This is a genomic window from uncultured Thioclava sp. (assembly GCF_913064665.1).
In the GTDB taxonomy this organism is placed as follows: domain Bacteria; phylum Pseudomonadota; class Alphaproteobacteria; order Rhodobacterales; family Rhodobacteraceae; genus Thioclava; species Thioclava arctica.
Genome location: NZ_CAJYBT010000008.1, coordinates 1 through 55,291 on the forward strand (window position 1 = coordinate 1; position 55,291 = coordinate 55,291).

At 60.9% G+C, this 55,291-nt stretch carries 55 protein-coding genes and 1 tRNA gene (1 of these 56 cut by a window edge); 24 read left to right on the forward strand and 32 right to left on the reverse strand.

Translation table 11 applies throughout. The features are described from left to right. Window positions 1-220 precede the first annotated feature (220 nt). Window positions 221-556 carry a hypothetical protein gene (locus QZ571_RS04735; protein WP_295532452.1) on the forward strand — a complete coding sequence of 112 codons (336 nt, stop codon included), beginning with the start codon at window positions 221-223 and terminating at the stop codon, window positions 554-556. Between the two features lie 57 nt (window positions 557-613). Here the strand turns inward: QZ571_RS04735 and grxD are convergent, their stop codons facing one another. From grxD to QZ571_RS04755, 4 genes are all read right to left on the reverse strand, one after another. Further along, entirely contained in the window at window positions 614-973 is a 360-nt protein-coding gene (grxD, locus tag QZ571_RS04740; protein ID WP_295532454.1) for a Grx4 family monothiol glutaredoxin, read from the reverse strand. A 108-nt stretch (window positions 974-1,081) separates the two neighbouring features. After that, window positions 1,082-1,324 (reverse strand): BolA/IbaG family iron-sulfur metabolism protein, encoded by a 243-nt coding sequence (locus QZ571_RS04745; RefSeq protein WP_038128291.1) that lies wholly within the window; start codon window positions 1,322-1,324, stop codon window positions 1,082-1,084. A 107-nt stretch (window positions 1,325-1,431) separates the two neighbouring features. Beyond that, window positions 1,432-3,594 (reverse strand): phosphoribosylformylglycinamidine synthase subunit PurL, encoded by a 2,163-nt coding sequence (purL, locus tag QZ571_RS04750; RefSeq protein WP_295532459.1) that lies wholly within the window; start codon window positions 3,592-3,594, stop codon window positions 1,432-1,434. A 454-nt stretch (window positions 3,595-4,048) separates the two neighbouring features. Beyond that, window positions 4,049-4,957, reverse strand: coding sequence for a LysR family transcriptional regulator (locus QZ571_RS04755; RefSeq protein WP_295532461.1), 909 nt, complete (start codon window positions 4,955-4,957; stop codon window positions 4,049-4,051). 159 nt (window positions 4,958-5,116) lie between these two features. On the opposite strand from QZ571_RS04755, the gene QZ571_RS04760 reads away from it, so the two are divergent. The 7 genes from QZ571_RS04760 (at window position 5,117) to QZ571_RS04790 (ending at window position 12,881) form a co-directional block, all read left to right on the forward strand. Next, window positions 5,117-8,527 (forward strand): indolepyruvate ferredoxin oxidoreductase family protein, encoded by a 3,411-nt coding sequence (locus QZ571_RS04760; protein WP_295532463.1) that lies wholly within the window; start codon window positions 5,117-5,119, stop codon window positions 8,525-8,527. A 90-nt stretch (window positions 8,528-8,617) separates the two neighbouring features. Further along, window positions 8,618-9,430, forward strand: coding sequence for an aspartate/glutamate racemase family protein (locus tag QZ571_RS04765; protein ID WP_295532465.1), 813 nt, complete (start codon window positions 8,618-8,620; stop codon window positions 9,428-9,430). A gap of 66 nt (window positions 9,431-9,496) precedes the next feature. Continuing rightward, window positions 9,497-10,120 carry a VPLPA-CTERM sorting domain-containing protein gene (locus tag QZ571_RS04770; protein WP_295532467.1) on the forward strand — a complete coding sequence of 208 codons (624 nt, stop codon included), beginning with the start codon at window positions 9,497-9,499 and terminating at the stop codon, window positions 10,118-10,120. Between the two features lie 80 nt (window positions 10,121-10,200). Further along, window positions 10,201-11,229: an N-acetyl-gamma-glutamyl-phosphate reductase gene (gene argC, locus QZ571_RS04775; RefSeq protein ID WP_295532469.1), complete on the forward strand. Its 1,029-nt coding sequence runs from the start codon at window positions 10,201-10,203 to the stop codon at window positions 11,227-11,229. Between the two features lie 23 nt (window positions 11,230-11,252). Beyond that, window positions 11,253-11,696 (forward strand): cytochrome c maturation protein CcmE, encoded by a 444-nt coding sequence (gene ccmE, locus QZ571_RS04780; RefSeq protein WP_295532471.1) that lies wholly within the window; start codon window positions 11,253-11,255, stop codon window positions 11,694-11,696. Window positions 11,697-11,790: 94 nt separating this feature from the next. Continuing rightward, a complete protein-coding gene (locus QZ571_RS04785; protein WP_295532473.1) occupies window positions 11,791-12,402 on the forward strand; it encodes a holin-associated N-acetylmuramidase in 612 nt (203 codons plus the stop codon). Then, window positions 12,393-12,881 carry a holin family protein gene (locus tag QZ571_RS04790; RefSeq protein WP_295532475.1) on the forward strand — a complete coding sequence of 163 codons (489 nt, stop codon included), beginning with the start codon at window positions 12,393-12,395 and terminating at the stop codon, window positions 12,879-12,881. Before QZ571_RS04785 ends, QZ571_RS04790 begins: the two co-directional genes overlap by 10 nt. A gap of 88 nt (window positions 12,882-12,969) precedes the next feature. On the opposite strand, the gene ykgO is transcribed toward QZ571_RS04790, so the two are convergent. Beyond that, window positions 12,970-13,095, reverse strand: a complete 126-nt coding sequence (gene ykgO, locus QZ571_RS04795; protein WP_038065693.1) for a type B 50S ribosomal protein L36 — start codon at window positions 13,093-13,095, stop codon at window positions 12,970-12,972. A 73-nt stretch (window positions 13,096-13,168) separates the two neighbouring features. After that, a tRNA-Val gene (locus tag QZ571_RS04800) sits at window positions 13,169-13,243 on the reverse strand. A 183-nt stretch (window positions 13,244-13,426) separates the two neighbouring features. On the opposite strand from QZ571_RS04800, the gene QZ571_RS04805 reads away from it, so the two are divergent. Continuing rightward, a complete protein-coding gene (locus tag QZ571_RS04805; protein WP_295532479.1) occupies window positions 13,427-14,308 on the forward strand; it encodes an N-formylglutamate amidohydrolase in 882 nt (293 codons plus the stop codon). A 383-nt stretch (window positions 14,309-14,691) separates the two neighbouring features. On the opposite strand, the gene QZ571_RS04810 is transcribed toward QZ571_RS04805, so the two are convergent. Next, window positions 14,692-15,969, reverse strand: coding sequence for a DNA polymerase IV (locus QZ571_RS04810; protein ID WP_295532481.1), 1,278 nt, complete (start codon window positions 15,967-15,969; stop codon window positions 14,692-14,694). A 97-nt stretch (window positions 15,970-16,066) separates the two neighbouring features. Beyond that, entirely contained in the window at window positions 16,067-18,688 is a 2,622-nt protein-coding gene (gene clpB / locus QZ571_RS04815) for an ATP-dependent chaperone ClpB (protein WP_295532483.1), read from the reverse strand. A 214-nt stretch (window positions 18,689-18,902) separates the two neighbouring features. Between clpB and QZ571_RS04820 the strand changes: the two genes are divergently transcribed. Together QZ571_RS04820 and pyrF are read left to right on the forward strand one after the other, a co-directional pair. Further along, window positions 18,903-19,112 (forward strand): hypothetical protein, encoded by a 210-nt coding sequence (locus QZ571_RS04820; protein ID WP_295532485.1) that lies wholly within the window; start codon window positions 18,903-18,905, stop codon window positions 19,110-19,112. Window positions 19,113-19,183: 71 nt separating this feature from the next. Then, window positions 19,184-19,897 carry an orotidine-5'-phosphate decarboxylase gene (gene pyrF / locus QZ571_RS04825; RefSeq protein ID WP_295532487.1) on the forward strand — a complete coding sequence of 238 codons (714 nt, stop codon included), beginning with the start codon at window positions 19,184-19,186 and terminating at the stop codon, window positions 19,895-19,897. Window positions 19,898-19,905: 8 nt separating this feature from the next. Here the strand turns inward: pyrF and QZ571_RS04830 are convergent, their stop codons facing one another. The 13 genes from QZ571_RS04830 to QZ571_RS04890 form a co-directional block, all read right to left on the reverse strand. After that, window positions 19,906-20,145, reverse strand: a complete 240-nt coding sequence (locus QZ571_RS04830; protein ID WP_295532489.1) for a hypothetical protein — start codon at window positions 20,143-20,145, stop codon at window positions 19,906-19,908. A 233-nt stretch (window positions 20,146-20,378) separates the two neighbouring features. Continuing rightward, window positions 20,379-20,654, reverse strand: coding sequence for a hypothetical protein (locus tag QZ571_RS04835; protein ID WP_295532491.1), 276 nt, complete (start codon window positions 20,652-20,654; stop codon window positions 20,379-20,381). Continuing rightward, complete coding sequence (locus QZ571_RS04840; protein WP_295532493.1) at window positions 20,654-21,535, reverse strand: SPFH domain-containing protein; 882 nt, start codon at window positions 21,533-21,535, stop codon at window positions 20,654-20,656. The genes QZ571_RS04835 and QZ571_RS04840 overlap by 1 nt, the downstream gene beginning before the upstream one ends. 327 nt (window positions 21,536-21,862) lie before the next feature. After that, window positions 21,863-23,572 (reverse strand): methionine--tRNA ligase, encoded by a 1,710-nt coding sequence (metG, locus tag QZ571_RS04845; RefSeq protein ID WP_295532495.1) that lies wholly within the window; start codon window positions 23,570-23,572, stop codon window positions 21,863-21,865. A 192-nt stretch (window positions 23,573-23,764) separates the two neighbouring features. Continuing rightward, the gene (rpmE, locus tag QZ571_RS04850) at window positions 23,765-23,986 is read right to left on the reverse strand and encodes a 50S ribosomal protein L31 (protein ID WP_295532497.1); all 222 of its coding nucleotides are present in this window, start codon (window positions 23,984-23,986) and stop codon (window positions 23,765-23,767) included. 11 nt (window positions 23,987-23,997) lie between these two features. Beyond that, window positions 23,998-24,369 (reverse strand): 50S ribosomal protein L19, encoded by a 372-nt coding sequence (gene rplS / locus QZ571_RS04855; RefSeq protein ID WP_295532499.1) that lies wholly within the window; start codon window positions 24,367-24,369, stop codon window positions 23,998-24,000. A 253-nt stretch (window positions 24,370-24,622) separates the two neighbouring features. Further along, complete coding sequence (gene trmD / locus QZ571_RS04860; RefSeq protein ID WP_295532501.1) at window positions 24,623-25,462, reverse strand: tRNA (guanosine(37)-N1)-methyltransferase TrmD; 840 nt, start codon at window positions 25,460-25,462, stop codon at window positions 24,623-24,625. After that, entirely contained in the window at window positions 25,455-26,276 is an 822-nt protein-coding gene (locus QZ571_RS04865; RefSeq protein ID WP_295532503.1) for a hypothetical protein, read from the reverse strand. The genes trmD and QZ571_RS04865 overlap by 8 nt, the downstream gene beginning before the upstream one ends. Window positions 26,277-26,279: 3 nt before the next feature. Then, the gene (gene rimM, locus QZ571_RS04870) at window positions 26,280-26,786 is read right to left on the reverse strand and encodes a ribosome maturation factor RimM (protein WP_295532505.1); all 507 of its coding nucleotides are present in this window, start codon (window positions 26,784-26,786) and stop codon (window positions 26,280-26,282) included. A gap of 80 nt (window positions 26,787-26,866) precedes the next feature. Then, window positions 26,867-27,253 carry a 30S ribosomal protein S16 gene (rpsP, locus tag QZ571_RS04875; RefSeq protein WP_295532507.1) on the reverse strand — a complete coding sequence of 129 codons (387 nt, stop codon included), beginning with the start codon at window positions 27,251-27,253 and terminating at the stop codon, window positions 26,867-26,869. A 69-nt stretch (window positions 27,254-27,322) separates the two neighbouring features. After that, a complete protein-coding gene (locus QZ571_RS04880; protein WP_295532509.1) occupies window positions 27,323-27,619 on the reverse strand; it encodes a chorismate mutase in 297 nt (98 codons plus the stop codon). A 4-nt stretch (window positions 27,620-27,623) separates the two neighbouring features. Beyond that, the gene (ffh, locus tag QZ571_RS04885) at window positions 27,624-29,120 is read right to left on the reverse strand and encodes a signal recognition particle protein (protein WP_295532510.1); all 1,497 of its coding nucleotides are present in this window, start codon (window positions 29,118-29,120) and stop codon (window positions 27,624-27,626) included. Between the two features lie 198 nt (window positions 29,121-29,318). After that, window positions 29,319-29,891 (reverse strand): NAD(P)H-dependent oxidoreductase, encoded by a 573-nt coding sequence (locus tag QZ571_RS04890; protein WP_295532513.1) that lies wholly within the window; start codon window positions 29,889-29,891, stop codon window positions 29,319-29,321. A gap of 112 nt (window positions 29,892-30,003) precedes the next feature. Between QZ571_RS04890 and QZ571_RS04895 the strand changes: the two genes are divergently transcribed. Further along, window positions 30,004-30,900, forward strand: a complete 897-nt coding sequence (locus QZ571_RS04895; RefSeq protein WP_295532515.1) for a LysR family transcriptional regulator — start codon at window positions 30,004-30,006, stop codon at window positions 30,898-30,900. Between the two features lie 7 nt (window positions 30,901-30,907). On the opposite strand, the gene QZ571_RS04900 is transcribed toward QZ571_RS04895, so the two are convergent. The 4 genes from QZ571_RS04900 to QZ571_RS04915 are packed head-to-tail and all read right to left on the reverse strand — an operon-like array spanning window position 30,908 to window position 35,777. Beyond that, window positions 30,908-32,122: an OpgC family protein gene (locus QZ571_RS04900; protein ID WP_295532517.1), complete on the reverse strand. Its 1,215-nt coding sequence runs from the start codon at window positions 32,120-32,122 to the stop codon at window positions 30,908-30,910. Then, window positions 32,115-33,926 (reverse strand): glucans biosynthesis glucosyltransferase MdoH, encoded by a 1,812-nt coding sequence (mdoH, locus tag QZ571_RS04905; RefSeq protein ID WP_295532519.1) that lies wholly within the window; start codon window positions 33,924-33,926, stop codon window positions 32,115-32,117. Before mdoH ends, QZ571_RS04900 begins: the two co-directional genes overlap by 8 nt. A 1-nt stretch (window position 33,927) precedes the next feature. Next, on the reverse strand, window positions 33,928-34,146 hold the full coding sequence (locus QZ571_RS04910) for a hypothetical protein (RefSeq protein ID WP_295532521.1): 219 nt from the start codon (window positions 34,144-34,146) through the stop codon (window positions 33,928-33,930). Continuing rightward, window positions 34,143-35,777: a glucan biosynthesis protein gene (locus QZ571_RS04915; RefSeq protein WP_295532523.1), complete on the reverse strand. Its 1,635-nt coding sequence runs from the start codon at window positions 35,775-35,777 to the stop codon at window positions 34,143-34,145. The genes QZ571_RS04910 and QZ571_RS04915 overlap by 4 nt, the downstream gene beginning before the upstream one ends. 438 nt (window positions 35,778-36,215) lie before the next feature. Here QZ571_RS04915 and QZ571_RS04920 point away from each other — a divergent pair, with 438 nt between their 5' ends. The 7 genes from QZ571_RS04920 to QZ571_RS04950 all read left to right on the forward strand — a co-directional run bounded on the left by QZ571_RS04920 (window position 36,216) and on the right by QZ571_RS04950 (window position 43,205). After that, window positions 36,216-39,215: a monovalent cation/H+ antiporter subunit A gene (locus QZ571_RS04920; protein WP_295532525.1), complete on the forward strand. Its 3,000-nt coding sequence runs from the start codon at window positions 36,216-36,218 to the stop codon at window positions 39,213-39,215. After that, entirely contained in the window at window positions 39,215-39,553 is a 339-nt protein-coding gene (locus QZ571_RS04925) for a Na+/H+ antiporter subunit C (RefSeq protein WP_295532527.1), read from the forward strand. Before QZ571_RS04920 ends, QZ571_RS04925 begins: the two co-directional genes overlap by 1 nt. Further along, on the forward strand, window positions 39,553-41,220 hold the full coding sequence (locus tag QZ571_RS04930; RefSeq protein WP_295532529.1) for a monovalent cation/H+ antiporter subunit D: 1,668 nt from the start codon (window positions 39,553-39,555) through the stop codon (window positions 41,218-41,220). Before QZ571_RS04925 ends, QZ571_RS04930 begins: the two co-directional genes overlap by 1 nt. A 14-nt stretch (window positions 41,221-41,234) precedes the next feature. Then, window positions 41,235-41,726, forward strand: a complete 492-nt coding sequence (locus tag QZ571_RS04935) for a Na+/H+ antiporter subunit E (RefSeq protein ID WP_295532531.1) — start codon at window positions 41,235-41,237, stop codon at window positions 41,724-41,726. Then, on the forward strand, window positions 41,723-41,992 hold the full coding sequence (locus tag QZ571_RS04940) for a K+/H+ antiporter subunit F (RefSeq protein WP_295532533.1): 270 nt from the start codon (window positions 41,723-41,725) through the stop codon (window positions 41,990-41,992). The genes QZ571_RS04935 and QZ571_RS04940 overlap by 4 nt, the downstream gene beginning before the upstream one ends. A 7-nt stretch (window positions 41,993-41,999) precedes the next feature. After that, window positions 42,000-42,413, forward strand: a complete 414-nt coding sequence (locus tag QZ571_RS04945) for a Na+/H+ antiporter subunit G (protein WP_295532535.1) — start codon at window positions 42,000-42,002, stop codon at window positions 42,411-42,413. An 87-nt stretch (window positions 42,414-42,500) separates the two neighbouring features. Then, window positions 42,501-43,205, forward strand: coding sequence for a sterol desaturase family protein (locus QZ571_RS04950; protein WP_295532537.1), 705 nt, complete (start codon window positions 42,501-42,503; stop codon window positions 43,203-43,205). 105 nt (window positions 43,206-43,310) lie between these two features. On the opposite strand, the gene dapA is transcribed toward QZ571_RS04950, so the two are convergent. Then, a complete protein-coding gene (dapA, locus tag QZ571_RS04955; RefSeq protein ID WP_295532539.1) occupies window positions 43,311-44,183 on the reverse strand; it encodes a 4-hydroxy-tetrahydrodipicolinate synthase in 873 nt (290 codons plus the stop codon). Between the two features lie 168 nt (window positions 44,184-44,351). Here dapA and QZ571_RS04960 point away from each other — a divergent pair, with 168 nt between their 5' ends. Beyond that, window positions 44,352-46,295 carry a lytic transglycosylase domain-containing protein gene (locus tag QZ571_RS04960; protein ID WP_295532541.1) on the forward strand — a complete coding sequence of 648 codons (1,944 nt, stop codon included), beginning with the start codon at window positions 44,352-44,354 and terminating at the stop codon, window positions 46,293-46,295. A gap of 5 nt (window positions 46,296-46,300) precedes the next feature. Here QZ571_RS04960 and QZ571_RS04965 read toward each other — a convergent pair whose 3' ends face one another. Continuing rightward, window positions 46,301-47,173 (reverse strand): DMT family transporter, encoded by an 873-nt coding sequence (locus QZ571_RS04965; protein WP_295532543.1) that lies wholly within the window; start codon window positions 47,171-47,173, stop codon window positions 46,301-46,303. Continuing rightward, on the reverse strand, window positions 47,166-47,840 hold the full coding sequence (gene mnmD, locus QZ571_RS04970) for a tRNA (5-methylaminomethyl-2-thiouridine)(34)-methyltransferase MnmD (protein ID WP_295532545.1): 675 nt from the start codon (window positions 47,838-47,840) through the stop codon (window positions 47,166-47,168). The genes QZ571_RS04965 and mnmD overlap by 8 nt, the downstream gene beginning before the upstream one ends. A 49-nt stretch (window positions 47,841-47,889) precedes the next feature. Between mnmD and QZ571_RS04975 the strand changes: the two genes are divergently transcribed. Next, entirely contained in the window at window positions 47,890-48,939 is a 1,050-nt protein-coding gene (locus tag QZ571_RS04975; protein WP_295532547.1) for an FAD-dependent oxidoreductase, read from the forward strand. 59 nt (window positions 48,940-48,998) lie between these two features. Here QZ571_RS04975 and QZ571_RS04980 read toward each other — a convergent pair whose 3' ends face one another. Continuing rightward, a complete protein-coding gene (locus QZ571_RS04980; RefSeq protein WP_295532549.1) occupies window positions 48,999-49,931 on the reverse strand; it encodes an ABC transporter ATP-binding protein in 933 nt (310 codons plus the stop codon). Between the two features lie 82 nt (window positions 49,932-50,013). On the opposite strand from QZ571_RS04980, the gene QZ571_RS04985 reads away from it, so the two are divergent. Beyond that, window positions 50,014-50,220: a zinc-finger domain-containing protein gene (locus QZ571_RS04985; RefSeq protein ID WP_295532551.1), complete on the forward strand. Its 207-nt coding sequence runs from the start codon at window positions 50,014-50,016 to the stop codon at window positions 50,218-50,220. A gap of 33 nt (window positions 50,221-50,253) precedes the next feature. On the opposite strand, the gene QZ571_RS04990 is transcribed toward QZ571_RS04985, so the two are convergent. Then, window positions 50,254-50,418 (reverse strand): hypothetical protein, encoded by a 165-nt coding sequence (locus QZ571_RS04990; protein WP_295532553.1) that lies wholly within the window; start codon window positions 50,416-50,418, stop codon window positions 50,254-50,256. A gap of 146 nt (window positions 50,419-50,564) precedes the next feature. Between QZ571_RS04990 and polA the strand changes: the two genes are divergently transcribed. Together polA and QZ571_RS05000 are read left to right on the forward strand one after the other, a co-directional pair. Next, complete coding sequence (polA, locus tag QZ571_RS04995; protein ID WP_295532555.1) at window positions 50,565-53,381, forward strand: DNA polymerase I; 2,817 nt, start codon at window positions 50,565-50,567, stop codon at window positions 53,379-53,381. A 154-nt stretch (window positions 53,382-53,535) separates the two neighbouring features. Next, window positions 53,536-54,438 (forward strand): cation diffusion facilitator family transporter, encoded by a 903-nt coding sequence (locus QZ571_RS05000; protein WP_295532557.1) that lies wholly within the window; start codon window positions 53,536-53,538, stop codon window positions 54,436-54,438. On the opposite strand, the gene QZ571_RS05005 is transcribed toward QZ571_RS05000, so the two are convergent. Beyond that, entirely contained in the window at window positions 54,435-55,187 is a 753-nt protein-coding gene (locus tag QZ571_RS05005; RefSeq protein ID WP_295532560.1) for a TIM barrel protein, read from the reverse strand. The two genes, QZ571_RS05000 and QZ571_RS05005, sit on opposite strands and share 4 nt — an antisense overlap. Continuing rightward, window positions 55,188-55,291, reverse strand: the end of a protein-coding gene (locus QZ571_RS05010) for a DUF1285 domain-containing protein (protein ID WP_295532562.1). Its footprint extends 490 nt past the window's final position; the window shows 104 of its 594 coding nt (coding positions 491-594); the start codon falls outside the window, past its right edge — the gene reads right to left on this strand; the stop codon is at window positions 55,188-55,190.

A 55,291-nucleotide genomic window follows, 5' to 3' on the forward strand; every position in this document is an offset into this window, starting at 1 on the left:
ATGGGAGTGGTGCGTATCGGTGGGGGCATGATGATGTCCGGCTATAATGGCTATAACTCTGGGCGAAACGCTAGCGACGGGCCGGGCGGAATTCAACAATTTGGTCAAAGCGACGAGGCTGTCTAAGCAATAAGAGTTAGCAGACGGTTCGATCTCCCCTATTGCAGAAAAAGAGATTTAAGCGAGAGTTGGCTCGGGTGAAGCCGATCTGGCTGGGGTAATGACGTATGGTAATGAGGATGCGCTCGTGGCGTTCGCCATTGAGCGGCTGTTGAGCTCTGGTGAGGAGTGGCGCGCGCTCGTGCGCGATCTGGTCATGCAATGGCCCGATGCGGCGGTCTTTGATCTACCCTACGCGCTGGTGGCCGCCGCTGCCGCGATTGAGGACAATTTTCGCGGCAAGGGCGTGGCCTCGGAAGCGGCGGAGCGGGGCTATAAGCTGGCGGCGCTGCTGAGCATGGATATCTACGCGATGGAATTGGCGGGAATGGCGCGCAACACCGCGCGTGATTTTCACGCCTATTGGCAGATAGATCCGTTTTTTGAGCAACTGTGAGCGCATGAAAAAGCCCCGCCGGTTAGGGCGGGGCGATTGGGTGCGTGTCGCGACAGATCAGGCGTTGGCGGCGCGGATCTGCTCGGCGGCTTCTTTGTTATAGGTCACGCCTTTGGTCTCAAATAGCTGGTCCAACTCGCCCGAAAGCGTCATCTCGGTGATGATATCGCAGCCGCCCACGAACTCGCCCTTGACGTAAAGCTGCGGGATCGTCGGCCAATCGGAGTAATCCTTGATGCCTTGGCGAATGTCGGCATCGGCCAGCACGTTCACGTCGGCATAGTTGACGCCCATGAAGTTCAGCACCCCGGCCACGCGCGAGGAAAACCCGCATTGCGGCATGTCTCTGGTGCCCTTCATGAAGAGAACGACCTCATTCTCGGTCACTGTTTTCTTGATCTGATCTTGCGCGCTCATCGCTATGATCCTTTGCGTTGTCTTCGCGCAACCCGCGAAGCCCGTGTGAGAAAAGCCGGGAAAATTCCCGAACTATAATTCAAAGCGCCGAACGCGCCTCATTCATCGTCAGTCGGGCGCCTTCGTCGTCAGGGCCAGCGCATGCAGCGCCCCGTTGGGCCCGTCCATCGCCCCTTTGAGTGCGGCATAAACGGCGCGTTGCTGTTGCACCCGGTTCATGCCGCGAAATTTTTCGTCAATGACCTCGGCCGCCCAGTGGTTCCCGTCGCCGGCCAGATCGGTGATCGTGATCTTGGCATCGGGAAAGTCCACCCGGATCAGGGCTTCGATGTCATGCGCTTGCATCGCCATAAATAGGGCTCCTCGTCCTTTGAGGCAAATCTAAGCGCGCGGGCAGGCCGCCGCAAGGGGGGCGCTGCCGCGCGAACGTATCTTGGGGTCAGAGTGCGAAAGGATCCTCAGCGCTCAATCGCGGCTTTGAACGCGCTGCGATAGAGTGTCGACAGCTCGGCCATCGGAGCGGTTTCGGCCCCGAAGGTGATGCTTTCGCCGCCAAAGCGGCCAACGGTCGCCAATGGCACCTCGGCGCGCCGGGCTGCGGCCATCAGCGCCTCGGCCTGATCAAAGGAACAGGCGACAAGATAGCGCGCCTGATCTTCGCCGAAAAGCTGAGCGATGTCGTCTGTCTCGACGGTCGCACCGATACCCGCCGCCTCGGCCATTTCAAACAGCGCCAGCGCCAGCCCGCCATCGGACAGATCGCTGGCCGATTTCACAAGGTTGCGGTTGTCGCGCAGGAATTCGCCATGCCGACGCTCGGCGTCCAGATCGACGGGCGGCGCATCGCCGCTTTCCACCCCGAACGCCTCGAAGGCCAGGGCCGATTGACCCAGATGGCCTTTGGTCTCTCCAATCACCATCGCAACGTCGCCCGCAGAGGGCAGGCCCGCGATCAGATCGTCAAGGCTATCCAGTAGCCCCACCGCGCCAATCGTTGGCGTGGGCAGAATGCCGGCGCCATCGGTTTCATTATACAGTGACACATTGCCCGACACGATTGGAACATCCAGCGCGCGCACAGCCGCGTCGATGCCTTTGATAGCGCCGACGAACTGGCCCATGATCTCGGGCTTTTCGGGGTTGCCGAAATTGAGGTTGTCAGTCGTGGCCAGCGGTTTCGCACCCACCGCACAGAGGTTGCGATAGGCTTCGGCCACGGCTTGTTTGCCGCCCTCGAACGGGTTGGCCTTGACGTAGCGCGGGGTCACATCGGCGGTAAAGGCCAGCGCCTTGGGCGTGCCGTGCACGCGCACCACGCCCGCGCCCATGCCGGGGCGGCGCACGGTGTCGCCCATGACCTGCGTGTCATATTGCTCGAATACCCAGTTCTTGGCCGCGTAATTGGGCGAGCCGATCAGCGCCTCAAGCGCGGCAATCGGGCCGATCGCGGGCAGGGCCTCGGCGGCACCTGCGGGGGGCGTTTCCACCCAAGGGCGGTCATATTCCGGTGCGCTCGAGGCAAGCTTCGAGAGCGGCAGATCGGCCTTCACCTCATTGTGGTGCAGGATAAGAAAGCGATCCTCAGCCACCGTCTCGCCGACGATGGCGAAATCGAGATCCCATTTTTCAAAGATCGCGCGGGCTTCGGCCTCTTTCTCGGGCTTGAGCACCATCAACATGCGTTCTTGCGACTCGCTGAGCATCATCTCATAGGCGGTCATATTGGCTTCGCGCTGGGGCACTTTATCAAGATGCAGCTTGATGCCCAAGCCGCCCTTGTCACCCATTTCCACGGCCGAACAGGTCAGACCCGCCGCGCCCATATCCTGAATCGAGATCACCGAATCCGAGGCCATCAGTTCGAGACAGGCTTCAAGCAGGCATTTCTCGGTGAAGGGGTCGCCGACTTGCACGGTGGGGCGCTTGTCCTCGATCGTGTCGTCGAACTCGGCGCTGGCCATCGTTGCGCCGCCCACGCCATCGCGCCCGGTTTTTGCGCCCAGATACACCACCGGCATGCCGATGCCTGAGGCGGCAGAGTAGAAGATCTTGTCGCTGTCGATCAGCCCGGCTGCAAAGGCGTTCACCAGACAGTTGCCATTATACGAGGGGTGAAAGCGCACCTCGCCCCCGACATTGGGCACGCCAAAGCAGTTGCCGTAAGAACCCACACCTTCAACCACGCCTTTGACGACATGGGCGGTCTTGGGATGATCGGGCATGCCGAAAGACAGGCTGTCCATCGCGGCAATCGGGCGCGCGCCCATGGTGAACACATCACGCAGGATGCCGCCGACGCCGGTGGCCGCGCCCTGATGGGGCTCGATGTAGGACGGGTGGTTGTGGCTTTCCATCTTGAAAACCACGGCCTGATTGTCGCCGATATCGACGATGCCCGCGTTTTCGCCGGGGCCACAGATCACTTGCGCGCCTTCGGTATACAGCGTGCGTAGCCATTTCTTCGAAGACTTATACGAACAATGCTCGTTCCACATCGCCGAGAAGATGCCGAGTTCCGTGAAATTCGGCGCACGCCCGATGATCTCGAGGATGCTTTCGTATTCGTCGGGCTTTAGACCATGGGCCTCGATGAGTTCCGGCGTGATCTGCGGCTCGTCCATCTGCATTCTCCGGGGGCTGTGCGTTTTGCGGTTTTCATAGGCCAATCCGGCCAAGGGGGGAAGGGGTTGGCGGGGGTTGAGGGGGCCGCAAACGCACAAAAACCGCATGGCCCGCGGGCCCAGCGTCTGGTTTTGGGGATTTCAGCCGATCAGTTGCGCATGTCGACTTGCTTTTCCAGCTTGGTCAAAGGCGGCGAGAGGGGCTGATTTAGGGCCACCATGTCATTGCTGCATAGGTGGCTGAATTGCCGCGCCGAAAGTCGCGAAAATACGCCGCGCAAAAAAAAAAGGCCGAGACAAAGCTCGGCCAAAGTCCAACAGGGAGGTAGAAGGTGATGCATGCCTAGACATGTTTCGCCTTCTGAGCCTCATTTATGGGCAGGATGTGAACGCATCAAGGGAAAACAGGACACATCCACGTCATGCCTGCTATGCGTTGCGGTTATGCCTCGGCTCAACCCTCGGTTGTTTCACTGCTTTTCTGGCGCCGGTAGGCAAGAATTTCTTCTTGAATAAAGTCGCGAAACACGGTGACGCGGCGCGATGAGCGGAGTTCTTCGGGATAAGCCAGAAAGACGGGCACCTCGACCGACTCAAGCTCGGGTAGCACCAACTGAAGGTTGGGGAAGTCGGCGGTCAGATAATCGGGCAGAATGCCAATCCCGATATGATTGAGCACCCCTTGTAGCACCCCGAAATAGTTGTTCACCATCAAGGTTGAGGCCTGGTCATAGGCCAGCACCTGCTGCCCGAGTTGTGCACCTGCCTGAACCTGAGGCGTCGAGGGCGTCTGGCAGATCATCCGATGATGCGCCAGATCTTCAATCTTTTGGGGCATCCCGGCCTGCTCCAAGTATTGCGGCGTCGCATAAAGGCGCATCCGAATGTTAAGCAAACGCTTACGGATCAGATCGGCCTGCGCGGGTTCCTTCATGCGGATCGCCACATCGGCCTCGCGCATCGGCAAATCCAGCACGCGCTCTTCCAGCATCAGATTGATTTTGAGATCGGGGTATTTTTCGTAAAGCTTGATCAACCGCGGCGCCAGCCACAGCGTGCCAAAGCCTGTTGGCGTCGTCACGCGCAGCTCGCCCAACACCTCTTCCTCGGAATCGCGAATGCGTGCCGAGGCGCTTTCAAGCTTTTTCGCCATCGACGAGGTCGCATCAAACAGCAATTCGCCCTGCTCGGTGAGAATCAGTCCCCGTGCATGGCGGTGAAACAGAGTCGTTCCAAGCACGTCTTCAAGCGCACGGATCTGTCTGCTCACGGCAGATTGAGAAAGATGCAGGGCGTCACCAGCATGGGTCAAAGACCCCGCATCGGCCACTGCGTGAAATATTCTAAGCTTGTCCCAATCCATTCCGGTCACTTTCGGTTCGGTCGTGCGCCAGGATGCGCAAGTTCCTTTACATTACTCTCGAACATTTAAGAAACCGCTTTGTAACATATTTTCCCTTTCTAGGTCAGAATTTGTGACCTATCATGACGCAAATGCCTAAATAGCAAGGGGAGGTGCTCAATGGGAAGGCAAGAAATAACTCTGTCGGACCGGTTTGACCTGACGAAATCGCCGGTTTTGCTGAATGGAACGCAGGCGCTGGTGCGCCTTGTTCTGGCGCAAGCGGCGCGCGACAAGGCGGCAGGGCTGCACACGGCAGGCTATGTCACCGGCTATCGTGGCAGCCCGCTGGGCGCAGTCGATTTGCAGATGGCGCGGGCGAAAACCGTGCTCGAGGCGTCCAATGTGCGCTTTGAGCCAGGGCTGAACGAAGACCTCGCCGCGACAGCCCTTTGGGGCAGCCAGCAGGCCGAGCTGCGTGGCGATGGCAAGCAGGACGGCGTGTTTGGTCTTTGGTATGGCAAGGGGCCGGGGGTCGACCGCTCGGGCGACGTGATGCGCCACGCTAATATGGCGGGCAGTTCGCGCCATGGCGGCGTGATCATGGCGATGGGCGATGATCACACGGGTGAATCCTCGACCGTGTTGCATCAATCGGACTGGGCGATGGTGGATGCCTATATGCCCGTGCTGTCCCCCGCCGGGGTGCAGGAAATCCTTGATCTGGGCCATTACGGCTATGCGCTAAGCCGCTTTGCCGGTGTCTGGGTGGGTCTGAAGACCATGAAGGACACAGTTGAGGCGACGGCGGTGGTCGATGGCGACCCGCAACGGATGCAATTCGTCACACCTGATTTCAAGATGCCCGAGGGCGGCTTGAACATTCGCCTCAACGATACCCCGGTCGCGCAAGAAGCCCGGATGATCGATTTTAAACGCTTCGCCGCCGAGGCGTTCGCGCGTGCCAACCGCATCGACAAACGCGTCTGGGGGCAGCCCGGCGCAAAGATCGGTTTGGTGGCTGCGGGCAAGAACTGGCTTGATCTAAGCCATGCGCTGTCGCTGCTGGGCATCGACGCCGCCGAGGCCGAGCGCCTTGGCATCACCACCTATAAGATCGCGCAAACCTTCCCGTTGGATATGGATAGTTTCCACGAATGGGCCGAGGGGCTCGATCTGGTGATCGTGGTCGAGGAAAAGCGCAAGCTGATCGAGGTGCAGGTCAAAGAAGCGCTGTTCGACGATCGCGGGGGGCGGCGCGTCTATGGCTGGCACAAAGGCGATAGCTGGGAGAATGGCCGCCGGGTAGAACTGTTCCCGACGCGCTACGCGCTGGACCCGGTGATGATCGCGCAAAAGCTGGGCGATATTTTCATCGAAGAGGGGCGCGATACCGATGCCATCAAGGCGGGCATCAGCAAGATCGAGGCCGCGCAGCGTGCCGATAACGCTCCTGAAATCGCCTCGCGCACACCGTGGTATTGCTCGGGCTGCCCGCACAACACCTCGACCAAGCTGCCTGAGGGCACGCGCGGCTATGCCGGGATCGGCTGTCACTACATGGTGCAATGGATGGGCCGCGATACCGAAGGCTTCACCCATATGGGCGGCGAGGGCGTGAACTGGGTCGGCGAGGCTCCGTTCTCAAAGCGCGAGCATATGTTCCAGAACCTCGGCGATGGCACCTATAACCATTCCGGCGTTCAAGCGATCCGCGCGGCTTTGGCGGCGGGCACCAACATCACCTACAAGATCCTGTTCAACGATGCGGTCGCGATGACCGGGGGCCAGGAAAACGAGGGCAATCTGAGCGCGCAACAGATCGCCGCCGAGATCACCGCAATGGGCGTGAAGCCGGTCGTGGTGGTCTATGACGAGAAGGAAGAGGTCGATCTCAGCACCTTCCCGTCGACGGTCGAGAAATTCGAGCGCGCCGAGCTGATGGCAGTGCAAAAGCGGCTGGCCAAGGAAAAGGGCGTCTCGGCGCTGATCTATGTGCAGACCTGCGCGGCTGAAAAACGCCGCCGCCGCAAGCGTGGGAAATTCCCCGACCCGGACAAGCGCGTGTTCATCAATACCGATGTCTGCGAGGGCTGCGGCGATTGCGGCGTGCAATCCAACTGCGTCTCGATCGTGCCGGTGGAAACGGAACTCGGCACGAAGCGCGCGATTGACCAGTCGTCGTGCAACAAGGATTTCCGCTGTCTCGACGGGTTCTGCCCCAGCTTTGTCACGCTCAAGGGCGCGAAAATCAAAAAAGCGCAGGCCAAGGAACTGGACCTTCCCGATTTGCCGATGCCGACGCTGCCGACAATCCATGGCACGCATAACATCGTGATTACCGGGGTCGGGGGCACTGGCGTCGTGACCATCGGCGCAGTGCTCGCGATGGCGGCGCATCTGGATGACAAGGGCGCGGGCATGATGGAGATGGCGGGTCTCGCGCAAAAAGGTGGCGCGGTGCATATCCATCTGCGCATCGCCGAAAAGCCCGACGATATCAGCGCGATCCGCGTTGCCGTGGGCGAGGCGGATTGCGTGATCGGTGGCGATCTGGTGGTCTCGGCGGGCTCGAAAACGCTGGGTCTGATGACGACGGGGCGCACCGGGGCGGTGGTCAACAGCCATGAGATCGTGACGGGCGAATTCACCCGCAACCGCGATTTCCGCCTGCCCGGCGATCAGCTGCGCCTCAGCCTTGAGGCACGGCTCAAAGATCGGGTGGCCTTTGTCGATACGTCGGAATTGTCGCGCCATATGCTGGGGGATTCGATTTACTCCAACATGGTCGTGTTGGGCGCAGCATGGCAGCAGGGCTATGTGCCGCTGAGCCTTGAGGCGATCACCCGCGCGATTGAGCTGAACGGCGCCAAGCCCGAAGAAAACAAGCGTGCCTTCGAACTGGGGCGCTGGGCGATGGTGCATCCTGAACAGGCGGCGCGCGCGATGGTGTCCGAGGTGGTCAAAGCCCCGGTTGATCCCGTCGATTTCCGCGCCGATCAACTGGTGGCTTATCAAAACAACCGGCTTGCCAAACGTTTCCGCAAGCTGGTGGACAGCGCGCCTGACGATCTGCGCGTTTCAGTCGCGAAGGGCTATCACAAGCTGCTGGCTTATAAGGACGAATACGAGGTCGCGCGGCTGCATCTGGCCACAGCGGCCAAGGCACGCGCCGAGTTCGATGGCGATTTCGAGATGCGCTTCCACCTCGCTCCGCCGATCCTGTCGAAGGAAGGCGCGAATGGGCGACCGCTCAAGCGCGAATTCGGTCCATGGATGGAGCGTGGCTTCAAGGTTCTGGCCAAGCTCAAGGGGCTGCGCGGCACGCCGTTTGATCCCTTTGGGCGTGCTGCCGAGCGCAAGATGGAACGTGCTCTGATCGCGCAATATGAGGCCGACATGGCCGATATCCTGCCCAAGGTCACGCCTGACACGATGGAGATCGCGCGGGAACTGGCCGAGTTGCCGCTCAGTATTCGCGGCTATGGCCCGGTCAAAGCACAGGCCGAGGTGATGGCGTCCAAACGCCGCGAAGCGCTGTTGGCGGCGTTTCGCGCAGGTGGGCATCCCCAACCGATGGCCGCTGAGTGAGCATAAAGACGTTTCTTTCGCGAAGACTTGGGCTTAAATGAGGCCCACCCGGCGCAGTTCCCGCGCCGGGGTTTCGCGCGGGAGAGTGCAATGGCCGTTGGTGTCTTCGATTCAGGTCTGGGTGGGCTGACGGTTTACGATGCCTGCGCCAAGCGTCTGCCCGATGTGGCGTTTTGCTATTACGGTGACAATGCCCATGCGCCCTATGGCGTGCGCGATGCCGATGACATTTTCAACCTGACTTGCACAGGGGTTGAGCGGCTGTGGGACGAGGGCTGCGATCTGGTCATTTTGGCCTGCAATACCGCCTCGGCTGCCGCTTTGCGTCGGATGCAGGAAAGCTGGATCCCCGAGGGCAAGCGCGTGCTGGGCGTGTTCGTGCCGATGATTGAGGCGCTAACCGAACGCAAATGGGGCGACAATTCCCCGCCGCGCGAAGTTGCGGTGAAGCATGTGGCGCTGTTCGCGACGCCCGCGACGGTGGCCTCGCGCGCGTTTCAGCGCGAATTGGCGTTCCGTGCGATTGGTGTCGATGTAGAGGCCCAGCCCTGCGGCGGTGTTGTCGATGCGATTGAGGATGGTGATGAGATTTTGGCCGAAGCCTTGGTGAAATCGCATGTCGAGGCGCTCAAGCGGCGGATGCCGCGCCCCGAGGCCGCGATTTTGGGCTGCACCCATTACCCATTGATGCAAAAGACCTTTCAAGAGGCTTTGGGGGCCGATGTCGCGGTATATAGCCAGGCGAATTTGGTGGCTGAAAGCCTGGCTGATTACTTGACGCGCCATCCCGATTTTATGGGTGCCGGGACGGAGTCGAAATTTCTGACGACGGGCGATCCGTCCTCGGTTTCCAGCCATGCGACGCAATTCCTGCGCCATCCAATCCGTTTTGTTGCCGCATAGGACGCTTAATTCGGCCGTAATCGATTGTTAACTTTATTGCGAGCGAACCCCTAAGCGAGGCCTGTGATGGCGACTCTGCGTATTCTTGTCAGTCTGCTGGCCCTCGCGGCTGGCCCGGCGTCGGCACTGAGTGTGTCCGAGTTGGATGTTGGCGAGTATTCCTCGAACTGGTCCAGCCCGACGGTGATCGCCAGCGGCACCTCGATGATTACTGGCGTTGGGGCAGCAGGCGACACTGATATCTTCAGGGTTGGCGGTCTGGCCAGCGGCGCGCAGGTTTTGACGCTGTCTCTGTCGGGCGCGGATGCGTTCACCGGTAGCTATCTGAACGGCGGCGGGTCGATTCGCTACAGTTCCAACCCCTTTTCCTATAACTGGGATGGTCTGAATCCCGGCGATTTCGGGATCGCATACGATCCCTATCAGCCGGTCAGTGCTTCTAACAGCTTGACCGACAGTCGCAGCATCACTCTGGACAGCAGCTTTGGCGGCACGCTGTATCTGGCGATGATCTTTACCTACGGCAATGCGCCGCTCAGCTATGGCCTCGATCTGTCATCGGCGCTTTTGCCGTCTGATCCGCTCGTCGAGAGCCCCTCGGCGGTGCCGCTTCCCGCGACAGCGCCGCTTTTGCTGACCGGTTTGGCAGGGCTTTTGCTGATACGTCGGCGTCAGCATCGCGCGGGATAAATCTTGACGCAGCAAGGTGGAGCGCCGAAATAGAGCGCAAAGCGGCGTTGACCGCCCGTCCTTGATGCGAAGGTTTATCCATGACCCACAAGATCGCCATCCTCGGAGCATCCGGCTACACCGGGGCTGAGCTGGTTCGTCTGATCGCCACCCATCCCGGGATGGAGATTGTGGCCCTGTCGGGCGAGCGAAAAGCAGGCATGAGCATGGGCGATGTGTTCCCCCATCTGCGCCATCTCGATCTGCCCGATCTGGTCAAGATCGAAGAGATCGATTTCTCCGGTGTCGATCTGGCGTTTTGTGCGTTGCCTCATGCGACCTCGCAGGCGGTGATCAAAGACTTGCCGCGCGACCTCAAGATCGTTGATCTGAGCGCCGATTTCCGGCTGCGCGATCCGGCGGCTTATGAGAAATGGTATGGCAAACCCCATGCCGCGCTCGAGATGCAGAAAGAGGCGGTTTACGGGCTGACCGAATTCTATCGTGAGGCGATTCGCGACGCGCGGCTGGTGGCGGGCACGGGGTGTAATGCGGCGGCGGGCCAATATGCGATCCGCCCTTTGATCGAGGCCGGCGTCATCGACCTTGATGAAATCATTCTCGATCTGAAAAACGGGGTGTCGGGCGCCGGGCGGGCGCTTAAGGAAAACCTGCTTCATGCTGAACTATCGGGCGGAACCCACCCCTATTCCGCAGGCGGAACTCACCGTCATATCGGCGAATTCGATCAGGAATTCAGTGCCTTGGCCGGGCGCTCTGTGATGGTGCAATTCACCCCGCATCTCGCGCCATTCAATCGCGGTATTCTGGCGACCGCCTATGTGCGCGGTAATGTAGAGGCAATCTATCAGGCTTTGAGTGATCGCTACGCCACTGAACGTTTCCTAGAGGTGCTACCTTTCGGCGCACTCCCCTCGACACGGTCGGTTACGGGCTCCAATTTTGTTCATATTGGTGTATCAGGGGATCGTATCCCCGGCCGCGCAACGGTCGTGGTCGCATTGGACAATCTTTGCAAAGGGTCTTCGGGCCAAGCGATGCAGAATGCCAATCTGATGCTAGGGATGGATGAGGCCGAGGGGCTTATGCTGGCGCCGGTTTTCCCGTAAGATCGGGGCGAGGAGGAGAGACGATGAAGAGCCTTAAGAAGAAACGCCGTATTCAGGTGCTGGCCGTGGCCGCACTGGCCTTGGTCGTCGCGACCGGGACGATCGGGTATTCGATGCGCAATGGCATCAACTTCTTCCGCGCCCCCTCACAGCTTGCGACCGAGCCGCCCAAACCGGGTGAGGTGTTCCGCTTGGGCGGGCTGGTCGAGAAGGGCACTCTCAAGCGCGGTCAGGGCGAGGTCATCACATTTTCCGTCACCGATGGAGGCGCGACCGTTCCGGTGAAATTTGCGGGCGTTCTGCCAGACCTGTTCAAAGAAGGTCAGGGCATGATCGGCACCGGTCAAATGGAAGGGGGCACCTTTGTCGCCTCTGAAATTTTGGCCAAGCATGACGAGAATTACATGCCTAAGGAAGTGATCGACGCGCTCAAAGAGCAAGGTGTCTATGAGGCGCCGACGTCGTAATCTTACGCTGATTGCATGCCCAGCGCGCGCTGCCTTGCGCGCCTTTTAACCCATAATTGCAAGCCTGTCGCCGTTGTCAAAACGGGGATAGGCCATGAAATCTGTCACGCAGATTGCGCAAGATATCGTTGCGCGCGAAGGCGGTTACGTCAATGACCCGGATGATCCGGGCGGGGCGACGAAATTCGGGGTCACGCTGGCCACGTTGCAGCGGCTCAAGCTTGATCAGACGGGCGATGGGCGCGTCGATGAGATGGATGTGCGCGCGCTCAGCCGCGAACAGGCCGTCGAGATTTTCATCAAACATTACTTCGAAGAACCGCTGATCAAACGGCTGCCCGGTGCGCTCCAACCCTCGGTGTTCGATATGTATGTGAACGCGGGTGGCAATGCGATTGTGGTATTGCAGCGGCTCTTGAATGACATGGGCCAGCGCGTGGTGGTGGATGGCGTGATCGGCCCGCAAACGATTGCCGCGGCTGAACTGGCACAGGCCGCAGCGCCGGGCTATTTGGTGGATGCCTACGGGATCGCGCGGCGCAATTACTACTACCGCGTCGCTGATGCGCGCCCTGCCAGCCGCAAATATGCCACCACGCGCGCGGGCACCAAGGGTGGCTGGATCCTGCGCGCCGAGGAATTTGTCTCGCCACGCTTTCGACTGACCGAGAGCGAGCATCGCAAGCGGGTGGCGCAATGGGCGTGATCGACAAGCTGATTGGTGGGGCAGGGGCGGCCAAGGCTGTGGGGGATGCCGCGACCTCGGTGGCTGAGGTGTTCGTGCCCAACGCCACGAAAAAACTTGAAGCGGCGCAGGCTGCCTATATTGCGGCGCTGCAAGAACATGGGGCGGAATTCGAGTATGTCCGCCCCGGCGTGTTTGACCGAATCGTAAACGGGATCAACCGGTTGCCGCGCCCGGTGCTGGCCTTTGGGATTGTCGGGCTATTCGTCTATGCGATGATTGATCCCGTCGGATTTGCGCAGCGTATGGTCGGGCTGAACTATGTCCCCGAACCGCTGTGGTGGCTGTTGGGCGCCGTGGTGAGCTTTTATTTCGGGGCGCGCGAGGCGTTTTACTTCCGCATGAACAAAAGCGTGGCGCCACCCTCTGCGCTCAAGGCGGCCGCTGCGCCCGAAGATAACGCCGCGCTGTCAGCATGGCGCGCGGGAGGGGCAGGCTAGGCACGCCCGCTTCCTGTGAGCGCCACATATGACAAAGCCGCGCCGGGGTGACCCACGGCGCGGCTTTATACGTTAGGCTCGGTCTGCTTCAGCCCTGACGGGCTTTGAAGCGACGCTGCGTCTTGTTGATCACATAGACGCGGCCCTTACGGCGCACGACCTGGCAATCGCGATGACGCTGCTTGAGCGAGCGGAGCGAGTTACGGACCTTCATTGGTCTTCTCCTATTCGCGGCGCGCGTGCGCCTTGAAAAACGAAGCCCCCGAACACCGGGGGCGGTGAATCGATGGTGGGCGGTACTGGGATCGAACCAGTGGCCACTACGATGTCAACGTAGTGCTCTACCGCTGAGCTAACCGCCCACAGCCGTTCGACCCCGTTTCATCGCCCCGATCATGTCAATATCCCGAAGGGTAATTGAACAAACCGAAGGGCGCGGGATCGCGTCGGTCTGGGGGTCTATAAAAGGAGTCGAAACGGCTTTCAAGGGGGATTTGGCTACAAAGCGATCCGGTGTAAGCTCTGGCGCATCATCGCGAGGCTCCATGACCGAAAAACCACATCACCCAGACCCGCATTCTGTATCGGCCTTCACGCTTTTGCCCCCTCAGAGCGCGCAGACTGCGGTGATCTTTGCCTCACCGCATTCCGGCGCGCATTACCCTGAGAGCCTGCAACGGCGGTCTGTGTTGAATATGATGCAGTTGCGGTCGTCTGAAGACGCGTTTGTGGATCGCTTGCTGGCATCAGCGCCTCGCTATGGTGCGGCGGTGATTGCGGCGCAATATCCGCGCGCATGGGTCGATCTGAATCGGGCCGAAGATGAACTTGATTCGGCGTTGATCGCAGGGCTGGAGCGCTCGCATCCCGGTCCGCGTGTTGCCGCTGGGCTGGGGGTGATTCCGCGGGTAGTCTCGGGCGGCCGGGCGATCTATCGCGGCAAGATTGCCCAGATCGAGGTGGCGGCGCGTCTCAACCATGTCTGGCGGCCCTATCATGCGGCCTTGGGCGATCTGTTGACGCAGACCCATCAGCGCCAAGGTCAGGCGATTTTGATTGATGTGCATTCGATGCCCTCAGAGGCGTTGGACAGTTTGGGCGCACGCCGCCCCAGGATCGTTCTGGGTGATCGCTATGGGGCCTCGGCGGCGCGCCCCTTGGTGGCGCAAATCGAGTCGGTCTTTGCCGCAGAGGGCTTGGCCGTGTCGCGCAACACCCCCTTTGCGGGGGCGTATATTACGCAGCGCTACGGGCGGCCGCGCGACAATATCCATGTCGTGCAAATCGAGATCGACCGCGCGCTCTATATGGACGAGGAGCGCGTCGAGCCCAGTGAAGATTTCCACGCCTTTAGCGCCTTGATGGAGCGCGCCATCGCACAAATCTGTGCCATCGGCGCGCAACCCATGCGTATGGCCGCTGAATAGGCGGTTCTAGGCTGCGTAAAGCGCCTTGACCTCGCGAGCCAGTTTCTCAGATGCGACATCAGATGGTCAGATGATGGCATGAAATCCGCCGCGAGAAGCTGCGTGGCTAAACCGTCATTGCGCTGCGCAACCGCACTGATTTTCTTCGCAGCAGTTTGCGGGAGGGCATGGTGCAAGCGGTTGATTTCGCGAAATTTCGCGTCTTCACGGGTGGCTGAGCAATCCCGAAGCCACCCTCGCCTTTAGCTCAATCTTCCCAGGGGCATGCGGCCCGGTCGCGGTGCGCAGCGCATCATCAAGAGGTTTGCTCATAGATCCGCCCTTCGCATGTCGTCTGGCGATGGTGCGTATCGGGGGGTGAAGATCGCGTAAAGATTTCCAGATCAGCCCGAATTTTTATCTTTCGCAGTTAGTCCGCGCCCGGTGTTGATCGCCGTGTCGCCAAAGCGCGCGCGAATCGCATCTGCGGCGCGTTCAGCGCCCGCGCGTTTGCTGGCCTGCGGATCAAGCAGATCGCCCACCGGATCACGCCCATCTGCGGCGCAAAGGTCTGAAAATCCGATCCCGATCAAGCGATAGGCCATGGCGGGCGGCAGCGCATTAAACAGGCGCTCGCCCGCGCGATACAGCGTGTCGGCCAACTGGCTTGGCTCTTCAAGCTGGGTTTGCCGCGTGAGCGAGGAAAAATCGGCGCGCTTGAGTTTGAGCGTAACGGTGCGCCCGGCAATTTCGCGCGCTTTCATACGTGCCGAGACCTTTTGCGACATGTGCCAAAGCTGGGCCAAAAGCTCTGCGCGTTCGGTCATATCCGTGGCGAAAGTGGTCTCGTTGGACACCGATTTGATGGGCGCATCGGGGGTGATTTGACGGTTGTCACGCCCATGTGCCAACTCAAATAGCCGCGCCCCGGTTACGCCAAACCGCGCAACCAGCCGATCCTGACCCGCGCGGCGAATATCGGCCAGCGTGCGGATGCCAGCGCGCCCCAAAGCCGTACGCGTTGCCGCCCCGACTCCCCATAAAATCCCCACCGGCTTGTCATGCAGAAAGGTCTCGGTATCGGCCCGTCCGATCACCGAAAACCCGCGCGGCTTATCAAGATCCGAGGCGATCTTGGCGAGAAACTTGTTATGCGACAGTCCAACCGATGCACTGACGCCCACCTCGGTTTCAATCGCGCGCGCCAGCCGGGCCATTTGCAGCGCCGGGGGGGCGTTGTGCAGCTTGGTGGTGCCGGTCAGATCAAGAAAGGCCTCATCCAGCGAGAGCGGCTCAATCTGTGGGGTAAGCGCCGCCATCCGGGCGCGAATCTGGCGCGAGACGGCAACGTAATGATCCATGCGCGGCTTGATGATCACCGCATCGGGGCACAGTTTGCGCGCCTGAAACATCGGCATCGCCGAGCGTACACCCGAAATTCGCGCGATATAGCAGCAGGTGGTGACCACACCCCGCGTGCCGCCCCCCACGATCACTGGCTTCGCGCTCAGCGAGGGATCATCGCGCTTTTCGACCGACGCATAAAAACTGTCGCAGTCAATATGCGCGATCGACAGCTCGAACAGTTCGGGATGGGATAGGATGCGTGTGCGCGCACAGTGCGGGCAGCGCGGGGGCGCGTGCTCGAAAGTGGCTAGGCAATCTCGGCAAAGTGCGGGCATGCCTCAGACATTCTCCAAGCCGATCTTTTACGTCATCTTCCTCTTGACGCAAATATCCCGAGGGGTCCGGGGGGCAGAGCCCCCCGGCTGGTTTCCTTTAGTGCAAGGGCACGCCTTCGCCCTTCGGCTTGCCCTTGGGCGTGGCCGCGTGGCCGTTGATCACAAGCCCATCGGGGCCTGCAGAGACCGTGACGGTAGCGCCATCCATCACCTTGCCACCCAAGATCGCCTCGGCGAGCGGGTCTTGTAGCGAGCGCTGGATCACCCGTTTCAACGGGCGTGCCCCGTAAACCGGATCATAGCCTGCATCTGCCAGCCATTTGCGCGCCGCCGCATCCAGATCCAGCGAGATCTTGCGCTGCGCCAGCCGCTTTTCGAGCAGCTTGAGCTGAATGGTCACGATGCCAGTCATATCCGCGCGGTTGAGCCGGTCAAAGATCACCATCTCATCCAGACGGTTGAGGAATTCGGGGCGGAAATGCGCCCGAACGGCTTCCATGACCTGCGCCTTGGCCTGTTCACCATCGCTGCCCTCGGGCAATTGGCTCAGCGCCTGAGATCCGAGGTTCGAGGTCAACACGATCAGCGTTTGCTTGAAGTCCACGCGACGCCCCTGACCATCGGTCAGCACACCGTCGTCAAGCACCTGCAACAGCACGTTGAACACGTCGGGGTGGGCTTTTTCGACCTCATCGAACAGCACGACCTGATAGGGGCGCCGACGAACCGCTTCGGTCAGCACACCGCCCTCATCATACCCGACATAACCCGGAGGGGCGCCGATCAGCCGCGACACCGAGTGCTTTTCCATGAACTCGGACATGTCGATACGCACCATCGCCTGATCGTCGTCGAACAGATAATTCGCGACGGCCTTGGTCAGCTCGGTTTTCCCCACGCCGGTCGGGCCGAGGAACAGGAAGCTGCCCAGCGGACGATTTTCGTCGTTCAGACCCGCGCGGGCACGGCGTACGGCATTGGCCACCGCGGTGATTGCAGTGTCCTGACCAATGACGCGCTTGTGCAGCTCTTCTTCCATCTTGAGCAGCTTCTCACGCTCGCCTTCGAGCATTTTCGAGGTCGGGATACCTGTCCAACGCTCGACCACTTCCGCGATCTGCTCGGGGCGCACCGATTCCTCGACCAAAAGGTCGTCGCCTTCGGCGGCATCGGCCTCGACCAGCTGTTTTTCCAGCGACGGAATGATGCCGTAAGACAGCTCCCCCGCGCGCGCCAGATTGCCCTCGCGCTTGGCCTGATCCAGCTCGGCGCGCGCCTTGTCGAGTTGCTCTTTCAGGGTGCGTCCCGATTCCAGTTTGTCGCGCTCGGCCTGCCATTTGGCGGTCATCTCCGAGGCCCGTTCCTGCACTTCGGCCAGTTCCTTCTCGATCTTTTCGAGCCGGTCCTTGGAGGCTACGTCATCCTCTTTCTTGAGCGCCTCTGCCTCGATCTGCATTTGCAGGATCTGGCGATCCAGCGCGTCGAGTTCCTCGGGCTTGCTGTCGACTTCCATACGCAGACGCGACGCGGCCTCATCCATAAGGTCGATCGCCTTGTCGGGCAGAAAGCGGTCGGTGATGTAGCGATGGCTCAACTGGGCCGCCGCAACCAGCGCCGAATCCGAGATCCGCACGCCGTGGTGCATCTCGTATTTGTCCTTGATGCCGCGCAGGATAGAGATCGTGTCTTCGACCGTCGGCTCTTCGACCATCACGGGCTGGAAACGCCGCGCCAAAGCTGCGTCTTTCTCGACATATTTGCGATACTCGTCCAGCGTCGTGGCACCCACGCAATGCAACTCACCGCGCGCAAGCGCCGGTTTAATCAGGTTGGCCGCATCCATCGCGCCATCGGATTTGCCCGCGCCCACAAGCGTGTGCATCTCGTCGATGAACAGGATGATTTCACCCGCCGCCGATTCAATTTCTTTGAGCACGGATTTCAACCGCTCTTCAAATTCGCCGCGATATTTCGCACCGGCAATCAGCGCGCCCATATCCAGCGCGAGCAGCTTTTTGTTCTGCAGGCTTTCGGGCACGTCACCGTCGATGATGCGCAGCGCAAGGCCCTCGGCAATCGCGGTTTTACCCACGCCCGGTTCCCCGATCAGCACCGGGTTATTCTTGGTGCGCCGGCTGAGCACCTGCATGGTGCGCCGGATCTCATCATCGCGCCCGATGATCGGGTCAATCTTGCCCTGCTCAGCGGCCTCGGTCAGATCGCGCGCATATTTCTTGAGCGCGTCATAGCCTTCCTCAGCCGAAGCACTGTCGGCGGTGCGCCCCTTGCGCAGATCGTTGATCGCGGTGTTCAGCGATTGCGCCGTGACCGCCCCAGCCTCAAGCGCGTCTTTCGCGCGTGTGTTCACAAGGGCCAGCGCCATCAGCACCCGCTCAACCGGAACAAAGCTGTCACCGGCTTTCTTGGCGATCTTTTCGGCCTCATCCAGCACACGCACGAGGCTTTGCTCGACATAAACTTGCCCGTCGCCGCCCGACACTTTGGGCAGCTTGTTCACGGCCAGATCAACGGCTTCGGCAACGCGTTTTGGCTCGCCGCCTGCGCGGGCGATCAAATTGGACGAAAGGCCCTGATCGTCATCCATCAATGCCTTCAAAAGATGCTCTGGCACCACACGTTGATGGCCCTCGCGCATTGCGATGGTCTGGGCGGCCTGAAGGAAGCCGCGCGACCGTTCCGTGAACTTCTCCATGTTCATCGGTCTCTCCTTTTTGATAAAGCCCCCGGAAAATTTCGGGCCCTGAAAAGGCACCCACTGGCCGGGTCTCGAACAAGAAATGGGCTCGGGGCAGGGGCGCTTCAAGAGGATATCGCGCGGCGGACCCGGAAATTTCGTCGCAGTTGGAAACCAATTGGTAAGCATTGGCGTTTACCTTGGGACAACCATGATCACCCGCTTGGAGATAGGTCACATGCACCATGCCAGCGCCGCCCATATTGCCCACCTTATCTATAACGCCGCGCAGCGCCAATTTGAAGCGGTGGTGGAATTTTTCACCCCCGGACTGGCGCAACCGCTGCGCATTCCCGTTCTTGTTGAGGCAAACGAACGCATCAGTTACGGTCAACTCGCCCGCGCGCTGACGCGCGAGGCGCAGCGTCGCGGCATCGGTGGGCTGTAAACGCTGCAGCTGCGCTTGACCTAGGCGCGATTGCCCCCCATCAGGGGGCGACCCGCGAAAGGAGCGCCCTGATGACCGATCAAACCTTGCCCGCAGATGACCGCTTGATCGTGGCGCTTGACGTGCCCAATGCCCATGAGGGGCTTTTGCTGGCCAATCGGCTGGGTGATGCGGTGTCGTTTTACAAGATCGGGTTGGGAATGCTGACGGGGGGCGGGCTTGCGCTCGCGACCGAACTGAAACTCGATCAGGGCAAACGTATTTTCCTTGATATGAAGCTGTTTGACATTGGCGCAACGGTTGAGGCTGCGGTGCGCGGCTTGGCGCAGTTCGATCTGGATTTTTTGACCGTGCATGGCGACCCCTATGTCGTGAACGCGGCCAAGCAAGGCGCCGCTGGCAAGGATATGAAAATTCTCGCGGTGACGATCCTGACCTCGCTGGATCGCGCCGATCTGGATGGCGCGCTGATCAAGCCGGGTGATATTGCCGATCTGGTGGTCGAACGGGCGGGGCGCGCCTTTGAGGCGGGTGCAGATGGCGTTATCGCCAGCCCTCAGGAAGCGGCGCTGATCCGCGCCTTGCCCGAGGCGGCAGGCAAGCTGATCGTGACACCCGGCGTGCGTCCGGCCGGGGCCGATCTGGGTGATCAGAAACGCATCGCAACGCCCGCATCAGCCGTGGCCGCGGGCGCAGATCACATCGTGGTTGGCCGCCCCATTCATCGCGCCAGCGATCCGCGCGCCGCTGCCGAGGCGATCGTGGCCGAACTGCGCGCGCGCTGATCAAGCACCTACTGAGTTTTCGTCGTATCCGCCGTCACCCCACCTTTCGGATTGGGCGACACGGTCACAGTCGCATCGGTTTTATCCGTAATCTGCTTATAGGCGGGGGGATCGGTGGCCACCTGTGCCCCGCCATCCAGCGGCGTGTCGGCGATCAGCCAGATGACCACGCCCAGCGCCAAAATAAGCGCTATGAACGTCAGGATAAGCCCACCAATATTGGTCTGTCGTGAAGATGTCCGCATCATGCCAGTTCCCAGTTGTGTCGTGGTATGAACGCCGAGACGCGCGCCACGTTCCCTATGCGTCTTGCAGATAGGCGGGCATCGGCTGATGGCAAAACGACGCTCCAATGAGCGCCGCTTCCATTTTGCGAAACTGGCCAAAATGGGCCAGCTGTGCCTATGCCTTTGAGTCAATCTCTACCGCTACAACTGACACAGAAACGCCACCCCATTCGCGCACGTTCCATCACAGCGGCTCAGTTATCGTTGATGTCGCGATCCCAGACCTTGGTCTGACCATGGCGCACGCCCATGATCAGGCGCAGCACCAGCCAGCTCAAAACAGAAATTGCGGCGAAAATCAGCAAGGTCAGCGGCACATAATGGCCCAGAACTCCGATCCAGATCAGCGCCCCCACGACCACCGCCCCAATTGCAAAGCCTAAAAACACAAAGCCGGGGATGAGCATTTCCAACACGCCCAGCACCACGCCCGCGACGACCCAGACCCAACCTTGCTGCCAGTATTCCATCACTTTTTCCCTAACAAGTGGAAGGCGTCCGTAAAGGCTTCGAGGGCGGCGGCGGGCAGAATAATGGTCTGCTTGCCCTCACCCTTGGCGACCTGCGCAATCGCATCGACCTGCTTCAAAGCCACCTGATATTGCGCAGCCGCGAGCCCATTTTTGGCGATGGCCACTGCGACGACTTCGGTTGCATAGGCTTCGGCATCGGCGGTGATGCGACGGGCCTCCGCCTCTTTTTGCGCCTGAAACAATTTTGCTTCGGCGTCCAGTTCGACCGCGCGCTTGCGCCCTTCGGCCTCGGTCACGGTGGCGCGGCGTGCACGCTCAGCGTTGAGCTGCTGCATCATCGCGGCGCGTGTGGCCTCGTCGAGATTTACGTCGAGCACCTCGGCGCGCGTCACCTCGATCCCCCAATCATCGACCATCGCGGCGACCTGCTCGCGCACTTTGGAGATCAGTTGCGCGCGGTTCGATTGCACCTCGTCGAGTTCCAGAACGCCGATTTCCGAGCGCACGATCCCCGCAACAGTCGTGGCAATCGCAGCATCGACATCGCGGATACGATAGACAGTCTTTTCCGGCTCGATGATGCGATAAAAAACCGAGGTTTCGACCTTGACCAGCACGTTATCGGCGGTGATCCCGTCTTGCATCGCATTGGGCAACTGGCGTTCAAGGATCGAGATTTTATGCGGGACGCGGTCCAGAAACGGCACGATAAAGTTGAGCCCCGGTCCCAGCACCGAGCGCAGTCGCCCAAAGCGTTCAACGACATATTTTTCAGATTGCGGCACGATCCGCACGCCCAGAAAGACGCAAATGATCAGGAAGACTGCGATGGCGATCATCACGATGTCGCCGCCGCCCAGTAATTCGATAATGTTCATTCTTATCCCGTGGATTATTTGCTGTTTTGCCTATTGAGCGCGAGTATAGCCTTAATGTGACGCATTGGGGAGGACCCTGAGCGCGAGCAACACCAATACCACCAAAACGGCCCAGCCGCCGGGCCGCGAGATCAGCCAGATCACGAGGGCGAGACTTGTGAAGACCAGTCGCGATCCCGCCATGGTCAGAACGCCAAAAAACGGTCCCATCAGCTAGGACTTTGCGTGTGTGAAACGATCATGGCCTGCTCCTGCTTTTTGCATGAGAGTGCCGCAAATCGCGCCTTTTGCAAAGCGTTTACGCAGCGCGGTCTGCGTTTGGCGTCCTCAGTCGCGCGTTCCGGCAAAGCGTTTTTGCCAGTCTTCGCGCTCTTCATCTGCGATCTTACGAAACAGAACCTCGGGCGTGACGAAGGCATGACCGGCGGGCAGGGCGGTCAGCGCAGCCTTCACATCTTGAGGCCAGCTGCGATCCTCGGTCTGCATCGCGCCCAGCATGCTATCTGCAGCATCCGGGATGAACGGCGCAGACAGCACCGCATAAAGCGGGATCAAGTTCAGTGCGAGGCGCGCAATCGCTGCAGCCCGGTCGGGATCGGTTTTGAACGCCGACCAAGGGGCCGAGGCTTGCAGATACTCGTTCCCGGCCACCCAGATCGCGCGCAATTCCGCGGCGGATTTGCGAATATCCATCGCTTCCATATGGGTTTCATAGGCGCGGATGCGGGTGGTCAACTCGGCAATCAGCGCGTCTTCCTGCTCGCCCCATGCGCCACCTTCGGGCAACGCTTCGCCAAATTTGGAGCGGGTGAACTTGGTGATGCGGCTGACGAAATTGCCCAGCACATCGGCCAGATCCTTGTTCACCGAAGTCTGGAAGTTCTCCCAAGTGAACTCGCTATCCGCGCTTTCGGGCGCATGGCTCAGCAGCCACCAACGCCAGTAATCGGCGGGCAGGATTTCCAGCGCCTGATCCATGAACACGCCGCGCCCACGCGAGGTCGAGAATTGGCCGCCATCATAGTTCAGGTAGTTGAACGATTTGATGTAATCGACCAGCTTCCATGGCTCGTTCGAGCCCAAAATCGTCGCCGGGAAAGACAGCGTGTGGAAGGGCACGTTATCCTTGCCCATGAATTCCGTGTAGGTCACGTCATCGGCGCCCTTGTCGGTGCGCCACCAGCGCTCCCAATCGCCGCCTGTCTTGTCGGCCCATTCCTGCGTCGCCGCCAGATATTCGATTGGCGCGTCGAACCAGACGTAGAAAACCTTGCCTTCCATGCCCGACCACGGTGCGCCCTCAAATTGCGCTGGCACGCCCCAGCTTAGGTCGCGCGTGATGCCGCGATCTTGCAAGCCGTCGCCATCATGCAGCCATTTCTTGGCAATCGAGGTGGTCAGGATCGGCCAATCGGTCTTGCTATCGATCCACGCATCCAGTTGATCCTTCATCGCCGATTGGCGCAGGAACAGATGCTTGGTTTCGCGCAATTCCAGATCGGTCGAGCCGGAAATCACCGAATGCGGGTTGATCAGATCGACCGGATCAAGCTGCTTGGTGCAATTGTCACATTGATCGCCGCGCGCGCTTTCAAAGCCGCAATTGGGGCAGGTGCCCTCGATATAGCGGTCCGGCAGAAAGCGCCCATCGGCCTTGGAATACATCTGCTTTTCGGTCACTTCGCGCAGCAACCCGGCCTTGGCCAGTTGCACGGCGAAATGTTGTGTCAGCTTGCGGTTTTGCGCACTGGAAGAACGCCCGAAGTGATCAAAGCTCAGCTTGAAGCCGCGCGCGATCTCGGCCTGCACCTCGTGCATCTCGGTGCAATATTCGGCCACCGGCTTGCCTGCTTTGGCGGCGGCCAGTTCGGCAGGCGTGCCGTGTTCGTCCGTGGCGCAGATGAACATCACCTCATGGCCACGCGCGCGCTGATAGCGGGCGAACAGATCGGCGGGCAACTGACTGCCCACGAGATTGCCCAGATGCTTGATCCCGTTGATATAGGGAATAGCGGAGGTAATCAGATGACGCGCCATGAAAGCCCCTTAATCGGATGTGTTTGGCGAGGGTTTACAAGGGTTTTGGCGTGAGGGCTAGGGGGCGCGGTGCGTCAGTGCATGCATCTCCGCGCACATGTCGCAGCCCCCAGAAGATAACAGGGCCGTCGGCGCGAGCCATGAAAAAGGGCGCCCCGAAAGGCGCCCTTGGTTCGAAACATATGGGTCGGCTTAGAAGCCCAGACCAGCATATTTGTTTTTGAACTTCGACACGCGACCGCCGGTATCCAACAGGCGCGAGCTGCCGCCGTTCCACGCCGGATGCGAGGTCGGGTCGATGTCGAGCGTCATGGTTGCACCCTCGGCGCCCCAGGTGGTGCGCGTCTGGTACTCGGTCCCGTCGGTCATCTTGACGGTGATCTGGTGGTAGTCGGGATGGGTTTCGGCTTTCATTGTCCCGCTCCTTACGCTTTGGCTTTGTAATTGGTGTCTTCGGCGATACGGGCCGATTTACCGCGACGGGTGCGCAGGTAATACAGCTTGGCACGACGCACGCGACCGCGGCGAACAACTTCGATCGAGTCGATGTTGGTCGAATACAGCGGGAACACACGTTCCACGCCTTCGCCGAACGAGATCTTGCGCACGGTGAACGAAGCGGCCAGCGTTGCGCCGCCTTTGCGCGCGATGCACACGCCTTCGTACATCTGGACGCGCGAGCGGGTGCCCTCGGTCACTTTGTAGCCCACGCGAACGGTGTCGCCGGCTTTGAAATCGGGGATGGTCTTGTCGAGTGCGGCGATTTGTTCCGCCTCGATCTGCGCGATCAGGTTCATCGCAAGTCCTTTCATAAGCTCACGGTTTTTCCCGTGAAGGTTTGTCGCCGCCTCAGAGCTCCGGGTCTTCATCGGGTTCGTGGCCTTGATCGCAAGGGTCACGCCCGCCGGGAGGGTTCAGGTCGTCTTTCGCTTTGGTCCTTGATTTGCGGTCGTCTCGCGGTTGAAGAAAATTCCCGCACGCCACAAATAAAGGGTCCGAGGGCCGATTCCGGTCCGGACCTGCGCGTGATACGGCCAAAGCGCGGCTAAATCAAGCCTCGCCCGCATCCGTTTTGCCCTGTTTTTGCAGGTATTGTGCCCAAAGATCGGGGCGGCGCGCACGGGTCAGCGCTTGTGACATCTCATAGCGCCATTTTTCGATCTTGCCGTGATGGCCCGACATCAGCACTTCGGGGATCGCGCGGCCTTCCCATTCGGCGGGCTTGGTATATTGGGGATGTTCCAGCAAGCCATTGGAATGGCTTTCTTCTACGGCCGAGTCCGCATTGCCCAACACGCCGGGGATAAGCCGCACGGTCGCGTCGATCAGCACTTGCGCAGCCACCTCGCCGCCAGTCAGAACGAAATCCCCGATGCTGACCTCTTCGATGCCGAACTGTTCGAGCACCCGCTCGTCCACGCCCTCGAATCGCCCGCATAACAGGGTCATCCCCTCGGCCTGCGCAAAGCGTTGCGCCATCGCTTGCGTCAGCGGGGCACCGCGCGGCGATAGGTAAACCACCGGCCAAAGCGCGCGGTCTTGCGGCGTCCCGATGCGCGCCTGCGCCAGCGCCGCACCCACCACATCGGCGCGCAGCACCATGCCCGCGCCGCCCCCTGCGGGGGTGTCATCGACATTGTGATGCTTGCCGATCCCGAACGGGCGCAGGTCGATGGTTTCCAGCGCCCAAAGCCCCAATTCCCGCGCCTTGCCCAACAGGCTAAGCCCAAGCGTGCCAGGAAACGCATCGGGGAACAGCGTCACGATTTTCGCGGTCCATGCGCCTTTGATGCGCGGCGGCTCGTCCATCAACGAGCGCGGCTGGCGATTGGCCGATATGCTGAGGCGGCCATGCGATTTGCGGCCCATCGGGGGGGGAGTGTCAGTCATTTTTCGCCCTCAATTTTGCGTCCTCGCGCCATGCCTCGCGCATGACATCGCGCTTGGCCTGTTCTGCCGCATCCGCAGACAATTCCTGCGCGTTGATCGCGGCCAAGGCATCGGCCAAAGCCGTCAAATCAACCCCGCGTGGCCGCGCGTTCTGGGGGGGCGCCGGTTTGATCTGCGCGCGCTCCGCCGGGCTGAGATTCATCAGGTCAAGCAGCGGTGCAATCGGACCTTCGGGGCGGGTCTTGCTGTGTTCAAGCGGATGCGTGATCAACGGCGTGTCCCTCAATGCGGCGCGAGTCTGCGCCAGCACAGACTCGATTTGAAACTGCGGCATGATCCGGGCGCGAAAACTTGCTTGCGTCTCGGCCAGAGTGCTGGTGCGCACCTGTTGCCAATGCAGGCTGTCGATCCAGGCGGCGGGATCGCGGGTCGAAAGGTAGAATTGCAGATCGACAGATTTGCCAAGTTGCTTGTGGATCACATCGCGCATCGCGGCCAGCAGGATCGGCGCGACCGCGTAGCTGGTTACGTTCGGATCGCCCGGCATCGCGCCCATGATCCGCTCGTTCGAGATGACGATGCCGCGCCCGTCACGGTGTTGTTCGCCCAGCCAATCGGCCAGCGCGGCCTTGAACAGACCCAGCTCCAGCGGATCACCATTGAGCGAGACATGGCGCGCGGCGCGCGAAATCCCCGCAATGTCATAGCGCAGTCCGAAAACCCAATCGGGCAGGCGGTCGCGGGCCTCGCGCAAGATCGCTTGAATCGTCGAACTGCCGGTCTTGTGAAAGCCCGCATGAACGATCACGCGCATCAACTACAGATCCTCGGGCGGGTCGATCACGATGCGTGCGGCGGCCAGATCGACCGTGGGCACGATAGCCTTGGTGAAGGGCAACAGCAGCGGGGTCTTGCGCCCCGGCGCGTTGATTTCCAGAATGTCGCCCGCGCCGTGATTGTGCACCGCGCGCACCGATCCGACTTTCGCGCCGCCAGTATCGACAACCTCAAGCCCGATCAGATCGGCGTGGTAAAACTCATCATCAGGCAGCGAGGGTAGCTGTGCGCGATCGGTCCAAAGCGTGGTGCCCCGCAGCGCATCGGCCTGTTCCTTGGTCGCAACGCCCTTGATGCGCGCGCCCAACCCGTTCTTGAGCGGGCGGGTGAGTTTGATCTCATATGTCTGTGCGCCGTCTTCGCTATAAAGCGGCGCGTAGTGGGCGATGTCTTCGGGTTCGGCGCAAAAGCTTTTGATGCGGACCTCGCCTTGCACGCCAAAGGCGCCGGCGATGGCGCCCACACAGATACGCTCGAGAGTGGACATGACTGCGCTCCTAAATCCCGAAAACGGGCAGGGGCCGAGCAAAACCTGCCCGGCCCACCATCCATCCTAAACGACGCGGATTATTCCGCCGAGGCTTCGGCTGCAGGCTCTTCGGCCGGAGCGTTGGCCGCGGCTTCTTTGGCGGCTTTCTGTTCGGCGCGCTCGGTGGCTTTCTTGCCGGGAACAGCTTTCTTCAGGTTCTTGCGCTCGGTCTTGGCAACGACGCCCGAAGCTTCGAGGAAGCGTGCGATACGGTCGGTGGGCTGTGCGCCCTTTTCAAGCCAATGCTTGACGCGCTCGACGTCCATTTTCACGCGCTCTTCGCTGTCTTTGGCGAGCAGCGGGTTATAGGTGCCCAGCTTTTCGAGGAAGCGACCGTCGCGCGGCATGCGCGAGTCGGTAGCGACGATCGAGTAGAACGGGCGCTTCTTGGAGCCCCCACGGGCAAGACGGATCTTCATAGCCATTGCGTTATCTCCTTTGGATGGCTGGTGATGGGCGAAACTAGCCCGTCATTTCTGGTGTTATTTCTGGTGTTATTTCTGGAACCGTTCGTGGTGGCGGATCACTTCCGAAATCACGAAATTCAGGAATTTCTTGGCGAATTCCGGGTCGAGCCCGGATTGCAGCGCCAGCGTTTCAAGGCGTGCAATCTGCGTGGCCTCGCGTGCGGGGTCAGAGGGCGGAAGCTGGTGCTCGGCTTTGAGCTTGCCCACGGCCTTGGTCTGCGCGAACCGCTCGGCCAAGGTGTAGATCAGCACGGCATCGAGCCGGTCGATGCTGTCACGATGCTCGGCCAGCAGATCGGCGGCGCGGGTGGTTGCGTCACTCATCGGCTCAGTTCTTCTTTCCAAAGCCCGACAGGCCCGGCGGCAGTGCGCCGCCCAATCCACCCAAGCCGCCCTTGGGCAGCTTGCCGCCCATCGCTTTGGCGGCGGCTTCCAGTTCGGCGGGGTCCATATTGGCCAGATCGGGCGTGCCGCCCTTGCCGCCCATCAGTTTCATCGCCTGCTTGAGCATCCCACCCTTGCCCATCTTGGACAGCTTTTTCATCTGGTCCGACATCTGGCGGTGCATCTTGAGCAGCTTGTTGAGGTCAGACACTTCCAAGCCCGAACCTGCCGCGATCCGCTTTTTGCGGCTTGCTTGCAGGATCTGTGGATTGGCGCGCTCTTTCTTGGTCATCGAATTGATCAGCGCGATCTGATGCGTGATCGTTTTGTCGTTCAGGCCCGCATCTTCGGCTTGCTTGGCGTATTTCGCCATGCCCGGCATCATGCCCATCACGCCCTGCATGCCGCCCATCTTGAGCATCTGATCAAGCTGGCCCTTCATGTCGTTCATGTTGAACAGGCCCTTTTGAAAGCGCTTGGCCATGCGCTCGGCTTGTTCCTGTTCCAGCGTTTCTTGCGCGCGCTCGACCAGCGCGACAATATCGCCCATGCCAAGGATACGGCCCGCGACACGCTCGGCCTCAAAGGTCTCAAGCGCATCCATCTTTTCGCCAAGACCGACAAAGCGGATCGGTTTGCCGGTGACGGCACGCATCGACAGTGCCGCACCGCCGCGCCCGTCGCCATCCATCCGCGTTAGCACGACGCCGGTGACGCCGACTTTTTCGTCAAACTCGGTGGCCACATTCACAGCGTCCTGGCCGGTCAGACCATCGACCACCAGCAGGGTCTCGCGCGGGTTCGCCACGTCACGAACCGCCTGCACTTCGTCCATCAGGACTTCGTCGATATGCAAGCGCCCGGCGGTGTCGAGCATGTAAACGTCATAGCCGCCCAGTGTCGCCTGTTGCTTGGCGCGCTTGGCAATCTGCACGGCGGTTTCGCCTTTGATGATCGGCAGCGTGTCAACGCCGATCTGGGTGCCGAGAATTTGCAACTGCTCCATTGCGGCGGGGCGGTTGGTGTCCAGCGAGGCCATCAGCACCCGCTTGCCTTCGCGATCCTTCAGCCGTTTGGCGAGCTTCGCGGTAGTGGTCGTTTTCCCCGAGCCTTGCAGGCCGACCATCAGGATCGGCGCGGGCGGGTTGTCGATTTTCAGCGTATCGGCGGGACCCTCGCCCGCGAGCATCGCGATCAGCTCATCATGCACAATCTTGACGACCTGCTGACCGGGCGTGACCGATTTGGTCACGGAGGCGCCGGTCGCCTTGCCCTCAACCGATTTCACGAATTGCTGCGCGACCGGCAGCGAAACATCCGCCTCAAGCAGGGCCACGCGCACTTCGCGCAGCGCGGTTTTCACGTCATCGGCGGATAGTGCACCCTGTTTGGTGAGCCGGTCGAATACGCCGCCAAGGCGTTCTGAAAGACTTTCGAACATGGGTCACCCTCCAGTGGCAGAGCCAAGCAAACGACAAGCACACCAGTGGGCGCAACGCGCTGACTGGTGGCGATCCCGGCCGAATGCCGGGACCGGAGGGAATAGTCCTCCGGGGAATCTGGGCGTGGATAGGACAAAGGCCCCGCAGAGTCAACCACAGGTCAACCACGGGGCCTTATCGGGGAGGAACCTTTGGGATCAGGCGGCGAGGCCTGCGATCTGTTCTTCGGCTTTGGCGATCGCGACAGCTTCATCGACCGCGACACCTTCGGCGGCAACAAAGGTCAGATCGGTCAGGCCGATAAAGCCCAGCACCTGACGCAGATAGCCCGAGGCGTGATCAAAGCCCGACCCGTGGGGGACACCGCCCGCAGCGTAGGCGATAAACACACGCTTGGGAGCCACAAGGCCCTCGGGCCCGCTCTCGGTGTAGCGGAAGGTCTCGCCCACGCGGCAGATCATGTCGATCCACGCTTTCAGCGGACCTGTCACACCGAAGTTATACAGCGGCATGCCGATCACCAGCGTGTCGGCGGCTTTCAATTCGGCAATCAAGGCATCAGACAGGGCCAGCTGTTCTTTTTGCGCCTCGCTGCGCTGATCGGCGGGGGTATAGGCCGCACCGATCCAGTCGCCATCAATCAGCGGCAGCTTGGTGGTGTCGCGCACGCTGACATCGCCGCCCAGATGGTCGGTGATCTTGGCGGTCAGGCGGCGGGTGATTGACGCGTCGCCCTTGATGGAACTGTCGATGCGCAGGATGCTTGTCATGGGAGGTCTCCATATTTTTATCAGGTGGGTTGAAAATGGCGCTTGCACAAAAGAACGCAACTGGCATGATCGATCAGGATACGTTCGTAAATGCACAGGTGGGCGCTTTGAGATGGGTTTAGATAGCTGGGACGAAATTCGGACCGCTTTTCAGGTGGCACGGGTGGGCACCGTTTCGGGCGCAGCCGAGGTGCTTGGCGTGCATCATGCGACGGTCATCCGACATGTGGATTCGCTTGAAGAGAAGCTGCACACCAAGCTGTTTCAGCGCCATCCGCGCGGCTACACCCCGACCGAGGCGGGTCAGCAATTGCTGTCGGTGGGACAGGCGACCGAGGATCAGTTCAGCCAGTTGGCAGCGCGGATTGCCGGGGCGGGCGAAGAGGTGTCGGGCGAATTGATCGTGACCTCGATCACCCCGGCCTCGGTTCTGGTGCTGCCGGCGATGCATAAATTGCTGCTCGACTACCCCGAATTGCGGCTGCGATATTTGACCGATCTGCGGGTGTTCCGGCTGGAATATGGCGAGGCTCATGTCGCGATCCGCGCGGGCAACCGCCCGACCGAGCCTGACAATGTGGTGCAATCGCTGGGGCGGATGCAAAACACGCTTTATGCCAGCCACTCATATGTCGAGCGCTACGGCATTCCGCGCAGCAAGGAAGACATGTCAAAGCATCGTTTCGTCTCGACGGATAATCGCGACAGTCGCGCGCCTTTCTTTCGCTGGATTTCCGAAAACGTGCCCGATGAGAATGTCGTGTTTCGCGCCAATGAACACGAGGCGCAGGTTGATGCGATCAAACAGGGTTTGGGCATGGGCTTTTTGACCGTGCCGATGGGGCGCTCCGATCCGACGCTGGAAGAGGTGGTGAAACCCTATGACAGTTGGGATTCCAATATCTGGCTGGTGACGCATGTGGATTTGCACCGCACGCCCAAGGTGCAGGCCGCCGTCAAAGCGATCAGAGAGCAGGCGCTGAAATCCGAGGGGCTGATCTCGGATTGATCCGCGCCTATTCGGCGGCGCGGATCAGCATTTGCGTAGGCGCTGCGGGAGCGACGCTGGCTGCGTGATGTGCCTCGGCCAGTTTTTTAGCAGACCGGCGCGCTTTGGGGCCGTAGCGGTCGCGCAGATAGGCCAGTACGAATTGCAAAGCCAACCCGCCAAAGATCAGCGCGCTATCTTGGACAAAGCCGCCGGGATGGACCGTTTTCACAGCCTGCCCCGCGATAGCCAACACCGTGCCAGTGGCAAAAACCGGCAGCGAATGACGCCCTAACATGCGGATCGGTTCCAGCACACGCGCCGCAGCGATCCGTGGGATGATGCCGGGCAGCGACAAAATATAGGCCAGCGATAACAGATGAAGCAGGCGCGGCAGCGATTCAAAGGTCTTGTCAAAACCCGCGACAAAGAACGGCACGCCCCATTGACGCAACTGCCATGTGCCATGACCGAAATTCGCCAGCATCCAATTTGAATTCACCCAAACCGCCGTCAGAACCAACCAGCCCGCCGCCAGCGCGACCAGCCAGCCGCGCACCGCCACCAGCCGGTGCCCCTGTCGCAGTGCAAGCCCGGTCAGCAGGCCGAGGGAAAACACCAACTGCCAAGCGAAGGGGTTGAAAAACCACCCTCCCGGCATCGGATAGTTCGGCAGGTTCAACCGCAACAGCCCCGCCACCGCCCAAAGCCCAACCGAGGTCGCAAGCAGACCCATCGGCGCGCGCTGACCCAGCCGGATCAACCCCGGCGCCATCAGCAACAGCACCATATACATCGGCAGGATGTTCACATAGCCCAGCTGATGCCCAAGGCTTGCGATGCCGATCAGAAAGCCGAACGGATCGGTGGTAAAGCTCTTGAACGCGTTCTTGGTCAGCATCACATCCGCGCCCCAGAACTGCACCGCCGCCGAGACAATCGCAATCGCCCAGATCGCAGTCATCATATGCACGAGATACAACAACCATGCCCGGCCCCATAGCCGCGACGTGCCTTCCCAGTTCAGCCCGCGCGCCAAGGCCGGACCATAGGCCAGCGCGGCAGCGATACCGGACATAAAGACAAACCCCTCCGCCGCATCGGAAAAGCCCAGATTTCGGGTGGTGAGATGTTCATAGAAATTGCCCGGAATATGATCGGCAAAGATCATCACCAAAGCGAGTCCGCGGAACAGATCAATCCGCAGGTCACGCACAGATTTAAGGACCGTGATATCACGCATGGGCAGGGCTCCGGCCCGTGGCCGAGGCAGGCTCGGTGCGGGCATTATCGGGTGCAGGGAAAGCGTTGTCCCAGCGCGTCAGGATGCGGTCGTGCAGCGCCACGACTGGGGGCAGGGAGGTTTCAGAGGGCACGCGCATCAAGTGCGATTGTGTGGGCTTTGACGACCAGGAAATGAGCCACGGTGCCGCCAGCATCGGCAGCCCCACCGGTAGCAGCCAGAACAGCAGTCCCGGCGCGAGGAAATAGGTCAGCACCAGCCCGCTTGCCCCAATTGCCACGATCCACCACGAGGCAATAAAGCCCTCAATCAGGCCTAGCTGGCCATCGCCGCGATTGTTCGTCGGCCAGCCGCCATCGCGCCCCAGCACCACCTGAAACACCGAGCGCGTGGCATATGCCAGCAGCACCGGCGCGGTCAGCGAGGAAAACGCCAGCTCGGCAACGGTTGAGGCAAAGGCGGTTGCCGAGCCTCCGAAGTCGCGGGCATGACCCAGCAGCGCCGCGCGGGCCGCGATCAACAGCTTGGGCACCAGCAGCAGGCCAAAGATGCCAATCGCCAGACCGATCGCCTTCGAGGCCTCGGAGGGCGGGAAATAGGGGAAGGGCCAATAGGGTTCTGGGAAGTAATCCGGCGGCGGCACGAATAGCGGCGCGGCAACCGAGGCGGCCAGAAAACCCAGCCAAAACAGCGGCGCGATATAGGCCATGATGCCTTGCGCAAAGACAAAGCGCGACCAACCGCGCAGCCCCGGCGCGCCGATGATGCGGGCATGTTGCAGGTTGCCCTGACACCAGCGGCGGTCGCGTTTGGCGTGATCGACGATATTTTCGGGGCCTTCCTCGAACGATCCCTCAAGGTCGTCATCCAGCCGCACCAGCCAGCCTTTGCGCGCCAAAAGTGCGGCCTCGACATAGTCATGGCTCATCACATGGCCACCAAAAGGGGGTGTGCCACGCAACGCGGGCAGGCCGCAGGATTCCGCGAATGCGCGCGTGCGTACGATGGCGTTATGACCCCAGAACGGCCCGGTGCGCCCTTGCAACATCGCCAGACCCCGCGCGAAAACTGGCGAGAAGAAGCTGGCCGAAAACTGCATCGCGCGGGCAAAGCGCGAGCGCGCCCGGATCACGCGGGGCAGGGTTTGCAGCAGGCCAAGGGTCGGTTCCGCCTCGATCCGGCGGATCATTTGCAAGATCGTCTCGCCTTCCATCAAACTGTCGGCGTCCAAAATCAGCGCATAATCATAAGCCGCGCCCGAGCGGGTCATGAAATCCTCGATATTGCCCGCCTTCTTGCCGATATTATTGATCCGGCGGCGATAAAAGAACCGGCCCAACCCGTCGCGCTCGTCGACGAGATGGGCGAATACGAGCGCCTCGCGCGCCGCGATTTCTTCATTGCGCGTGTCCGACAGAATCGCGAAATGGATGCGCGCACTCTCTCCGGTCGCGGCCAGCGAAGCATCCATCGCCGCGACGCGCGAAAAGGTCGAAACGGGGTCTTCATTATAGACCGGCACCAGCACCACGGTGGCCCCTTTGATCGGGGCACCGGCTTCAAGGCGCGGCGCGCGCGGCAACGTCATCAGCCCGATCAGTGCCTGCACCGCGCCCCAAGCCAGCCAAAGCGTCGAGATCAGGATCAGAACGGCGCGAACGACATCAAGGATCTGCAAGCCATCGGCCTGACCGAATTGCAAAAACAGCACGAAAGCCCCAAGACCCGCCATCGCCGACAGCCCCAGCGCAAGGATGCGCAGGGCAATCAAGACGGCGCCACGCGGGTGCGCCAGCCAGTCCATGTCAGGTGGTTCCCCCAAGCGAGCCGTCTGCGCGACGGCCCAGCAGACGCGCAATGCGCGTGCTGAATCGCAGATCGGGTTCGATCTGTTGGGGCGGCATCGCAAGGGGGGCTGCGGGCAGTGCGCAAGGCCCGGCAATCAACGCCTCGGGGGAGGGGCGCATCGCAACAAACGAGTCCGAGATCGCAGGCACGAGGGGCAGCATATGAGATGAGGTCATGATCGATTCCACTGGTAAAGCCAGGTTTCAGACAACTTGCGTCCATAACCTGAAAGATGCGCAGAAAGTTCCACCGGCGAAGTGCCATCGGCGGAAACATCCAACACAAGCCGCCACACGCCGTCTTGCTCGACCTTTGAAAGGGTCTGTGTCACGATTTTTCCCTTGCCCGCATTGCTGACCACTTCGATCTTGTCGCCAGCATCTGCAGGAAGGTTCGCGATCTCTCCACCCTTGAAATCTATGACGAATTTTCGGGTGCCTTTGGTATTCTCCACGCCCGAGACGCCACCTGTTCCGGCGCGGGTTTCAGAGATATGGGCACGGGCATCGCTCGTGTCAGGGGGCAGATCCCCCCAATCCAGCCGATAGGCGAATTCCAGCGCATCGCCGGCCTTGGCGGGGGCCTCGGGCACCCAAAAGGCGACGATATTGTCGTTCACTTCCAGCTTCGAGGGAATCTCGACAAGCCGGATCATGCCTTTGCCCCAATCGCCCATCGGGCTGACGCGCGCCGAGGGGCGGCGTTCGTAATGGGCGGCGGGGTCTTGGTAGTGATCGAAATCGCGATCACGCTGATACAGACCAAAGCTGCGCGGCGCGGTCTCTGCAAAATAAGAGGAGGCCAGCGTGCCGGGGTTTTGCAAAGGCCGCCAGATCTGATCGCCATCAGCCTGAGAAATCGCAAGCCCGTCGCTGTCATGCACCTTGGGGCGGTAATCGTCGAAATCGGCGCGGTTGCGCGGGCCGTAAAGGAACATCGACGTCAGCGGCGCGACGCCCAGTTGCGGGATGTCGGCGCGGATGAACAGCCGCGCGGTGACCTCCATCGACGTCGACTCGCCGGGCGAGATGACAAAGCGATAGGCCCCGGTCAGTGAGGCCGAATTCATCGCGGCATAGACGGTGATCGTATTGGCCCCGGGCTGCGGCGTTTCGATCCAGAAGCGCGTGAAGCGCGGGAATTCCTCGGCCACGGACAACCCGGTATTGAGCGCCAGGCCCCGTGCCGACAGCCCATAGGCCGAGCCACGCCCAAGCGCGCGGAAATAGGACGCGCCCTGAAACGCCACCAGCTCATCCATCACATCGGGGCGGTTGATCGGGCTGTGCAACCGAAAGCCAGCCACGCCGGGCAAGGGGGCATGCTCGGGAACGATCTTGCGCGCCTCGCGCTCGTAGATGAAATCGTCGGTTGAGAAATTCATCGGGCTCGCTTGCCCGTCTGCGACCGAGAACATCTGCACAGGCTCTTTGAACAGCCAGCCCAGGTGGAAGGCTTGCAACTCGAACTGGGTGTCTTTGATCGTGGCAAAGACCGCCTTGGCGGGGTCAAACCGGATCAAGCGATAGGTGTCATAGGTCAACTCGCTCAGGAACGCATCGCTGGCCTTCGCGGGCGCAACGGGGTCACCTTTGGCCTCGGTTTGCATCTGCGCCGAGAGCGTGTCGAAGGAAAACGGCACTTGCTGCGGCGCAGCGGGCGTGGCTGCGGGTGCAGCAGGCGCGGTCGCCGGGGCGGGCTGGGCCGCGTCCTGGGCGAAAGCGGGGCGTGCGGGCAGTCCTGCGACGGCCAAAAGGCCAAGCGCAGACCCCGCGCCAAGCAGAGCACGGCGGGTCGGACGGGACATTGGAACAGGCTGGGAAGAGTTCATTTGTTTCCCTGCATAAACAGAAGCTTCGCGCAGATAGATAAGCGCTGATTTCCGATTGCATAGTCACAGCGTCACAAAACTTTCAAGAGGCCATCACGGCCGGGCAGGGGCCAAGGGGGTGAGCTATGCGAAATTCGCACAACCTCGCCCATATATGGCGCTAAAAGCGCGGTTTCTTGCCGATTTTCGCCGTGGCTCGAACGCAAATGCTGCGGCTGCAAAGGTGCGCGAGGCGTTGCGATCCCGCCTGTCGCCGCGCTTATCGCCCGATGAGGTGGCGATTCTCGCTCTGATTCCGCCCGTTATGCTTGACAGGGGGGACCCGCTTGCTCAGGTAATGGAGAGCTTTTGCGGAGGGCTCACAAATCGCGGATCCTCCGCCCAAGGCCCGCCAAAGAACGGACCGGAGAGAGAATGTCGCCTGCCCTGATCGCCGCCTTGCCCTTTCTGGGCGCAGCCCTGCCAGCCCTGCTGATCCGAACCGGGCGTAACAATGCCGCTGCGGCCTCGGCCCTGATAACGGGGCTCGCGCTGTTGGGTCTGCTGTTGCATCTGCCGACGGTGTTGGCGGGGGGCGTGGTGGAAAGCCGGATCGACTGGCTGCCGTGGCTCGGGCTGAACGTGAATTTCTGGATCGACGGTCTGGGAATGCTGTTTGCGACGCTGATCCTTGGGATCGGTTTGCTGATCATTCTTTATGCGCGCTACTACCTGTCCAACAAGGATCCGGTGGGGCAGTTCTACACCTATCTGTTGCTGTTTCAGGGCGCGATGGTGGGCATTGTTCTGTCCGACAACATCTTGCTTTTGCTGATCTTCTGGGAGCTGACTTCGCTGTCCTCCTTTCTGCTGATCGGCTATTGGAAGCACCTGCCCGAAGGCCGCCAAGGCGCGCGCATGGCGCTGACGGTGACGGGGTTGGGCGGGCTGTCGATGATCGCGGGGATGCTGATCCTTGGCAATATCGTTGGCAGCTATGACATCTCGGAAATCCTGAAACATAAGGACATGATTCAGGCCAGCCCGCTTTATCTGCCCGCGCTGCTGCTGATCCTGGGCGGGGCGTTTACCAAATCGGCGCAGTTCCCGTTCCATTTCTGGCTGCCCCGCGCGATGGCCGCGCCCACGCCAGTTTCGGCCTATCTGCATTCGGCAACGATGGTGAAGGCGGGTCTGTTCCTGATGGCGCGGATGTGGCCGGTTCTGGCGGGCACGCCCGAGTGGTTCTATATCGTCGCGGGTGTCGGGCTGATCACCATGCTGATCGCCGCCAAAATCGCGATTTTCAAACATGATATGAAGGCATTGCTCGCCTATTCCACCGTCTCGCATTTGGGTCTGATCACCTTCATGCTGGGGCTTGGAACGCAGGCGGGTGCGCTGGCGGCGGTGTTTCACATCATCAATCACGCGACCTTCAAAGCGGCACTGTTCATGTCTGCGGGGATTGTGGATCACGAGGCAGGGACGCGCGATTTAACCCGCGTCAGTGGCTTGCGCAAACTGATGCCGATTACCTTTACAATCGCCACGATTGCCGCGCTCTCGATGGCGGGGATTCCGCTCTTCAACGGGTTCTTGTCCAAAGAGATGATGCTTGAGGCAGCAGCGCATACGGCCTGGCTGGGCAACGCTTGGATCGTGCCGGCTCTGGCGACCTTGGCGGCGCTCTTTTCGGCCACCTATGCGTTTCGTTTCATCAGCCACGGGTTCTTTGGCCCGGTCAGTAAGGATCTGCCCAAAACGCCCCATGATCCGAGTTTTGGTATGTGGTTCAGCCCGGCCTTCCTGGTCGTTCTGGTGCTGGCGATCGGGGTGTTTCCGATGGCGGTGGCGGGGCCCTATGTGCAGATGGCAACCAATGCGGTGGTTGGGGGCGGCTATCACATGCACGCGCTCAAGATCTGGCATGGGGTGACGCCCGCGCTGATTATGTCGGCAATTGCGGTGACAGGCGGTCTTGTCTTGCTTGCCGCGCATGCGCCGTTGCAGCGGCTTTGGGATGGCATGCCGCGCCCCGACGCCAAGGTGATCTTTGACTGGATCGTGGCGCAGGTGCAGGGCCTCTCGGACTGGATCACGCAGGGTCTGAATAATGGCGCGATGGCGCGCTATTTGATGCTGTTTACGGTGGCATCGGTAGGGGCGGGGATTTACGCGTTCACGACTGGGGCGATGGGGCCGCAAACCCGCGCGCTGACCCCGGTGAATGGGGCGGCGGTGACGGCATGGTTGTTGTTGCTGACCGCGACGGGCTGCATCGTGGCTTTCCATCACAATCGAATTCTGGCGCTGGTGCTGATCGGGATCGTCGGCTTGACCGTGTCGATGTCGTTCATCTACCTCTCGGCACCCGATCTGGCGCTGACGCAAATCTCGGTCGAGGTGGTCACGGCGGTGCTGATGCTGTTGGCGTTGAACTTCCTGCCCAAGGTCACGCGGATAGAATCGAGCCGCTTCAAGATCAGCTTTGATGTGGCGCTGTCGGTTGTGGCCGGTATCGCGGTATCCGGGCTGATTTATGCTTTGATGATGCGCGATTTCGCCTTCCCGAGCATGTCGGGATATATGCTGGCCAACAGCTATAATCTTGCGGGCGGGGATAACGTGGTCAACGTGATCCTCGTCGATTTCCGGGGCTATGATACCTATGGCGAGATCACCGTGCTGGGGATTGCCGCGCTGGTGATCTTTGCGCTGACCGAGACGCTGTTGCAGGGGGCGTCCTCGCGCAAGCTGATCGCGTGGCGGCCTGATGTGGCGCGTGGTGGCGACAAGCACCCGCTGATCTTGCTGATCGTGACGCGGGTGATGATGCCGATTGCGCTGGTGGTCGGGCTCTATATCTTCCTGCGCGGCCATAACGAGCCGGGTGGCGGTTTCATCGCTGGTCTGGTCGTCGCGATTGCCTTGGTGACGCAATATATGGCCAGCGGCTTTGCGTGGACGCAGGCGCGCCAGAAGGTCTACTACCACGTGTTGATCGCGTCGGGTGTGCTGGTTGCCGGGGTGACCGGGGCGGGGGCATTTTTCAACGATATGCCCTTCCTGACCTCGGATTTCGGCTATTTCAAATTGCCGGGCCTTGAGAAGTTTGAACTGGCCACCGCGGCCGGGTTTGACCTTGGCGTGTTCCTTGGCGTGGTCGGTTCGGTGATGCTGGCTCTGGGCGGTCTAAGCCGCTTGGCACGCCGCGCCGCGATGGGAGAGCAAGACGGCGAAGAAGGCGCGCATATCGTTGCTGAAAAGCCCGAAGCCCGCGTGTTGGCGCCGCTAGCCGCCGGGCCCTATCCCCCCGAGGCCAAAGTGCCACGGCGTTGGTGGAGCACGGCGCGCGCCGCACAAGAGGCCACCAGGGCCGAACGCGATCAAGTCCATGAAAACAAGATGAAGAATAAGGAGGAGGATCACTGATGGAAGTGCTTGTCTCCTCTGCCATCGGCGTGCTGACGGCTGCCGGTATCTACATGATCTTGCGGCTGCGCACCTTCCCGGTCGTCATCGGCATGTCGCTGCTGTCTTACGGGGTGAACGTGTTTTTGTTCGCCACGGGTCGCTTGGTGGTGAACCAGCCGCCGATCCTGCGCGAGGGCGTCACCAGCTATACCGACCCGATCCCGCAAGCGCTGGTGCTGACTGCTATCGTGATCTCGTTCGGGATGACGGCGGTGGTGGTGATGCTTGCACTCGGGGCCTTTATTGAGGCGGGCGACGACCGCATCGACCTTGACGAGAGCGAGGGCGATCAATGATGGAGCATTGGATTATTGCCCCGGTCGTGCTGCCGGCGATGCTGGCGCCGCTGATCGTGCTGTGGATGCGCTACGATCTGGTGACGCAGCGTGTGGCCTCGGTTCTGGGGATGTCGGCGCTGCTGATCTTGGCGATCGTGCTGATGGTGTCTGCCTCGAATGGCCCGCCCGAGGTGTATCGCCTTGGCAACTGGGAGCCGCCCTATGGCATCGTGTTGGTGCTGGATCGGCTGTCGGCGCTGATGCTCGTGCTCAACGCTTTGCTGGGTCTGACCGTGGTGCTCTATGCCATCGGCTCGGGCTGGGACCGGCGCGGCTGGCATTTCCACTCGTTGATGCAGTTCCAGATGATGGGGATCAATGGCGCATTCCTGACGGGCGATGCGTTCAACCTGTTCGTGTTCTTCGAGGTGCTGTTGATCGCCTCATATGGGTTGATGATCCATGGCGGCGGCAAGGCGCGGCTGAAATCGGGCGTGCAATATGTCGTTTATAACCTTGCCGGATCGACGCTGTTCTTGTTCGCGCTGGGCACGATCTATTCGGTGACGGGCACGCTGAACATGGCCGATCTGGCGCAGAAGGTGGGCCAGATGCCTGCCGACGATACTGCACTGATCGCGGTTGGCGCGGCGTTGCTGATGCTGGTCTTTGCCGTCAAGGCGGCGCTGGTGCCGTTCCAGTTCTGGCTGCCTGCAACCTATACCAACGCGCCCGGCCCGGTGGCGGCACTGTTTGCGATCATGACCAAGGTGGGCGTTTATGCCATCGTGCGGGTCTACACGCTGATTTTCCCGATCACCGGCACGACCGGTACGTTGGCGCATGATCTGCTGCTGCCTGCTGCGCTGGTGACGCTGGTGATCGGCATGGTGGGCATTCTGGGCGCGCGCGATCTGGGCCGCGCGGTGACCTATTCGGTGATCGGCTCGGTCGGCACGATGATGCTGGCGTTTGCACAATTCACCCAAGGTGCGACGGCGGCGGGGCTTTATTATATGGTCCACTCGACGCTGGTGGCCGCGGCGCTGTTCCTGATCGCCGATCTGGTGCGCGAGCGGCGCGGGCGTTGGGGCCTGTCGTTGGTCGATGCGCCGCTGCTGCGCAATCACGGGCTGTTGGCGGCGTTCTTCTTTGTCGGAGCGCTGGCGATGGCGGGGATGCCGCCGCTGTCTGGTTTCCTTGGCAAGCTGATGATTTTGGATGCCACGCGCGGGCAATGGGGGCTTTGGGCGACGGTGCTGATCACCTCGCTGATTGCAATCGTGGGGTTTGCGCGTGTCGGCAGCCAAGTGTTCTGGCGCCCTTACGGTTTTTCCGACGAAGAGGCCCCTGACCTGCCCAAGGATATGACCTCCCCGGCGCTGGCCTTCACCGCAACGGGCGGGTTGATCGCGGGGCTTGTGGCCCTGACCGTGCTGGCTGGCCCGGTAAGCCGCTGGATGCAGGGCACTGCGGCGCAGCTGTTTGCGCCCGCGAATTATATCGACGCGGTGATGGGCGGGGCCGAAGCACGCGCCCAAGAAGCCGCGCAGATTGGTCTGCACGCGCATGGCCATATGACGGTGATCGACGAGATGCGCCAAGAGGATGCGGGAAGCGATCCTGCCGTCGATCCTCAAACCGCAACGCCACAGACCGGGCATGACGCCCCGGCGTCACATTGAGGGAGGGCCAAATCATGTTCCGCAAGCTTCTGCCCCACCCCTATTTGACCATCCTGCTCGCGGGGGTGTGGTTGCTATTGGCAAATGCCTACACGCTGAATTCGCTGGTCTTCGGGCTATTGGTTGGGCTGGTGATCCCGTGGATCACATCGCCCTATTGGCCTGCGCGCCCCCATATCGGCAATCCGCTTAAGATCATCGAATATATACTGGTGGTGGTCTGGGATATTATCATCGCCAATATCACGGTGGCGAAAATCGTGCTGTTCATGCCCAATTCCAAGCTGCAACCGGCTTGGGTTACCGTGCCGTTGGATCTGATCGAGCCAGAGGCGATCACCGTGCTGGCCGGCACGATCACGATGACGCCGGGCACGCTGACGGCGGAACTGGCGGCGGATGGGCATTCGCTGCTGGTGCATTGCCTGCATGCGCCTGACGCCGATGCGGTGCGCGATGAAATCAAGACCCGTTACGAAGCCCGATTGAAGGAGATTTTCGAATGATCACTTACGCGCTGATCTTCGCCATCGCCTGCTATAGCGCGGCGTTGCTGTTTAACCTGTTTCGCGTGGTCAAGGCGCCGGGCGTGACGGACCGGGTGCTTGCGCTTGATACGATGGCGATCAATGCGATCGCGATGATCGTGCTGTTTGGCATTTACGAGGGCACGGCGCTGTTTTTCGAGGCGTCGATTCTTTACGCGATGACGGGTTTCGTGGCGACCGTGGCATTCGCGAAATTCATCCTGCGTGGCGATATCATCGAGTGAGGGCATCATGGAACTGATCTGGGATATTGTGATTTCAGCCTTGCTCGTGATCGGCGGGTTCTTTGGCTTCGTGGGCTCGTTGGGGCTGGTGAAACTGCCCGATCCGATGACGCGATTGCATGCGCCGACCAAGGCGGCGACCTTGGGCGTGGGGTCGATCCTGATTGCCTCGATGATCTGGTTCGCGGTCAAGCAAGATCACCTGAGCCTGCATGAGTTGATGGTGACGGTGTTCATCTTTCTCACCGCCCCGGTCACCGCGCATTTCATCTCGAAGGCGAATATTTTCCGAGATTGGCCAGCCGAGAAACTGCCCCGTCCAGCGGGCGAGGGCGAATGGGCGGTGCATCAGGCCGATGCCGACACGTCCAAGGGCGAGCTGGCTGTTGAAAAAGAGACCGAGGCCGCACAGCAGGACTGACGCTGCGAAACGCTTTGCGGTTGCGCGCGCCCATGGCAGGCTCCTGCTTGAATGAAAGCGGGAGGATATGTGATGCGGGCGCGCTTGATGCTGTCTCATCTGTCAATCTGGGTGATGATTGGCGTTGTCGTAATGGCGGCAGTTTGGACCGCGCAGGGGCCGGCATGGCTATGGGCGGTCGCGCTGCTGGGTGTGCCTGCGCAGATGCTCAACGAATATGGGCTGCATCGCTATGTGTTCCACATGGCCCCGCCGCAGCGCCAATGGGCGTTCAACTGGCTTTATCGCGTGCATTACGGGCATCACGAATTTCCTACCTGCTGGCCGCTGCTGTTTGCGCCGCTCTCGGTGATCGTGCCGGTTTTGCTGGGCAATACGCTTATCTTGTGGGGAGTTCTGGCGCTGTTCGGGTTGAACCATGCGTTTGACATCGCGGTGGCGGTGGTGGCGCTGGGCGGGGCGGCAACCTTTCTTACCTATGAGTGGTTTCACACCACGGCGCATGTGACTGTGAAGAAAACCGCCGTCGAGCGGCGCGTCAGCACCCTGCACAATCAGCACCATTTCCGCGATTTCTCGAAATGGTTTCATGTCACGGCGGGTGGCGAGGTAATCGACCGGATCATGGGCACCGCGATTTCGCGCGACGCTCTCAAGACCCAAAGCCGGATCGAGTTTATCCGCACCTTGGGTCTGCGCCCCGATGATCCGCGTTTGATCGCCGCACGGGCGCGCTTTGCCAAACGCTTCGGTCTCTCGCAAGCCGAGATCATGCGCGCGGGCGAGGTCTGAGGGCGCATTCCCCCGCCCGGCGCGCGCAGGCCGCTCGCGCGGCGTTCAAGAACGCGCGCGTCGATCGGAATGCGGCAGAGATGTTGGTGCGAAACCCGCGATAGCTTAGATCAGATCCGCATAGACCATCGCAGCATCAATCGCCGCTTTCGTGTCATCCAGCAATTCGGTCAATGGCAAGCGCACCTCGGGCGAAATCAGGCCCAGCTTCGACATCGCGTATTTCGCGCCCGCCACGCCGGGTTCGAGGAAGATCGCCATATGCAGTGGCATCAGCTTGTCTTGATAGCTCAACGCCTTGGCGTAATCGCCCGCCAGCGTCGCCTCTTGGAACAGCGCACAAAGCCGGGGCGCAACGTTCGCCGTGACCGAGATACAGCCCACCCCGCCATGCGCGTTAAAGCCAAGCGCGGTCGCATCCTCGCCCGAAAGCTGAATGAAATCTGGCCCGCAAGTCAGACGCTGCATCGAGACGCGTTCCAGCTTGCCGGTCGCATCCTTCACACCGACGATCCGTTCCAGCTTGGCCAATTCGCCCATCGTTTCGGGGGCCATGTCGATCACCGAACGCCCCGGAATGTTGTAGATGATGATCGCCAGATCGCAGGCCTCGTGCAGCGCGGTGTAATGCGCGATCAAGCCGCGCTGGCTGGGCTTGTTGTAATAGGGCGTGACCACCAGCGCCGCATCCGCGCCGGTTTTGGCGGCATGCTGGATCAGGCGCACACCTTCGGCGGTCGAATTCGACCCGGCACCCGCGATTACGGGAATGCGGCCCTTGGCGGCTTTGACGACTTCGGTGATCACTGTCATGTGTTCGTCATGGCTCAGCGTCGGGCTTTCCCCCGTCGTGCCCACTGGCACCAGCCCGTGGCTGCCCTGTTCGATATGCCATTCAACCAGCTTTTTCAGCGCGTCCAGATCCAGTGCGCCGTTCTTAAACGGCGTGACCAGTGCGGGAAGGGACCCTTTGAACATGACACGCTCCTTGGTTTAGACTTGGTTTGGTCTGTGCCGCTCACGCGAGTCGTGGCGGCGGAAATCGGCCGGGTTATATGCGTTTGCCGCGCCGTTGCCAACTTGTGAATCATCCCCATTTATGAGAGTTGGGGACAAAGGGGAAAACCCCACAAGAAAAGAGCAGCCATGATGATCCGACGCCAGTTCCTCGCGGCGCTTGCCGCATCGACCGCCGTTCTCGCACCCGCCATTGTGCGCGCTGCAACCAGCGCGCTGGCCGAGGCAATGGCTGCTGCAAAATCCGGCGATTGGAGCCACGCCGAGGCCTTGGCGCGCCGTGACGGTTCGCTTGGCGGTGATCTTATCCAATGGCAACGGCTGCGCGCAGGTGATGGAACTTTTGCGGATTATTTCGCCTTTGCATCCCGGCGCGCGGATTGGCCGGGCATGGCCCTGTTGCGCGAAAAAGGCGAGGCAACGCTTGAGGCGATCCCGCCAACGCAGGTCTTGGCGTATTTCCAGCTCGGCGCGCCGCAAACCGGCACGGGTGCATTGGCGCTGATTGGCGCGCATCTTGCGCTGGGGCAGAAAACCGCTGCGGCGAATGAGGCCGAGGCGGCGTGGCGTCACCTGTCTTTGACCTCGCAGGAACAAGATGCGTTTGTGGCGCAATACTCCGCCTTGATCGCGCCGCATCATGGCGGGCGGATGCAGAACATGCTGGATGCCGGAGAGTTGACTCAGGCGCGCCGAATGCTGGATCTGGTCGGCTCTGGCACGCAGGCTGTCGCACGCGCCCGCATCGCCTTGCAAGCGCGCGAAAACGGCGTGGATGATCTGGTCGCGGCGGTGCCCGAGTATATGGTCAAACGCTCGGCTGGGCTGGCGCGTGATCGCGCGTGGTGGCGCTGGCGCGAGGGGCTTGAAGATGGCGCGGCCGAATTGATTCTTGAGAGATCAACTTCGGCCAGCGATCTGGAAGATCCCGCACTTTGGGCCGAGTTGCGTGGCGCACAGGCGCGCTGGGACTTGCGCAATGGCAATACCAAGCGCGCCTATGATCTGGCCGCGTCCCATCGGCTCAAGCCGGGGGGATCGGCTTATGCCGATCTGGAATGGGTGGCGGGATATGCCGCGCTGAAACTGGGCGATGTGTCTAGCGCACTACGCCATTTCTCTGCGTTAGAAAGCGCGGTGGATGGGCCGATTTCCTCGGCACGCGCTTATTACTGGCAGGGCCGCGCGCTGGAGGTGATGGGCAAGACCGACGCGGCCAAAGCGGCTTGGCAAAAGGGGGCGAGCGAGCAAAGCGCCTATTACGGGCTGCTCTCGGCGGAACGCTTGGGGCAATCCCTGCCCGCCAGTTTCGCAACCACCCCGGCGCTGCCCAATTGGAACGAATACAAGTTTCGCCACAGCGATATCTTTAAGGCCGCGCAGCTTCTGTATCAGGCCGATGAAACCGATCTGGCAGCGCGCTTTATTCTGCATCTTGAGGAAAGCCTTGGCCCCGGCAATTTCGGCGCGCTGGCGCAATATGCACTGGAACAACAAGACGCCTATCTGGCGCTGATTGTCGGCAAACGCGCCGCTGCGAAGGGTGAGATTATTCCGCAGGCGCTGTGGCCGATCCCGGCGCTGACCAGTCACGATCTGGGCGTGCCCGAAGCGCTGGTTCTGGCTGTCGCGCGTCGTGAAAGCCAATTCGCGGTGGGCGTGGCCAGCGGCGTGGGGGCGCAAGGCTTGATGCAGCTGATGCCGGGCACGGCCAAGATGATGGCGGCCAAAACGGGTTTAAGTTATTCGCTGTCGCGCCTGACCAGTGACGCCACCTATAACCTGCGCCTTGGCGGGGCCTATCTGGCGCAGTTGCGCGATGAGTTCGGGGCCTCAACGGTTCTGGTGACCACCGGGTATAATGCCGGGCCGGGCCGTCCGCGCCGCTGGATCGAAGAGCAGGGTGATCCGCGCGTGGGCACGGTTGATGTGGTCGATTGGGTCGAGATGATCCCGTTCACTGAGACCCGCAATTACACGATGCGCGTGGCCGAGGCGATCCCGCCCTACCGTGCGCGCCTGCGCGAGCCAGAGCTGAAATTTACCGATATTCTGCGCGGCACAGCGGGGTAGTCGCGCTAGGACGCCGCCGCAACCCGGGCGCGCCACAGCGTGAACAGCCCCGCGCAGACGACCACGCCCGCGCCGATCACCACGTTGATCTCAAGCGGTTCGTGAAACACCACAACGCCCAGCGTGGCGGCGAAGACCAGTTGCAGATAGGCGAAGGGCTGGATCGCTGACGCCTCGGCCACCTCATAGGCCTTGATCAGCAGGAAATGCCCGGTCGCCGCCGTGACGCATAACACTGCCATCCAGCCCCAATCGGCAAGCGTCATGTTCTGCCAATGCCAGATGCCGACAGCGGTCACAATCAGCGCCCCGACAACGCCAGTATAAAAGAACGACACCGAGGCCGGATCGACCCGCCCAACATAGCGCGTCATCAGCGAATAAAGCGCAAACAGCGTCGCCGCCGCCAGCGGGATCAGCGCATAGGGCGAAAATACGCCAAAGCCCGGCTCTAGGATGATCAGCACCCCGACAAAGCCGATCGCAATCGCCACCACCCTGCGCCAGCCGACTTTCTCGCCTAGAACAGGCCCGGACAGCCCCGCCACCAGAAGCGGATAGCAGGCAAAAACCGCGTGGCTATGCACCAGTCCCAGATAGACAAAGCTTTGCACCATCACGATCACTTCGACGATCAGCACGACCGAGCGAAACAACTGCGCCCAAGGCAGACCCGAGCGGCTGGCGCGCCGCAACCCTCCGGGGCTGCGCGCCGCGATCACCAGCACGAACCCCGCGAAGAACCAGAACCGCACCATCAGCGCCATATAGACATTGTAGGTGTCAGCGATATGGCGCGAGATCCCGTCCTGCATCGCAAAGATGAAGGTCACCATGACCATCAGGAGGATGCCCCGGCGGTTATCCTGCTCAACCATGAAACACCCCTTTCGACATATGACGCTTATGGCCGAAACCGGGGCTGCGGGAGACCTCAAACCCGGCTTGCGCCAAGGCGCGGCGCACGAACCCGGCGGCGGTATAGGTGGCGAAGGTGCCGTCCTTGGCCGTATGCGCGCCCACCTGCGCCATCAAATCATCGCCCCAGAGTTCGGGATTTTTGGCGGGTGAAAACCCATCGAGAAACCACGCATCCGCCTGCGCCTGCCAGCGTGGCAGGCTGTCACGCGCATCGCCCTCAATCACCTCAACCGCGATCGGGCCGAACTGAAACGCCCGCGCGCCCTGCGCCCACGCGTCAAGAAACGGCGCGGCAATCGCCTGAGCCTGCGGGAATGCGTCCAGCGCGCGCGCAATCTCTTCAGCGCTCATCGGATAGGCCTCAAACGAGGTGAACCGGATCGCGCAATCGTCCGGGCAGATCAGGCGCAGCGCCAACAGGTTCAACCCGGTGCCAAAGCCCAGCTCGGCCACCTGAAACCCCGCCGCCAAACGCCCGGGCAAGTCATTGCCCGCCAAGAACACATGGCGCGTTTCATCCAAGCCGCCACCAAGGCTGAAATAGGGGTCATCAAACCGGCGCGACACAGGCAACACGCCGTCGCGCCAGTCCAGATCGGCTTTGCTCTGGTCAGGCAGGGTCATCAGGGATAGTCCGTTGCTTTGATCCGAGCATTGGAGCAAGGAACGGCGAATGACAAGCGGGCGACCCGATCTGACAGTGCGCGGTGGCGGTATCTTTGGCCTTGCCATCGCCTATCAAGGCGCGCGGCGTGGCGCGAAGGTCCGCCTGATCGAGGCCGAGCGGATTGGCGCGGGCAGTTCGGGCGGGCATGTCGGCGCGCTTGCCCCGCATGTGCCCGAAAACTGGAACGCCAAGAAGCAATTTCAATTTGAAAGCCTGATGATGGCCGAGACCTTCTGGGCCGAGGTTGCGCAGATCGGCGGGCGCGATCCGGGCTATGGTCGCATCGGGCGCATCCAGCCGCTGATGGACGAGACGCAGATCGCCCGCGCGCAGGAACGCGCGCAATCGGCAGCCGATTTATGGCAGGGGCGCGCGACGTGGCAGGTGGTCGAGGCGGCGCAGTTCGCCCCCTTCGCGCCGCCTTCACCCACGGGGCTGGTGATCCATGACACGCTAAGCGCGCGTGCCGCGCCGCGTGCCGCTGGAGCCGCCCTCGTTGCGGCTTTGCAGGCGCTGGGCGTCGAGATCGTGATTGGCGAGGGGGCCGAGATCGGCCCGGTGATCCACGCCACCGGTGCCCCCGGCTTGGCCGATCTGAGTGCTGCTTTCGGCAGGCCAATGGGCAACGGCGTCAAAGGGCAATCCGCGTTGTTGCGCCATGACGCGGGCGTTGCGCCGCAAATCTATGCCGACAGCCTGCATCTCGTGCCACACGCCGATGGCACGGTCGCAATTGGCTCGACCTCCGAGCGCGAATTTGACGCTCCCGATACGACCGATGCCCAGCTTGAGACGCTGATCGACACCGCCCGCCGCCTGTGTCCTGCGCTAGCGCAAGCGCGCGTGATCGACCGATGGGGCGGGGTGCGCCCGCGTGCAAAATCGCGCGCACCGATGCTGGGGGCTTGGCCCGATCGACCGGGGCATTTCATCGCCAATGGTGGGTTCAAAATTGGCTTTGGCATGGCCCCGAAAGTGGCGCAGGTCATGATCGATCTGGTACTCGACCGGCAGGCGACAATCCCCGAAGGGTTTGGCGTTCAAGACAACCTGTAAAAGGGGGCCGCGCTATCGCGACGCGGCTGCCCGCTATTAGCCAAGCGAGGTGTCCTGCCTCACTGACTTGAGGTCAGTGAGACGAAAACCTCTTCCAGTCCGGGCTGTTCGGTCGCCACATCGCGAATTTCGATGCCTGCTGCGCGGATCGCGTCAAGAATATCTTCAGGTCCGGTCTGTCTGCGCGAATAGGTAAAGGCGAGCCGCCCGCCGGGGCGCTTGTCCATCTTGACGCCGTCGGGCAGTGCGATGTGATCGGGCGCGGGGTTGCGCGGTTCAACGACCAGCGCCTTGCGATCCATCCGGCCCAGCAGGTTGGCGGTGGTGTCGCGCACGATCAACTCGCCGTGGTTGATGATGGCGATTTCGTCACACATTTCCTCAGCCTCTTCGAGGTAATGGGTGGTGAGGATGATCGTCATCCCCTGTTCGTTGAGCTTGCGCACATTGCGCCACAGCATCGCGCGCAATTCGATATCGACGCCGGCGGTGGGCTCATCAAGCACCAGAATTTGCGGCCGATGCACCAATGCCTTGGCCAGCAACAAGCGCCGCTTCATTCCGCCCGAAAGGGCGCGAGCATAGGCCTCGGCCTTGTCGCTTAGGCCCACAAGCTCCAAAATCTCATCGGTCCAGCGTTCCGATTTAGGCACGCCATACAGCCCAGCCTGTGTTTCCAGTGCCGCGCGCGGGGTGAAAAACGGGTCCATGTTGATTTCTTGCGGCATCACGCCGATGGCGGCACGCGACTGGCGCGGGTTCACATCTTGGTCGAACCCCCAGATCACAACTTGCCCATCGGTTTTTTTCACCAGACCCGCCAGAATATTGATCAGGGTCGATTTGCCTGCGCCATTGGGGCCCAAAAGCCCAAAGATCGTGCCCGCCGGGATTGACAGATCCAGCCCTTTCAGCGCCTCTTTCGGTTCTTGCTTTTTGCTGCCCGCATAGGTCTTGCGTAGACCTTTGACCTCGATTGCCTGCTGTTCCAACTTGCCCCGCCTTTCGTGATAGTTAGAATGGCGCCCAACGGATGGGCGCGCCCCTTTGCGCCCTTATATAGATGGAGCCGCCATGACTGCCACCTCTTCGCACCCGACCCCTGAGGCCCCCGAGATCGAGATCGTCACGCATTGGAAAGTCGCCTGCGATGGCGGCGAGGGCGCGTTGGGCCATCCGCGCGTCTGGCTTTCGATCCCGCGCGATACTGGGTTCGTGGAATGTGGTTATTGCGATAAGAAATATGTGATCGACCGCGAACATGCGCATGACGATCACTGAACGCAGTTCGTGTTTATGTCAGAAGGGCGGCGTTTAGCCGTCCTTTTTCTTTTCGGCGGCGGCCTTCATGCGCGCCAGCAATTCGGCCTTAGGGGCAGCTTTGCCATAGGGGTTCTTTTTCGAACCCTTGGCGTTGTGTTCGCTATGGGCGGGGGCATGTTTGGCCATATTGGCACCTCCTGATTTGGAATAATCCATCACCTGATCCTTTTACGCAGTCTTTGCAGACAGATGGGCCATCACGGGGTTTTGCGCAAGGGCTCGCGCGAAGACGGGCGAGTGCTGGCACTGCGTGGCGCGCTGTGGCACAACCTATCCAAAGCGCGCGAAGGAGAACTGTTTTCATGGCATTCGGCAAAGGTTGTCACCTGCATCTGATCGACGGATCGGCCTTTATCTTTCGCGCCTATCACGCGCTGCCGCCGCTGACGCGTAAATCCGATGGCTTGCCGATTGGCGCGGTGGCCGGGTTTTGCAACATGCTGTGGAAATATATCGAGGACGCCAAAGGCTCTGATGCGCCCACCCATGCGGCAGTGATTTTCGACAAGGGCAGCCATACATTTCGCAACGACATGTATGACAAATACAAGGCCAATCGCGATGAGATGCCTCAGGATTTGCGCCCGCAGATGCCGCTGACCCGAGAGGCCACGCGCGCCTTCAATATCGCCTGCGAGGAACTTGAGGGCTATGAGGCAGATGACATCATCGCCACGCTGGCGCGTCAGGCGCGCGAAGCGGGCGGGCGGGTGACGATCATTTCTTCGGATAAGGATTTGATGCAACTGGTCGGTGGCGGCGTCGAGATGTTCGATGCGATGAAGAATCGCGCCATCGGTGTCGAAGAGGTCGAAGCGAAATTTGGCGTGAGCCCGGATCGCGTGGTCGACGTGCAAGCGCTGGCGGGCGATTCGGTCGACAACATCCCTGGCGCGCCAGGGATCGGGGTGAAAACAGCCGCTTTGTTAATCAACGAATACGGTGATCTGGAAACGCTGTTGGCGCGCGCAAGCGAAATCAAACAGCCCAAACGCCGTGAATCGCTGGTCGATAATGCGGACCAGATCCGGCTGTCGAAGCAGTTGGTAACGCTGGACCCGCAAACGCCGATCACCTTTACGCTCGATGATCTGGAGATTCGCGAACCGCTGGTGGAAACGCTGCTCGATTTCCTGAACCGGATGGAATTTCGCACGCTCACCCGCCGCGTCGCTGAGAAATTCAACGCCGAGCCACCGCCCGCGATTGAGATAACCGCCTCGACGGACGCGGCCACACCTGCGCAAGACGCCCCCCCAATCACACCGGAAAGCTACGTCTGTATCCGTGATGCCAAGACGTTAGAGAAATGGCTCGATCAAGCTCGCGCGCGCGGTTGGGTTGCGGTCGATACCGAGACCACCTCGCTGGACGAAATGCAGGCTGATCTGGTCGGTGTGTCGCTGTGCATCGAGGCGGGCCAGGCGGCCTATATTCCGCTGGGCCACTCCATGGGCGAGGATGATCTATTTGGCGGAACGGCTCGCGCCGAGGGGCAGATGGATATGGATGCGGCGCTGGCGCTGCTCAAACCCGTGCTGGAGGATGACTCGATCCTCAAGATCGGGCAAAACATGAAGTATGACTTCAAGATTTTCGCGCGTCACGGCATTCGCGTCGTCCCGATCGATGACACGATGCTGATGAGCTACGCGATGTTCTCGGGGTTGCACAATCACGGCATGGATGCGCTCTCGGATCGCTATCTCAACCACCAGCCGATCCCGATCAAGGATCTGATCGGCTCGGGCAAATCCCAGATCACCTTTGACAAGGTCGCGATCGACACCGCCACGCGTTACGCCGCCGAGGATGCTGATATCACCTTGCGGCTCTGGCAGCAGTTCAAGCCGCGCCTGCATCGCGAACAGGTCACCACGGTCTATGAAACGCTGGAACGCCCGATGGTGCCGGTTCTGGCCGATATGGAAATGGCGGGGGTCAAGGTGGACGCGCAGGTTTTGTCGCGCATGTCCAACGCATTCGCGCAGAAAATGGCCGGGCTGGAAGACGAGATCGCGCAGATCGCAGGCACGCCGTTTAACGTAGGCTCGCCCAAGCAGCTGGGCGAAATCCTGTTCGATCAAATGGGCGTCGAGGGCGGTAAGAAGGGCAAGACGGGCGCTTATGGTACCGGCGCAGACGTGCTCGAAGACGTCACCACGCTGGAAGATGTGAATCCGCAGGCAGCGAAACTGGCGGCTCGGGTGCTGGATTGGCGCCAGATCGCCAAGCTGAAATCGACCTATACGGATGCGCTGCAAACCCATGTGAACCCGGAAACGGGGCGCGTGCACACGTCCTACTCCATCGCCGGGGCCAATACCGGGCGTCTGGCCTCGACCGATCCGAACTTGCAGAATATTCCCGTGCGCTCCGAGGAAGGTCGCCGTATCCGCGAGGCGTTTGTCGCGGGGCCGGGGATGAAGATCGTCTCGCTCGATTATAGCCAGATCGAGCTGCGTATCCTCGCCCATGTCGCCGATCTGCCCGAGATGAAACAGGCCTTCAAAGAGGGTTTGGATATTCACGCGATGACGGCTTCGGAAATGTTCGATGTGCCGCTCGATCAGATGACCTCTGACATTCGCCGTAAGGCCAAGGCGATCAATTTCGGCGTGATCTATGGGATTTCCGGCTTTGGTCTTGCGCGCAATTTGCGGATTCCGCGCGCCGAGGCGCAGGGCTTTATCGACCGCTATTTCGAACGTTTCCCGGGTATTCGCCAATACATGGACGACACGGTGGCCTTCGCGAAAGAGCATAAATTCGTCCAAACCCTGTTTGGCCGCAAAATTCATACCCCCGAAATCACCTCTAAAGGCCCGTCGGCGGGATTTGCCAAACGCGCCGCGATCAACGCGCCGATTCAAGGGGCGGCGGCTGACATTATCCGGCGCGCGATGATCCGAATGCCCGCCGCCATCGCGGGGCTGCCCGCGACGATGCTGCTGCAGGTTCATGACGAATTGATCTTTGAAGTCGAGAACGGCGCGGTCGATGATCTGATTGCTGCTGCGCGCGCCACGATGGAGGGTGCGGCGGAACCGGTGATGAAACTTTCGGTGCCGCTGGTCGTTGATGCCGGGCAAGGGGCAAGCTGGGCTGAGGCGCATTGAGACACACGGGGCGTGGAGTGATAGTGCGGATGCCTCCGGCGGGAGTATTTAGGGCTAGATGAAAGCCACACCACGTTTCATCTAGCCCTAAATACTCCCCGCGGAGCGTTCCACGCGCGCCAAAAGAACACCGCCAGAAAGAGACAGGAACGCGATGCCACATGACCATCAACATCATCATCATCTAAGCGAGGGCGCTGGCGATAATCGGGTGCTTTTTGCCGTGGTGGTCAATGTGATCTTGACCGTGGCGCAGGTTGCGGGCGGGGCGATTGCGGGCTCGATGGCGCTGGTGGCGGATGGGGTACATAATTTCTCAGATGCGGCAGCGCTGGTGTTGGCCTTTGGGGCGCGGCGGCTGGCGCGGCGCGGGGCGGATGCTGCGATGAGTTTCGGATGGGCGCGCGCCGAGGTGGTTGCGGCTTTCGTGAATTATATTGCGCTGATCCTGATTTCGATCTGGCTGGTTTTCGAGGCGTTGGGGCGGATTGTCGCGCCGCCGCAGGTCGATGGCTGGATCGTGGTTTGGTTGGCCGGATTGGCGCTGATCATTGATCTAGCAACGGCGGCGCTGACCTATGCGCTCTCTAAGGATAGCCTCAATATTCGCGCCGCGTTCTTGCACAATCTTGCCGATGCGGGGGCCTCGGTGGCGGTGATTGTCGGAGGCGCTTTGATCCTGCTTTATGATTGGCGGTTGGTCGATCCGTTGCTGACAATCGGGATTTCAGCCTTCATTCTGTGGCATGTCGTGGGCGATCTGAAGCCGGTGTTGCGCATCTTGATGTTGGGCACACCACCCGAGGCGAACACGGCCGAAGTGAGCGGTGCGCTGGCCGAGATTGCAGGCGTGCAGAGCGTCCATCACGTGCATCTGTGGCAGATCGACGAGCGGCGGGTCTCGGTTGAGGCGCATCTGGTGCTGGGGGCGGGCGATGATTACGCCCCGGTGATTGCGCGCGCCAAGGAAATGCTCGCGCATCGCTTTGACATTCACCACGCCACGCTGGAACCGGAGACTGTGCTAACGGGCTGTGCCGATCATCTTGCCCATTAGGTGGCCAACCAGCCCAAGCCATCGCGCGTCTCCCCGACAGGCCTATATTCGGCCGAGGCGAACCCCGCATAGCCGCCGAGATCGAGCTGATTGAAAAATGCGCTCAGGTCGATCTCTCCGCTGCCCGGATCGCTACGTCCTGGCGCATTCGCAAATTGCACATGCACCGCGCGATCTTTGTGCTTGTCCCATGTCGCGGCCACGTCTTCGGTCAGGACATGGGCGTGATAGGCATCAAATTGCAGGTTCAGATTTGGCGCGCCGACGGCGTCCAGTATCTCGGCTGCCAGATCGAAATCATTGAGAAAATAGCCCGGCATGTCGATTGGGTTGATCGGCTCGATCGTCAGTGAGCGTTTGGGCGCGCGCGCCGCCGCCCATGTCAGGTTGTCGATATAGGTTTTACGCGCGACGAGGCCCCGCGCCTTGCCCGCCATGATGTGAATGTGGCGCGGTCCCAGCACATCGGCAAATCGCATCGCGCGGTCGAAATCGCGGCGAAACCGATCCTCGCAGCCCGGTACGGCGGCGAAACCGCGATCCCCGCCGGTCCAATTGGGGGGCGGTACGTTCATCAGCACGAAAGTCAGGTCATGGCGCACCAATTCGTGGCGCATTTCCTGGGCCGAGAATTCATAGGGAAACAGCACCTCGACAGCGTCAAACCCGGCCTCTTTGGCGGCGGCGAAGCGCTCCATGAAGGGCAGTTCGGTGAACAGGAAGGTCAGGTTGGCGGCAAATTTTGGCACTTAGACCTCCGCGGCGGGCAGGATCGGAAAGAACTGGCCGCAGGATATCACCCCCAGCCAATCTTGCCCCTCATGGGGCCGCGTCACCGCCAGATCGACCAGCC

What these genes read in the sequence shown, in the direction of transcription:
- QZ571_RS04985 (WP_295532551.1), top strand. Translation starts at nt 50,014, where the DNA reads ATGACTGCCACCTCTTCGCACCCGACCCCTGAGGCCCCCGAGATCGAG.
- QZ571_RS04910 (WP_295532521.1), bottom strand. Translation starts at nt 34,146, where the DNA reads ATGACCTCATCTCATATGCTGCCCCTCGTGCCTGCGATCTCGGACTCG.
- QZ571_RS04945 (WP_295532535.1), top strand. Translation starts at nt 42,000, where the DNA reads ATGGAACTGATCTGGGATATTGTGATTTCAGCCTTGCTCGTGATCGGC.
- QZ571_RS04805 (WP_295532479.1), top strand. Translation starts at nt 13,427, where the DNA reads ATGACCGAAAAACCACATCACCCAGACCCGCATTCTGTATCGGCCTTC.
- pyrF (WP_295532487.1), top strand. Translation starts at nt 19,184, where the DNA reads ATGACCGATCAAACCTTGCCCGCAGATGACCGCTTGATCGTGGCGCTT.
- QZ571_RS04865 (WP_295532503.1), bottom strand. Translation starts at nt 26,276, where the DNA reads ATGCGCGTGATCGTTCATGCGGGCTTTCACAAGACCGGCAGTTCGACG.
- QZ571_RS04960 (WP_295532541.1), top strand. Translation starts at nt 44,352, where the DNA reads ATGATGATCCGACGCCAGTTCCTCGCGGCGCTTGCCGCATCGACCGCC.
- QZ571_RS04765 (WP_295532465.1), top strand. Translation starts at nt 8,618, where the DNA reads ATGGCCGTTGGTGTCTTCGATTCAGGTCTGGGTGGGCTGACGGTTTAC.
- ffh (WP_295532510.1), bottom strand. Translation starts at nt 29,120, where the DNA reads ATGTTCGAAAGTCTTTCAGAACGCCTTGGCGGCGTATTCGACCGGCTC.
- QZ571_RS04735 (WP_295532452.1), top strand. Translation starts at nt 221, where the DNA reads ATGACGTATGGTAATGAGGATGCGCTCGTGGCGTTCGCCATTGAGCGG.
- QZ571_RS04830 (WP_295532489.1), bottom strand. Translation starts at nt 20,145, where the DNA reads ATGATGCGGACATCTTCACGACAGACCAATATTGGTGGGCTTATCCTG.
- QZ571_RS05000 (WP_295532557.1), top strand. Translation starts at nt 53,536, where the DNA reads ATGCCACATGACCATCAACATCATCATCATCTAAGCGAGGGCGCTGGC.
- QZ571_RS04880 (WP_295532509.1), bottom strand. Translation starts at nt 27,619, where the DNA reads ATGAGTGACGCAACCACCCGCGCCGCCGATCTGCTGGCCGAGCATCGT.
- rpmE (WP_295532497.1), bottom strand. Translation starts at nt 23,986, where the DNA reads ATGAAAGCCGAAACCCATCCCGACTACCACCAGATCACCGTCAAGATG.
- QZ571_RS04925 (WP_295532527.1), top strand. Translation starts at nt 39,215, where the DNA reads ATGGAAGTGCTTGTCTCCTCTGCCATCGGCGTGCTGACGGCTGCCGGT.
- QZ571_RS04755 (WP_295532461.1), bottom strand. Translation starts at nt 4,957, where the DNA reads ATGGATTGGGACAAGCTTAGAATATTTCACGCAGTGGCCGATGCGGGG.
- polA (WP_295532555.1), top strand. Translation starts at nt 50,565, where the DNA reads ATGGCATTCGGCAAAGGTTGTCACCTGCATCTGATCGACGGATCGGCC.
- mdoH (WP_295532519.1), bottom strand. Translation starts at nt 33,926, where the DNA reads ATGGACTGGCTGGCGCACCCGCGTGGCGCCGTCTTGATTGCCCTGCGC.
- rimM (WP_295532505.1), bottom strand. Translation starts at nt 26,786, where the DNA reads ATGTCCACTCTCGAGCGTATCTGTGTGGGCGCCATCGCCGGCGCCTTT.
- purL (WP_295532459.1), bottom strand. Translation starts at nt 3,594, where the DNA reads ATGGACGAGCCGCAGATCACGCCGGAACTCATCGAGGCCCATGGTCTA.
- trmD (WP_295532501.1), bottom strand. Translation starts at nt 25,462, where the DNA reads ATGACTGACACTCCCCCCCCGATGGGCCGCAAATCGCATGGCCGCCTC.
- QZ571_RS04840 (WP_295532493.1), bottom strand. Translation starts at nt 21,535, where the DNA reads ATGAACATTATCGAATTACTGGGCGGCGGCGACATCGTGATGATCGCC.
- QZ571_RS04895 (WP_295532515.1), top strand. Translation starts at nt 30,004, where the DNA reads ATGGGTTTAGATAGCTGGGACGAAATTCGGACCGCTTTTCAGGTGGCA.
- QZ571_RS04810 (WP_295532481.1), bottom strand. Translation starts at nt 15,969, where the DNA reads ATGCCCGCACTTTGCCGAGATTGCCTAGCCACTTTCGAGCACGCGCCC.
- QZ571_RS04820 (WP_295532485.1), top strand. Translation starts at nt 18,903, where the DNA reads ATGCACCATGCCAGCGCCGCCCATATTGCCCACCTTATCTATAACGCC.
- QZ571_RS04890 (WP_295532513.1), bottom strand. Translation starts at nt 29,891, where the DNA reads ATGACAAGCATCCTGCGCATCGACAGTTCCATCAAGGGCGACGCGTCA.
- QZ571_RS04940 (WP_295532533.1), top strand. Translation starts at nt 41,723, where the DNA reads ATGATCACTTACGCGCTGATCTTCGCCATCGCCTGCTATAGCGCGGCG.
- QZ571_RS04930 (WP_295532529.1), top strand. Translation starts at nt 39,553, where the DNA reads ATGGAGCATTGGATTATTGCCCCGGTCGTGCTGCCGGCGATGCTGGCG.
- QZ571_RS04835 (WP_295532491.1), bottom strand. Translation starts at nt 20,654, where the DNA reads ATGGAATACTGGCAGCAAGGTTGGGTCTGGGTCGTCGCGGGCGTGGTG.
- QZ571_RS04950 (WP_295532537.1), top strand. Translation starts at nt 42,501, where the DNA reads ATGCTGTCTCATCTGTCAATCTGGGTGATGATTGGCGTTGTCGTAATG.
- QZ571_RS04935 (WP_295532531.1), top strand. Translation starts at nt 41,235, where the DNA reads ATGTTCCGCAAGCTTCTGCCCCACCCCTATTTGACCATCCTGCTCGCG.
- rpsP (WP_295532507.1), bottom strand. Translation starts at nt 27,253, where the DNA reads ATGGCTATGAAGATCCGTCTTGCCCGTGGGGGCTCCAAGAAGCGCCCG.
- argC (WP_295532469.1), top strand. Translation starts at nt 10,201, where the DNA reads ATGACCCACAAGATCGCCATCCTCGGAGCATCCGGCTACACCGGGGCT.
- QZ571_RS04965 (WP_295532543.1), bottom strand. Translation starts at nt 47,173, where the DNA reads ATGGTTGAGCAGGATAACCGCCGGGGCATCCTCCTGATGGTCATGGTG.
- QZ571_RS04975 (WP_295532547.1), top strand. Translation starts at nt 47,890, where the DNA reads ATGACAAGCGGGCGACCCGATCTGACAGTGCGCGGTGGCGGTATCTTT.
- QZ571_RS04920 (WP_295532525.1), top strand. Translation starts at nt 36,216, where the DNA reads ATGTCGCCTGCCCTGATCGCCGCCTTGCCCTTTCTGGGCGCAGCCCTG.
- mnmD (WP_295532545.1), bottom strand. Translation starts at nt 47,840, where the DNA reads ATGACCCTGCCTGACCAGAGCAAAGCCGATCTGGACTGGCGCGACGGC.
- clpB (WP_295532483.1), bottom strand. Translation starts at nt 18,688, where the DNA reads ATGAACATGGAGAAGTTCACGGAACGGTCGCGCGGCTTCCTTCAGGCC.
- ykgO (WP_038065693.1), bottom strand. Translation starts at nt 13,095, where the DNA reads ATGAAGGTCCGTAACTCGCTCCGCTCGCTCAAGCAGCGTCATCGCGAT.
- QZ571_RS04900 (WP_295532517.1), bottom strand. Translation starts at nt 32,122, where the DNA reads ATGCGTGATATCACGGTCCTTAAATCTGTGCGTGACCTGCGGATTGAT.
- QZ571_RS04790 (WP_295532475.1), top strand. Translation starts at nt 12,393, where the DNA reads ATGGGCGTGATCGACAAGCTGATTGGTGGGGCAGGGGCGGCCAAGGCT.
- QZ571_RS04915 (WP_295532523.1), bottom strand. Translation starts at nt 35,777, where the DNA reads ATGTCCCGTCCGACCCGCCGTGCTCTGCTTGGCGCGGGGTCTGCGCTT.
- ccmE (WP_295532471.1), top strand. Translation starts at nt 11,253, where the DNA reads ATGAAGAGCCTTAAGAAGAAACGCCGTATTCAGGTGCTGGCCGTGGCC.
- QZ571_RS04760 (WP_295532463.1), top strand. Translation starts at nt 5,117, where the DNA reads ATGGGAAGGCAAGAAATAACTCTGTCGGACCGGTTTGACCTGACGAAA.
- QZ571_RS04770 (WP_295532467.1), top strand. Translation starts at nt 9,497, where the DNA reads ATGGCGACTCTGCGTATTCTTGTCAGTCTGCTGGCCCTCGCGGCTGGC.
- rplS (WP_295532499.1), bottom strand. Translation starts at nt 24,369, where the DNA reads ATGAACCTGATCGCGCAGATCGAGGCGGAACAAATCGCCGCACTCGAC.
- QZ571_RS04785 (WP_295532473.1), top strand. Translation starts at nt 11,791, where the DNA reads ATGAAATCTGTCACGCAGATTGCGCAAGATATCGTTGCGCGCGAAGGC.
- QZ571_RS04990 (WP_295532553.1), bottom strand. Translation starts at nt 50,418, where the DNA reads ATGGATTATTCCAAATCAGGAGGTGCCAATATGGCCAAACATGCCCCC.
- metG (WP_295532495.1), bottom strand. Translation starts at nt 23,572, where the DNA reads ATGGCGCGTCATCTGATTACCTCCGCTATTCCCTATATCAACGGGATC.
- grxD (WP_295532454.1), bottom strand. Translation starts at nt 973, where the DNA reads ATGAGCGCGCAAGATCAGATCAAGAAAACAGTGACCGAGAATGAGGTC.
- QZ571_RS04745 (WP_038128291.1), bottom strand. Translation starts at nt 1,324, where the DNA reads ATGGCGATGCAAGCGCATGACATCGAAGCCCTGATCCGGGTGGACTTT.
- dapA (WP_295532539.1), bottom strand. Translation starts at nt 44,183, where the DNA reads ATGTTCAAAGGGTCCCTTCCCGCACTGGTCACGCCGTTTAAGAACGGC.